This window comes from Allobosea sp. LjRoot237 (assembly GCF_964253285.1).
Classification (GTDB): Bacteria; Pseudomonadota; Alphaproteobacteria; order Rhizobiales; family Beijerinckiaceae; genus Allobosea.
The window spans coordinates 2782315-2839985 of the sequence record NZ_CAXUQP020000001.1 but is presented as its reverse complement, the minus strand read 5'-3'; the positions used below and the strand labels follow the sequence as shown (position 1 = coordinate 2839985).

The window sequence follows — 57671 nt, the reverse complement described above, 5'->3', positions numbered from 1 at the left end:
GAATTGCTGACCCTGGTTGGGCTCGGGCCCGAGATCGGCCCGCGCCTGCCGCACGAGCTTTCCGGCGGGCAGCGCCAGCGCATCGGCCTGGCGCGCGCCCTGGCGATGAAGCCGGAGGTGCTGATCGCCGACGAGCCGGTCTCTGCCCTCGACGTCTCCTTGCAGGCGCAGGTGATCAACCTGTTGTCGCGCCTGACCCGCGAGCTCGGCCTGACGCTACTCTTCATCAGCCACGACCTCGCTCTGGTGCGCACGCTGTGCAGCCGCATCGTCGTGATGCGCAAGGGCGCGATCGTCGAGCAGGGGCCTTGCCTCGACGTGCTCGACCGGCCGCAGCATCCCTACACGCAAGCCCTCATCGCTGCGGTGCCGAAGGGGCTCGCCGGCCGGCGCACGCCGCTGCCCGTCCGAGACATGGACAGCGCAGCGATCCCAAAAACCCGGGAAGACATTCATGGCGCAGCATAGCTACCGGATCGGTATCGACATCGGCGGCACCTTCACCGACGTCGTGATCGCGCGCGACGATGGGTTGATCGAGACCCGCAAGGTACCCTCGACCCCGGACGATTACAGCCGTGGCATCGCCCAGGCGCTGAAAGCTCTGGTCGAGGACTACCAGACCACGCCGGACCGGATCACCGGCATCGTCCATGCGACCACGGTCGCGACCAATGCCATCCTCGAATATAAGGGCGCCCGCACCGGCCTTCTGACCACCGAGGGCTTCCGCGACGTGCTCGAGATGCGCCGCCTGCGCATCCCGGTGCTCTACGACCTGCAATACGACAAGCCGAAGCCGCTGGCGGTGCGGCGCCTGCGGCTGGAGGCGCGCGAGCGGCTAGGCCCCGATGGCTCGGTGCGCATTCCGCTCTCGCGGGAGGATGTCGTCGCGGCGGCGCGGCGCTTCCGCGAGGAGGGCGTCGAGGCTGTCGCGATCAGCTTCCTGCACGCCTATGCCAACCCGCAGCACGAGATCGAGGCCGAGGCCATCCTGCGCGCCGAGCTCGGCGACAGCGTCTATATCTGCCGCGGCTCGGAGATCCTGCCGGAGATCCGCGAATACGAACGCACCTCGACCGTGGTGGTGAACGCTTATATCGGCCCGGTCGTGCGCAATTACGCCAGCGCGCTGACGGCACGGCTCGCCTCGATCGGCGTCACCTGCCAGGTCGAGATGATGCATTCCGGCGGCGGCATCATGCGGCTGGGTTCGGCGGTGAAGCGCGCCGCTTCACTGGTCGAGTCCGGCCCGGCCGCCGGCGTCATCGCCTGCGCGCGGCTGGTTTCCGGGAGTGACGAGCCCAGCATCATTTCCTTCGACATGGGCGGCACCACCGCCAAGGCGGCGCTGATCGAGCATGGCGAGCCGGCGCGCACCACCGAATACGAGGTCGGGGCCGGCATCAACCTGTCGAGCAAGCTCGTGAAGGGCGGCGGCTATCCTATCAAGATGCCTTTCATCGACGTCTCGGAGATCGGGGCAGGGGGCGGCAGCATCGTCGCCATCGACAGGATGAACCAGGTCTCGGTCGGCCCGCAGAGCGCCGGCGCCTGGCCCGGTCCGGTCTGCTATGGGCTTGGCGGCCGACAGGCGACGCTGACCGACGCCTTCCTGACGCTCGGATACATCAACGACATCGCGCTCGCCGGCGGCAGCTTTCCACTCAAGGCCGATGCCGGCCGCGCCGCGCTGAACGATCAGGTCGCCCGGCCGCTGGGCCTCGACCTGACGCAGACGGCGCGCGGCGTGCTGACGCTCGCGGTCACCACCATGACGCGGGCGGTCAAGGCGGTCTCAACCTATCGCGGCCGCGATCCGCGCCAGGCGACTTTGGTCGCCTTCGGCGGCAATGGTCCGGTGGTCGCGGCCGAAGTGGCGAGCGCACTCGGCATCCGCCGCGTCATCGTCCCGCGCGCTGCCGGCGTCTTCAGCGCGCTCGGCCTGCTGCGCTCGGATGTCGAGCAGGAGTTCGTGCGGCCGTCGCGGCGGCGGGCAGGAGAACTGGACGATGCCGGGCTGGAGCAGCTCTTCGCCGAGCTCCGCGCGGATGCACGCAGCATCCTTGCGCTCGAAGGCTATGATCTCGCGCAGGCCGAGTTCCGCTATGCCGCGGACCTGCGCTATGTCGGCCAGGCCTATGAGCTGACGGTGCCGGCCAAGCGCCTCGACATCGCCGAGCTCAACGAGCTGTTCCACCGCGAACACGAGCGGACCTATGGCCACCGCTCGCAGAAGGATGCGGTCCATCTCGTCAACGCCCGCCTGACGGTGCGCCTGCCGCTTGTCGCGCCGCGCCACCAGTTCGCGGCGGAAGCGCCGATGCGGCGTGCCGACCGGGCTGTTTCCTTCAACGCCGGCCGGTCCGCGGCCTCGATCGCCGTGATCAGCCGAGCCGATCTCGACGGCACAGCGCGGTGCGGGCCCTTCGTCGTCGAGGAATACGATTGCACCTGCGTCGTCGGCCCCGGCCAGAGCGCAAGGCTCGACGAGGCCGGCAATATCGACATCGCACTGGAGGCCGCATGAGCATGCGCGAGATCGACCCGATCACGCTGGAAGTGATCCGCAATGCGCTCGCCTCGACCGCCGACGAGATGGCACTGATCGTGATGCGTTCGGCCTATTCGCCTGTCGTGCGCGACATCATGGATTACTCGACCGCGCTCTGCGACGCGCAGGGCAGGGTGATCGCGCAGGGGCTGACGCTGCCGATCCAGCTCTGCTCCTTCCCGCGCATCATGGGTTTTGTCCGGGAGCGTTACGGCGACGGGCTGAAGCCGGGCGACATCCTGATCGCCAACGACCCCTACGGTTCCGGCGGCCAGCATCTGCCCGATATCTACATCCTGAAGCCGATTTTCGTCACCGGCCGGCTCTCGGGCTTTGCCGCGACGGTGGCGCATCACACCGATCTCGGCGGCATCGTGCCGGGCAGCGTCGCGATCTACGCCACCGAGATCCAGCAGGAAGGCCTGCGCATCCCGCTGCTCAAGCTCTACGAGGCCGGCGAGCCGGTCGACTCGGTCTTCCGCATCCTCGAGGCCAATACGCGCTCGCCGGTCGAGGTGCTCGGCGACATCCGCGCCCAGATCGCCGCCTGCAATGTCGCCGAGGAGGGGCTTAAGACGCTGATCGGCCGCTATGGTGCGGAAGAACTCGACGCCTATATCGACGCGCTGCACGACCATGCCGAGGCGATGATGCGCGACGTGATCCGCGCCTTGCCGAACGGCGTCTACCGCGCCACCGACTATATCGACGGCGTCGGCGAGAACCCTGAGCCTCTGCCGATCGTCGCGACCGTCACCGTCGCCGAGGACACGATCGACATCGATTTCACCGGCACGGCCGACCAGGTCGCCGCCTCGATCAACTGCCCGATCTCGCTGCCTGAATCGGCCGCCTTCTGCGCGATCCGCTGCCTCTCCCAGCAGGACATCCCCAATTGCGAGGGGTACCTGCGGCCGATCGCGGTCAGGGCGCCAGAGGGCTGCCTGGTCAACCCGCGCTATCCGGCAGCCTGCGGTGCCCGCGGCGTCGTCGGCTACCGCGTCTTCGACGCGATCATGCAGGCGCTGGCACAGATCGTGCCCGAACGTGCGATGGGCGGCTCCGAGGGTGGGCCCTATCTGCTGGCCGCCGGCGGCATGCATGAGGGACGGCCCTTCGTGCTCAACGAAATGGTGGTCGGCACCTGGGGCGCGCGCGCCGGCAAGGACGGTATCGAGGGCATCTCCAACCCTGCCGCCAATCTCTCCAATCAGCCGGTCGAGATGATCGAGGCTGACATGCCGGTCGAGGTGCTCAGCTATGGCCTCGTGCCCGATAGCGGCGGTCCCGGCGAGTTCCGCGGCGGCCTCTCCTTCATCCGCGAGCTCCGCTTCCTCGCGCCGATCCGTTTCGTCCTGCGCGGCGACCGGCGCGACCATCCACCCTTCGGCTTCGAGGGCGGTGGGGCCGGCGCGCCATCCGTGCACATCCTGATCCGTGCCGATGGGTCGGAACAGGTCTTGCCGACCATGCCGATGGAGAGCTTCGCGGCTCGCACCGGCGATGTCTTCCGTCTGATCGGCGCCGGCGGCGGCGGCTATGGCGATGCGCTGAAGCGCGATCCTATCCGCGTCGCTGACGATCTGCGCGAGGGCAAGGTCACGGTGGCTGGAGCGGCCCGCGATTATGGCGTGATCTTTGACGCCGACGGCGCGACAATCGATCAGGTTGCCACGACCAGCAGGCGTGCGGAACTCGTGGGAGCCAGATCATGAATCCGCTTCTGTTCGGAGTGGCCGCGCTCAACCAGAAGCTCGTCGGAGAGCCGCGCAGCCGTGCCCGGCTGGAGACGCCGGCTGCGGTGCTCGATCTCGACATGTTCGAGCACAATATCGCGTTGCTGGCGCAGACCTGTCGCAACGCCGGGCTGGATGTCCGGCCACATGCGAAATCGCACAAATGCGCCGAGATCGCCCGTCGGCAGATGGCGGCCGGGGCGCTCGGCATCTGCTGCGCCAAGCCGGGCGAATTGCTGGCGCTGTTCGAGGGCGGCATCCGCGACCTGCTGCTGAGCGCGCCGATCGCGAGCCCGGCGAAGATCGACGCGCTGGCGCGTGCGGCGGTGGCCGGTGGGCGCATCGGCGTCGTGGTCGACCGGGCCGATCTCGCCACTGCCTATGCCGAGGCAGCGCGGCGGCACGGCACCGCCCTCGACGTGCTGGTCGATCTCGATGTCGGGCTGAAGCGCAGCGGCGTCGCGACCACGGCCGAAGCGGTCGAGCTGGCGAAGCTCGTCTCGGGATTGGCTGGCCTGCGCTATCGCGGCGTCCAGGCCTATCAGGGCCGCGTCCAGCATATCGACGATTTCGCCGCCCGCCGGGCTGCCAACCAGGAGATGGGCCGGCTGCTGGCGTCGATGCTTGATGCCTTGCGCGCGGCCGGGCTGGCACCGGAGATCGTCTCCGGCGGCGGCACAGGCAGCCATCTCCTCGACGGCGAGGACAAGCTGCTGACCGAGATCCAGGCCGGCTCCTATGTCTTCATGGACGAGGCCTATGACAGCGTCGACATGCACGGCCGCGGTGGTCCGGAGTTCAGGCCGGCGCTGCGCATCGCCGTCACCGTGATCGGGCACAGCTCGCTCGGCTTCGCCATCACCGATGGCGGCAGCAAGAGTTTTGCGCTCGATGGGCCGCCGCCGCGCGCCTTCCTCGGCAGCGAGCTGGTGGGGCGGATCGAATGGTGCGGCGACGAGTTCGGCCGCATCCTTCCGCAGGAAGGGCAGCGCATCCTACCGATCGGCGCCGTCGTCGAGTGCACCGTGCCGCATTGCGACCCGACGATTAATCTGCACGATTTCCTGCATGTCGTCAGCGGCGACCGATTGGTCGCCCTGTGGCCCGTAGATGCCCGTGGCAGGGCTGACTGAGAACATCAAACGGCCTGGAAGCGCCAGGAGCAGACATTGGATGGTCGCCCGGAAGTAGACCTTCTGGAGAGTGGAATACCAATCCGTTCTGGTCGCTTATGGTGCGGGCGACGATGATCGTTCGGGACGCTGAGCAAAGCCGGCGGAAAAGGCTCAAGTTGGTTTACTTCGATGGACCCGGCGTCTGCCTGTTCTCCAAGAGGCTGGAAAGATGGCAAGTTCCAGTGGCCTGCCATCGCCGATGGACGATGGTCTGGACCGATATCGCTCGTGCCGAGCATAACCGTGATCGCCTGCGCTTCGGTCAGAAGCTCGTGGAGGCCTTGCCATCGGCGTATGATCTAGTCAGCCGCCAATGACGGTCGAGGGGCAACCGATCGCCTGCATCAACTGAATCTAGTTTGTGATGCACATCTGCCTTATAGCTCGCATCCGCAGGGTCGATGCCTGGCGGATAGGAGCGATGCATAGTGGCCACCCGCCAGAGCATGAAGGCAACCGGCGCCGGCCGGGAGAGCCCTCGGACCAAGCCGCGCGGGCGCGCGGCCGACAGTGTCGAGCGGGTTTATGGAATCGTGAAGGAGTTCGCGATCGACTTCCGCTTCCGGCCCGGCGAGAAGATCAACGAGGTCGAACTGGCCGCCCAACTTGGCGTCAGCCGCACTCCGGTTCGCGCCGCGCTCAACCGGCTGGAGAGTGACGGCTTCGTCGTCTCCGTGCCGAACAAAGGGTTCTACGCCCGCAACTTGACGCCCGAAGCCGTGCGGGACCTCTACGAACTGCGCGCCGCCATCGAATGCGCCGCCTTCGTGCTCGCCTGTGAGCGCGCCTCGGATACTGAGGTCGAGGCGACTGTCGCAGCCTGGGAACAGCACAGCGATCTCGACGAGCAAGGCTCCTGGGCGAAGATCGCGCTCGCCGACGAGGCTTTTCACATGGCGCTGACGCGGCTGTCCAAGAACGCGCAGATGGCCTCGGCGCTTGAGGCGCTTGCCTCCCGGATCCGGTTCTTCCGACGCGTCAACCTTGAAGTGATCGCGCAGCGGACCGAGAGCTACCAGGAGCACGCCGCGATCATCGAAGCCCTGCGCCGGCGCGACGCCGCCAAGGGCGCGGCGATCCTGCAAAAGCACATCACGCTGAGCTCGGCCCATGCCATTGATGTCGCCACCCGCGGCCTCGCCCTGATCTTCTTCGGCAAGGCCGCCTGAGGACGGGCATCGCGATCGCACCGGCTTGTCGGCTCTCCGTCGCGCGCCGCAGATCGACCGCCTTTCGCGTGTAACCCGGACTGCTCTTCTCCATCTGCCGCGAAAAACGCCGGTATCTCCACCTTTTGCCGCGAAACGGCCCAGTCTGCCCGGCGTGCAGGCAGCGTCTGCACAACATTTCGAATTGTGCATCAACATAAGAATTATAAAGTGTACTCACTTCAGGGTGCAACGACGCCCGCATTGAAGAGGGGATCACGACCATGCGTGCAGCACTGCTTCTGGTGACGAGCCTTCTGACCGCGGTTCCGGCGACGGCACAAACGACGATCGGCGCGATCATCCCGCTTTCGGGGGCCAGCGCGACCCAGGGTGAGGATCAACGCCGGGGCATCGAGCTCGCGGTCGAGGAAATCAACGCCGCCGGCGGCGTGCTCGGCAAACCACTCAAGGTCATCGTCGAGGATTCCGGCGGACGCCCACCTTCCGCGCTCGATGCGGCCAAGAAGCTCGTCGCGGTCGACAAGGTGCCGGTCGTGATCGGCGAGTACTCTTCCGGCATCACCCTGCCGATGGCGCAGTATCTGATGCAGGAAGGCAAGATCCACATCAATGTCGGCTCGTCGAGCAACAAGGTCCGCCAGATCGGCGCGACCTCGTTCAGCGTCATCGGCCTCGAGGCCGTCTCCAGCAGGTTCTCGGCGGTCGACGCGCTCGCCATGGGCTGGAAGAAGGTCGTCGTGGTCGGCCCCAACAACGCCTATGGCCAAGGCATGTCGGAGGGTTTCAAGGCGGAGTTCGAGAAGATCGGCGGCAGCGTGGTTTCGACCATGCTCTACACCGAAGGCCAGACATCCTATCGCCGCGAATTGCAACAGGCGGCGCAGTTCAAGCCCGACGCCTTCATCTACTCGGCCTACGGCAAGGACGCCGCGCTGATCAACCGCGAGTCCTTCGAGCTCGGCGTCAACAAGACGCCCTGGTACGCGATCTATTTCACGATGTGCACGGCCGACAGCAAGCCCGAGTTCGTCACCGGCCAGTACGGTATGGATCTCAACTTCATCGGCGCCAACGGCAAGGGCTATGAGGAGGCCTATACGAAGAAGTACGGCATGGGCTTCAAGACGTCCTTCAGCGGCTACGGCTACGACGCCGTGAAGATCTTCGCCGCTGCAGCGAACAAGGCTGGCAGCGCTGAGCCTGAAGCGGTCAAGGCCGCGCTAATGGATGTCGGCAAGAGCTTTGAGGGCGCTACCGGAACGATCGTCTTCGACGTCGACCGCCAGCGTTCCGTCCAGCCCTATCTGAAGCTGAAGCGCGGGCCCGACGGCTTGGAAGCGCGCTGACGGCTGATCCGCTCCCCGGCCATCCCGCCCCCGCGGGGGGATGGCCCATCGCAGCGAACGCTCCGGCAAGGCACGGCATGGTTCAGTTTTTCGTCGATCTCCTGCTGCGGGCAGGCGACATCGCGCTCGTCGCGGTCGCGCTCAGCGCAGGGTATTCCCTGGTCAAGTTCCCCAATATCGCCCTGGTGCAGTGCGCGACGGTCGGGCCCTTCCTGGCCTATCTCGTAGCCCGAAGCGGCATCCCCTTTCCCGCCGCAGTGATGGTCGCCTGTCTTGCGGTCGGCGTCATCGCAGTCCTGCTGAACGTGCTCGTCTTCGAGCGGCTGCTCAAGTCCGGCTCCGCCATTGCCATGATCGGCTCTCTCGCCGTCGGCATGCTCTTCACGGCGGCGCTGCTGATCACTGCGGGCCCCGATTCCCGCCATTTCGACTTCCCGATCACGGCGCCCTTCGACATCGGCGGAAGCAACGTCACGCAGACGCAGCTGATCTCGCTGGCGATGAGCCTCACGGCCTTCATCCTGCTTGCCCTGTTGTTGTTCTTCACCGACATCGGCCGCTGCATGCGCGCCACGGCCGCCAATCCCGATCTCGCGCGGGCAACCGGCATCGATGCGCGCCTGGTCGTCCGGCTCATCATCTTCCTGAGCGGCGTGCTGGCTGCGCTCGGCGGCACGGGCATCGCGATCAAGAGCGAGCTCAACATCCTGCTCGGGCCCGATCTGATGCTGCCGGTCTTCGCTGCTGCGATCCTCGGCGGCCTCGGCAACCCGATGGGCGCGATCTTCGGCGCGCTCGTCATCTCCTTTGCCGAGACGCTGGCGGCCGCGGTCAATTTCGGCCCGCTCGCCGGCCAGCCGTTCCTGTTCATCCCGGTGAACTACATCGCCGCCGCCTCCTTCCTGATCCTGGTCGTGGCCTTGCTCTTCCGACCCTATGGCCTGTTCGTGAACGAGGTGAAGCGTGTTTGAGTTCTCGCTCCATGTCGCCACGATCGCGGCGCTCTACGGGCTGCTGGCGCTGAGCCTCAACCTGCAGGCGGGCTTCGCGGGCTTGATCAATTTCGGCCAGATCGCGCTCTTCGGCTGCGGCACCTATGGCGCGGCGCTCGCCTTCGACAACCGGCTCGGCCCTGTCGCCGGACTCCTGCTCGGCCTCGCGCTCGTCGGCCTGCTGGCGCTGTTCTTCGCGCGGCTCGGCCGCAGCCTCGGCTCCGACTACTGGGGTATCGCGACGCTCGCGATCGGCCAGATCCTGCTCACCATCGCCACCAATGAGACCTGGCTGACCGGCGGCGCGCAGGGCATCAGCGGCATTCCGCAGCTCTTCGCCGGCAGTTCGCGGCTGCAGGGCCATCTCATCCTGTTCGGCGTCACCGTCGCGCTGCTGCTCGCGACCTGGTGGCTCTTCCATCGGCTGACGCAGAGCAAGTTCGGGCTCTCGCTGCGGCTCATGCGAGAGGAGCCGCAGTTCACCGCCTCGCTCGGCTATGACCTCGATGGCCTGCGCCGGCGCGCCATGCTGGTCGCAGCGGTGCCGGCCGCGCTCTCGGGCTTCCTCTTCGCCCACTACATGACCTTCGTCGGCCCCGATCAGCTCTTCTCGACCGAGACATTCGTGATCTGGACGATGGTGGTGATCGGCGGCTTCGGGAGCCATGCCGGCGTCGTCGTCGGCGCGATCCTTACGCAGGTGCTCTTCGCTGCGGTGCCCTTCGCCAAAGATGTCTTCGGCCTGCCTTCCGAATACGTCGCCGCGATGCGCCTGACGCTGATCGGCGGCGGACTGCTCGGCTTCCTGCTGCTGCGGCCGCAGGGACTGGTCCCCGAGAAAGTGGGCAGCGTCCGTGGTTGAGATCGCATTGTCGGCGCAGAAGCTGCGCAGGGCGTTCGGCGCCCATGTCGTGCTCGACGACGTCGACCTCGATATCGCGCGCGGGAGCATCGTCGGGCTGCTCGGTCCCAACGGCTCCGGCAAGTCCACGCTGCTGAACGTGCTCACCGGTTTCATCGCGATGGATGCCGGCCGGGTCTCGCTCGGTGGCCGGAACATCGGCGCTCTTCCGGCCTCCGAGATCGCCCGGCGCGGCTTGCTGCGCACCTTCCAGCTGCCGCGCATGCCCACGCGCATGAGCGTCCGCGAAGTGCTGCTCGCCGCCGAGCGCTCCGATGCCGGCATCCTCACGGCCCTGGCCGGCAGAAGCCTGCGCGCCAGCGCACGGACCGACGAACTGCTGGAGCAGCTCCTGCTGACACGCGTCGCCGATCAGCCGGCGAGCGCCATCTCCGGCGGCCAGAAGAAGCTGCTCTCCATCGCCGCTGCCCTCGCCAACAGGCCGGGCATCCTCTGCCTCGACGAGCCGACGGCGGGCGTGCATCCAAACCTGCGCGAAGGCATCGTCGCGCTGCTCAGGCAGGCCAATGACCAGGGCGTGACGCTGCTGATCGTCGAGCACGACATGGCCTTCGTGCGCAATCTCTGCCAGCGTTGCGTGGTGCTCGACCGTGGCGAGCTGATCGCCGACTGCCCGCCGGCCGAGCTCGCGGACCATCCCCGCGTGGTCGAGGCCTATCTCGGCCGCGCCGCCGCCCGGCGCGTGGCGCCATCACCCGAGAAACTGCCGACAAAGGTGCCGGCATGAGCAAGTTCGACGGCATGATCGTGGTCGAGGGCCTGCGCGCCGGCTATGACGACGGTCCCGATATCCTGCATGCGCTCGATCTGCGCGTGGCAGCAGGCGAGATCGTCACGATCCTCGGCCCCAATGGCTGCGGGAAATCGACATTGCTCAAGGCGATCGGCGGTTTCGTGCCGCCGCGCGCCGGAAACATCTACATCAACGCGCAGGATGCGACCGCCGTGCCGGTCCACCGGCGCGTGCGCACTCACCATGTCGGCTTCGTGCCTCAGACCGACAACGTCTTCACCACGCTTAGCGTCGCCGACAACATCCTGCTCGGCGCCCGTTTCCTGGTCGCAACCGAGCGTCGACGCCGCTTCGCCGCACTGATGGAGAGCTATCCGTCGCTGGCCAACAAACGCGACCGGCGCGCCTCGGCGCTGTCGGGCGGCGAACGCCAGCTCCTGTCCATCGCGCGAGCCCTGATCGCCGACCCGGCCGTGCTCCTGCTCGACGAACCCTCCGCCGGCCTCTCGCCGGTGATGATGGATGACGTCTTCGATGAGATCCGGCGCATCCGCGACCGCACCGGCATGACGATCCTGATGGTCGAGCAGAATGCGGCACAGGCGCTCGCCGTCTCCGAGCGCGCCTATGTGCTGTCGCTGGGCCGTGTCGCCATCGAGCAGCGTGCGGCGGAGCTGCTCGATAACCCCGAGCTCGCCGGACTCTATCTCGGCGCGCATTGAGAGCCGCCTGGCATCAACAACCATCGGGGAGGACCGAGCGTGGCAAAGCGGATCATCGTGCTGGGAGGCGGTGTCGTCGGCGTGACGACGGCCTATCAGCTCCAGAAGGACGGCCATGAGGTCGTGCTGATCGAACGGAACCCGCAGGTCGCGGCGGAGACGAGCTGGGGCAATGCCGGCATGATCGCGCCCGGCCATTCCTTCGTCTGGTCATCACCGAAGGCGCCGATGATCCTGCTCAGGTCGCTCTTCCTCAAGGACCAGGCGCTACGCTTCAAGCTCTCGGCCGATCCCGCCCTTTATCGCTGGTCCTGGGCCTTCCTGATGGAATGCACCCAGGCCAAGGCGACGCGCAACACGCTGCTCAAGCACAGGCTGGCTGTCTATTCCCAGGCGATGCTCCAGGAGGTGATCGGGCAGGAAACGGTCGCCTATGATCGAAACGATCGCGGCATCCTGTATTTCCATCGCAGCCAGGAGGCGCTGGATCGCGGTGTCCAGCAGATGAAGCTGCTGGAATCCGACGGGCAGATCATCAAGGTCCTCGACCGCGCCGGCGTGGTCGCACTCGACTCCGCGCTCGCCGGCATGGGCGACAAGATCGCCGGCGCGATCCATTGCCCGACCGACGAGACCGGTGACTCCGCCCTGTTCACCCGGGCGCTAGCCGCGATCGTGGCGGCAGGAGGCGGCGAGATCCGGACCGGTACGACGATCACCGGAATCGAGACGGCCGGCGAGGCGGTCACGCAGGTCGTCACCGACAAGGGCCCGATCAAGGGCGATGCCTATGTGCTGGCGCTCGGCTCGCAGAGCGCAGGCCTCGCGCGCCGCATCGGCGTGTCGCTGCCGATCTACCCGATCAAGGGCTATTCCCTGACGATCCCCGTCGGCAACCGGCCGCAGCCGCCGAGCCTCGCCTGCGTCGACGAGCATAATCTGGTGGCGATCTCACGGTTCGGAGACCGCATCCGCGTCACCGCCACGGCCGAATTCGCCGGCTACGACAAGAGCCACAAGCCGTCCGACTTCGTCTTCATGAAGCGTGTCACGCAGGAGCTCTATCCCGAGGGCGCCGATTACGATCGCGCCGAGATGTGGGCGGGCCTTCGTCCGATGACGCCGACGAATCTGCCGTTCCTGGGCCGCCAGCGCTACGGCAACCTCTTCCTCAACACCGGCCACGGTCATATCGGCTGGACCATGTCGCATGGCTCGGCCCGCATCACGGCTGACCTGATCGCCGGCCGCACCCCCGCCATCCCGATGGACGGCCTCCTGGCCGCCGCCTGAACGCGAAAGGACCGCCCCCATGTCCGCACTCGCTGCATTCTCACCGTCCGCCGAGCCTCTCGATCTCGGCGTGATGGCCTCCATGCTCGACGCGCCGCTCGGCTCGCGCGCCGCGATCGGCTTGGTTGTGCTCGCCACCGACCAGACGCTCGAGCACGAATACCGTTCCCTGATCCGCGCGCCGGGCATCGCCTTCTACGAGGCCCGGCTGTTCAACGATGCCGAGATCACGCCTGAAACGCTGCGCGCCATCGGCCCGCGCATCGCGCCCTGTACCGAGCTGATCCTGCCCGGTCTTCCGCTCGACGTCGTCGCCTTCGGCTGCACCTCGGCAACGATGACGCTTGGCGAGGACTATGTCTTCGACCAGATCCGCATGGCTCGCCCCGGCAGCGCCTGCACCACGCCCGTGACCGGCGCGCTCGCCGCCTTCACGACGCTGAATGTCGGGCGCATCGGCCTGCTCACGCCCTACTCCCCCCTCATCAACGCCAATCTCGCCCGCTATTTCCAGTCGCGCGACATCGGCGTCCCGGCCTACGCCACCTTCGACCGGCCGGACGATCGCGAAGCGGCGCTGATCTCGGTCGCATCGATCGAGGCGGCGGCGGAAAGGCTTGCCGCACAGCCCGGCGTCGAAGCCATCTTCGTCTCCTGCACCAGCCTGCGCGTCGCCGAGGCCGTGACCCGGCTGGAGGCCCGCATCGGCATCCCGGTGACCTCGAGCAATCATGCGATGGCCTGGCACAGTCTGCGCCTTGCCGGCGTCGCGGATGTCATGCCGGAAGCTGGGCGCCTGTTCGAGCGCGGCATCGCCTGAGCAGGCGGTTGCGACGGCTGCCCGCTCGCCAATTCCAAGACCAGCCCCCATCGAAAGGTTCTTTCCATGACCCTACCCGTGCGAATCCAGCCCGGCCCTCGCATGAGCCAGGCCGTCATTCATGCCGGCAGCGTCCATCTGGCCGGACAGGTCGCACTGGGGGCGCCCGGCACCTCCGTCGCCGAACAGACCCGCGACATCTTGGCCCGGATCGACGCCTTGTTGGCCGAGGCCGGAAGCCGACGGGACAAGCTGGTCTCCACGACGATCTGGCTGGCCGACATCGCCTCCTTCGCCGAGATGAACTTGGTATGGGACGGCTGGGTCGCGCCGGGCGCTGCGCCCGCGCGCGCCTGCGTGGAAGCGAAGCTGGCCGCCCCGCAATTCACCGTCGAGATCGCGGTCATCGCTGCGCTTTGAGCCATCGATCACCTGACGAGATCGACCGTCATGGCGCCCACTGACAGGCATCACCATCATGAACAGCCGCGAGGTGGCGATCGCCACCTCATCTCCCTCTCCGTCGCTCATGTCCTATGGCCATCTGCTCGTCATCTACCTCGTCTGGGGAGCGGCCTATCTCGCGGTCAAGATCTGCCTCAGCGGGCCGGCCACGGTCACGGTTCTGCAGCTGCAGACGGCACGCCTTTGGGCCGCGGCCATCTTGCTGGCGGCAGTCAGCGCCGTCGCCTCCGGACCGCCACCGCGCCTGTCCCGGCGCGACCTGGGATCATGCGCTCTCTCGGGCATCCTGATGTGGGTCGGCGGCAATGGGCTCGCCGCCATGGCTTCGCAACATGCCGCCTCGAGCTTCGTCGTGATGGCCCTGGGCGCAATACCGCTCTGGAGCACGTTGCTGGACGTCGCAGCGGGCGGCTCGAGGCCGCGACCGGACGTTCTGGTCGGGCTCGCGGTCGGCCTCGGCGGCCTCGGGCTCGTCATGGCTCCGGCACTGCTCGCACCCGATTCTGTGATCGTCGAGCCCGAGCATGCGCTGATGACCGTCGTTCTGCTCGCCGGAGCCGGACTGGCCTGGGCAGCCGGCACCCTGCTGCAACGCCCGCTGATGGGGCGCAGCCCGCCCGCCTGGACAGCCACGTATCAGATCGGTGCCGCGGCGCTGGCCGTGACGCTGCCAGTGCTGGTCGAAGCTGCTCCACTGCCCCACGCACCCAGCAACAGGCAACTCGGTGCCTTCGCATTCCTGATCCTGTTCGCTTCGGTGGTCGCGCTGATCTCCTTCGTTCAGGTGGTGCGCAGTTTCAGCCCGGCCGTCGCCTCGACATTCGCCTATGTGAACCCGGTGGTCGGAATTGTGCTCGGCTGGCTTATCCTGGGCGAGGTTCCTGCTCCCCTCTCGCTGGCCGGCATGGCCATCGTCCTCATCAGCATAGCGCTCATCCTGAAGGAAAAGCCCGGTCCCGGTACCGCGAACGGGGGCACACGCAGCTGACTCTTGCTTGACGCATGCGGAATGCACACCGATCCGCCGGGAGCGGACGCAGCGAGCGCCTGGAATGGGTCAGAATCGCCCATCCCTCGACCGGGTGAAATGCGCCAGAAGCGGAATTTGGCTTCCTGCCGGAAAGCGGACATGGGTGGGCGTGTCGCTTGGACGCCGGTACGGTTACGGCTCTCCTGTTTCCTCGCTCTCCAAGATGCGGCAGTCCCACTTCCCGCTTGGAAGATGCAGTCATCAATTATATCGGCGCCGCCTCCAGAATGCTCAGGGTCGACGCAGTCGGCGTCACCGAGACCGTCTCGAAATCTGCCGCCGCGAGGAGAGCCGCAAACTCGGCGCCCGTGCGCTCGCGCCCGCCGGTCATGACCATCATATTGAGGTCCATGAGCGTTCCGGCCGGCGATTTATTGGGCTCGTCGATGACGTGCTCGATGATCAGCAACCTGGCGGCCGGCGTCATCGCCATGCGGCAGGAGCGGAGGATATCGACCGAGGCGGCGTCGTCCCAATCGTGCAGAATCCACTTCAGCAGATAGGCATCGCCACCTTCGGGAACCTCGACGAAGAAGTCGCCGCCGAGCGCAAGGCAACGGTCCGAGAGCGCGGCGGATTCCAGCGCGGCCGACGCGCGCGCGATGACGTGCGGCTGGTCGAAGAGCGTGGCGCAGAGATGCTGGTGAGCCGCGAGGATCCTGGCCAGGAGCATGCCATCGCCGCCGCCGACATCCACCAGCCGGTGGAACCGGCTGAAATCACACGCTGCCAGCACCGCCTCGGCAGCCTGCTCCGTGATGGACGCCATGGCGCGGTCGAAGATGCCGGCTTCTTCCGAGTGGTTTGCGCGATAATCCCAGACGCCACAGCCATGGACATGGTCGAATGCGGTCGCGCCGGTGCGGACGGCATGGAGGAGATCGCCCCAGGCCTGCCAGAAGTTCGGCCGGCCGATCAGCCGGGCCATTGGCGCGAGGCTGCCCGCGACGTCGCTGCGGAGAAGCCGCCCGGCCGCGGTCAGCGTGAACCGGCGCTCCTCGTCTTCGTGGAACAGGCCCATCGAGGCCAGGCTGCGCATCAGCCGATAGAGCGAGGCCGGATGCGTCCCGGTGGCCGCCGCGAGCGCCTCGCTGGTCCTGGTCTCGGTGCGCAAGAGGTCTGCCAGCCCGAGGGTCGCGGCGACATGAATCGCCTGACTGGCCCGGAAGCCGAGGATCATTTGAAAGACGTCCGTCCTGCTTGCGTGCGCAATCATGTGACGAGCCTCCGAACCGGCGAATTTGGCAATGCCCGGCGCTGCCTACTTCGGCGCAGCGTCCTTCACGATCGGCCACCAGAGCCTTTGCTCGCTCTCGATGAAGGCCCTGGACTCCGCCGGCGACATGGCCTTCGCTTCGACGCCGATCTCGTCGAAGCGCTGCCTGACGAGCGGCGTCGCCAGCGCGTGACGAACGGCTTCGTTCAGGCGCAGCACGATGGGCTCAGGCGTCCCGGCCGGAGCGGAGAGGATCATCCAGCCGACGGCGGTGAGCCCCGGCAGCGTCTCGGCGACGGTCGGGACGTCCGGGAACTGGGGATTGCGTTCGGACGACATCACGGCGATGAGCTTGAGGTCGCCGGCCTGGACCGCGCCGCGCAGGCCGGACATGGTTTCGATCGTGGCATGGACACGCCCGCCCAGGATGTCCCGGATGGCCTCCAATGTGCCGCCGGTGGCGTAGGGAACCACGGTGATCGGGACGTCGCCCTTCCGCTCCAATGCCAGGGCGGCGAAATGCGGCAATGTTCCTGTGCCATTCGTGCCGACCATGATCTCGCGCGGCTTTGATCTCGCCAATGCGATCAATTCGGGCAGGGAGTTGACGCCAAGCCGGGGCGGGACGGCGATGTACATCGGGCCGCCGCCCATCCAGGCGATCGGGACGAAGGACCGGGTGAGGTCGATCGGCGGCTTGTCGGTCTGGGCGGGCAGAATGGTGAAGATGAATGCGGCGCCGCCGAGCAAGGTGTAGCCGTCCGGTGCGGCGGCGGCCACGGCCTGGGCCGCGAGCAGGCCGGAGGCGCCCGGCCGGTTCTCGACGACGACCTGCTGCCCCCAACGGCTCGACAGCTGTTCGCCGACCAGACGGGCGACCACATCCAGGGCGCTTCCCGTAGGGAGGGGCATGACGATCCTGACCGGGCGCGCCGGAAAGCCGTCCTGGGCACGGCCGGGGAGGGTGCCGGCGGCTGATGCGAGCAGGGCGACGAGGGTTGCGGTCGCGAGGAGCCTGGGCATGTCGATCTCCGTCACAAGGGCCTTCTTGCCCGGTCGGGGGAGCCCGCCGACCGGGCTGGCGGGTCATCAGGATTAGACAGGATCGGGTTTGACTTGGCCTGAAAGAAATCTGAAATTCTTCTCAGGGAAGACTGAAAGGGTCCGCCGTTCCCGGCCAGCGGTTCCAGATCCCGGGAGAGGGGTTGATGTCGGGTCAGCGCTACACCTTTGAAAGGTGGCTCCTCGATTGCCGGGGCGGCGTCCTGACCAGCGAGAACACCGCGCTCCCGCTGCGGCCGAAGAGCTTCGAGGTCCTGCGATTCCTCGTCGAGAATGCCGGCCGCGTCGTCTCGCGCCAGGAGATGCTCGATGCGGTCTGGCCCGCGACCACGGTGACCGAGGAATCCCTGACCCAGTGCATCAGCGAGGTGCGCCACGTCCTGGGCGTCGCCGGGCAGCGCATCATCAAGACGGTGCCTAAACGCGGCTATCTGATCACGGCCGTCGTCGAAACCGCGGACCCGCCCGAAAGCCGCCTGTCCGAAACGACGGCGACGGTGCGGGATGGCCCCTCGGTCGCCGTACTGCCATTCGCAAATCTGAGCGGCGACGTCTCCGAGGAATACCTCAATGACGGGATCAGCGAAGACATCATCAACGCGTTGTCTGCTTTCGCGGAACTCTCGGTCATCGCCCGCAATTCCTGCTTCCGCTACAAGGGCCGGGCGATCGACATACGCGAGATCGGCCGGGAGCTCAGTGTCGGCTATATCGTTGAAGGCAGCGTGCGCAGGTTCGGCGAGCGGATCAGGATCACCGCACAGCTCGTCGATGCCAGGTCGGGCAGCCTGCGCTGGTCCGAGCGCTTCGACCGCACGCTCGGGGATATTTTCGCCGTTCAGGATGAGATCACGGACTCGATCGTCAGGATCGTCATCGCGCATCTTGGCAGCGCCGAAAGGGAGCGCGTGGCGCAAAAGCCACCCAGTTCCTGGAGCGCCTATGACCTGGCCATGCGAGGCGACCACGCGATGCGGATCTATCTGCGGTCATGGGCCGCGCACGATCTCTACAGCGCGCGACAGCTCTTCGTGGAGGCGCTGAAAGCCGATCCGGACAATGCCGGAATCTGCGCGAAGCTGGCCGGCACCTATATCCGAGCCTATTCCGAGCCCGACGATCCGGACTACGGGCGCGCCACCGTCCTGAAGCGGGGCTATGACCTGGCGAGCAAAGCCGTTCGCCTCGATCCGAACCTGCCGCTGACGCGCGCCCAGCTCGGCTGGGCCCTCTCCTGGATGAGCGAGCCCGATGCCGCAGTTCGCGAGTTCGATCGGGCCTTCGCCCTCAACCCGAATTTTTCCGACGTCCGCTTCCCCGCTGTGCTGATCTATGCTGGCGCGCCGATCAGGGCGCTCGAGGTCGTGCAGGCCCATCTGCGCCTCGACCCGTTCCACCCTCCGTTCATGTACGCGTTTCAGGGGCACGCGCTCTACGCACTGAAGCGCTACGAGGAAGCGGTGATGCCTCTCCGGGAGTGCATCCGGCGCGCGCCTCAGGTTCTCCTGGCGCATGTCTGGATCGCCGCGACATTGGTACGTCTCGGGCAGTATGCCGAGGCGAAAGCCATCGCCGCGAAGATTCTGGAGCGCTCGCCGAACATGTCCGTCCGGCACTGGCCGGCGCTCGCCCTCTACCGAAATCCCGAGGATGCCGAGCACATGATCGAGGCCCTGCGCGATGCCGGTCTTTAGTGATTAAGACGTATCCGTAGACAGCGAGCTATACGCGCCGCCGGATGCAGCGATCTGCGCTCTCACTGAGTTCCAGCCTGCGCTACAAGCCGACATTGAGAACCTGCCCGAAGCGGATGCACGGACCGGCGGGCGTCCCGATGCCGGTACACGTCGTCTCGCTTCGACGCGTTACATGGATCCGACGGTTCACGACTATGTTTCTTGAGAGGTGCGGTCCTGGGGACGATCCCCCAGCCGCAGTGCGCCATGAGCAGACGCCGGATGTTAGCTCGCGACCCACAGTTGCAGTTCCGAAGGCCTGCTTAGAGCGCCGCCACCCGCCTGCTGCAAATCGTTCGCCTCTGGTTCATGTCGACTTCCCGACAATCGACGTCGTCCGCTACCCGAGCGGCAAGAGGTTGCGAATGAACCAGGCGCAGAGGCGCGGACTGGCCCGGCTCATGCTCCGTTGGCCGCAGCGTCGGACGGAACTCATAGACAGATGCGACCAGGATACGCGATTCCTCGAACTATCCGAAGCTTACGAGGCCGCGTGCGGGGCGGCGGACTACTGGGCGAAATCGGGTTCGCCGGAAGCACAGATGCGTGCGGAAGAGTACCGCGCGCTCGCTTTTGAGATCGAACGCGACATTGATGAGCTCTTTTAGCCTCGCCATTGCCTTGCGGATCAAGCGTCGAGTTCGATAGCAGGACTGCCTTGAACCCTTTGCGGACCTGGCATTAGGCGCCATAAATCGGACTTCGGACGTTTCCGACCGGCGCGGACGCGCCCTCATACCGAAGGCAACAGTGATGATCGCGGCCTACATTGACGAGTTCATCATGTTTTGCGCAGGCCTATGGATGACGGCCGTCGGCCTCGGTTATCTGCCGTTGCCCGGCAATGCCACCAACCAGCCTCACTGGGTTACGACGCTGGCTGGCCACTTCAAGTGGATGGGTCCGTTGTTACTTGCCATCGCCATCGCTCTGGCGATGGCGTCCTAGGCGCTCTCGCAAGCCCTCTATCAGACCCGATCGCGAGGTTCGCCTTGAAGGCGCGGTCCTGGGCGTCGGCCGCGAGCTATCCATGAGATGTTGCTTCCTCCTCCTCGTCCGGCACGTATCGGCCTGTCAGAAAATCGAACCCGTCGGCAGGCCCAGCGCCATTGCACCGGCATAGCGTGCCTGTGGGCTGGCCTGGAGCGGGTGAAAACGCGCCCCTTGGATGTCACGGAAGCGCCGCTCCAGTCCCGTCGCCCGGTAGAACGACGCGCCGCCTGCCAGCTCCATCGCCAGATCGACGGCTGCAATCGCGTGGCGGGCAACCAGGGTGCGTCCGATCATGACCTCGTTGACCGTCTCGGCGCACGGCGCGTTACGCGCCACCGTATCCAGCATCCAACGGTGTGCGAGCTGCGCGGCCCGCAATTCGGTGTCCATGCGCCCGGCCAGCGACGGGTCGGATGCCTGCTTCTTCTTCGCGATCTCGATGGCGATGTCGCGGGCACTCTCGGCAACTCCGAGGTAGACAGCATAGATCAGCGGGAAAGCGACGGTCGCAATTGTCTCGAAAACAGGGTGCCACTCGCCGGCCTTGCGCGAAAACGCGACATTCGCGGCGGGGATGAAGAGATTCTCGATCACGACATCGTTCGACGCGGTGCCACGCATGCCCAGCGTGCGCCAGGTATCCTCAATGCGCACCGCCGACGACTTCATCGGCGCACCGAAGTGAATGACCGACCGGTTCCCGTCTTCTCCTTCATGGATCGCTCCGGTCATCAGGATATCGCCGGCTTCGGCGCCGGAGGTGAACACCTTCCGGGCGGTGATACGGTAGCCGTCGCCGTCCCTCTCGGCCTTTCCCGATCCGCCGATCCAGTCCGAGCCGCCGGACGACAACAAAATGATTTTCTCCGCGGCGACCCGTTTCAGCAGGGGTTCCACAGCAGCGATCTTCTGGTGCCGCCAACGCCAAGCGGGGATGGCGACCTGATGGGTGTGCATGGAAAAAGCCAGCGCCGTGGAACCGCATGCCCTTGCGAGCACGCGCAGCATCTCGGCGAGCTCGGATATCTCGGCGCCGCCGCCGCCGAGTTCCCGCGGGACGCCTGCTTCGACCAGACCCGCCTCCTTCAGCAAGTAATAGTTCTCGCTGACGAAACGGTCATTCTGGTCGATCTCGGCGGCACGCGCGGCGAGTATCGGCGCAAGATGGCGCGCCGTTTCCACGACATTGGCGGGAGAGGCGGTGCCTCCGACGAATGACGGGGCCGAGGCTTTCGAAGCAGTGATCGTCGACATGGTGTCCTCCATTCCTGCGAGGTAGAAGGATCACCGTTGAGGTTCCGGGCTTCTAGTTCAGCAACTGAACTGCTGGCGTTTTCCGTGTGACCCCGATCTGGTACCATCCGCCAAAGAAAAACGGGGTTCGTCATGAACAATCGCGGCGGCTATGGCCAGTTCTGCCCGGTGTCGATGGCCTCGGAGATATTGTGCAGTCGATGGACGACGCTGGTCGTGCGAGAATTGCTCTGCGGCAGTACCCGATTCAATGACCTGCGGCGCGGCTTACCGAAGATGTCGCCTGCCTTGCTCTCGAAACGGCTCAAGGAATTGCAGCAGGCCGGGGTCGTCACCGTGTCGCGCAAGACGACGGGCTCGGCTGAATATCACCTTTCCGAGGCCGGCGAGGAACTGAGATCGTTGATCATGGGCCTCGGCAATTGGGCGCAACACTGGATGGAATCGCGGCTTTCGCTCAAGAACCTCGACCCTTCATTGCTGATGTGGGACATGCGCCGGAGTCTCAACGTCAAGCTGCTGCCGGCGCATCGCTGCACGATACAGTTTCTGTACCCCGAACTTCCGGGGTCACAAAAGAGGTGGTGGCTGGTGGCGGCCGACGGTGCAGTCGACCTTTGCAATTTCGACCCCGGCCATCAGCTCGACCTGCTGGTCACGAGTTCCCTGCGCACGATGACGGCGATCTGGATGGGACTGACGACGATCAAGAAGGAGTCGGACATCGGTCAATTGGAGATCGACGGCGATCAGGCCCTGGCTTGCTCCATGCAACAATGGCTGGGGCTCAGCGCCTTCGCCTTCGAACCGCGTCGGGTGCAGTGACTGACGTGACGATCTTGCGCGAGGTTTGGTAAAAAGACGGGTTGATCCGCGCCATTGCAGATATTGGCGAGGAGCCGGAAAGCAGGCGCAGAAGCTTACGATTCGGATCGATTCCGATGCCGCAGTGCCTCGACGATGACCTTGAATGCAGGAAGGTTCTGGCGGCGGCTTGGATAGTAGAGGAAATAGCCGTCGAAGAAGGGGGACCAGTCGTCGAGCACCTGGATCAATTCGCCCGAAGCGATCTGCCGCTCGACGATATCCCCGGGGACATAGGCGATGCCGTAGCCGCTCACCGCCGCGTCGATCATGGCGTAGGAATTATTGAAGGTCAGCTGGCCGCTGACCCGCACGCGCAGCTCCTGGCCGCCCTTCTCGAACTCCCAGGCGTAAAGTCCGCCGGCTGTCTCGTGGCGCATGTTGATGCAGATATGCCGGACCAGATCCTGCGGATGCTCAGGCGCGCCGTGCGTGGCGAGATAAACGGGTGACGCGACCGCCACCAGTCGCCAGTCCGGGCCGATGCGGACCGCGATCATGTCCTTCTCGACGCTCTCGCCCAGCCGGACGCCGGCATCGAACCCCTCCTCGACGATGTTGCGGAAGGTGCTGTCGAGGATCAATTCGACACTGATGTCGGGATAATCCCGCAGGATCGGCTTGAGCTTCGGCCAGACCACGCTTTCCAGCGCGTGGTCGGACAGGGTCAGCCTGATAGAGCCCGACGGTTTGTCGCGGAGCGCGGTCAGTGCAGCGATCTCATCCTCGATCTCGGCGATGCGCGGCGTGATCGTCTGCAGGAGCCGCTCGCCCGCAGCCGTAGTCGCGACATTGCGCGTTGTGCGGCTCAGGAGCCGTATGCCCATGCGTGCTTCGAGCTGCTTGATCGTGTGGCTGAGCGTCGATTGCGCCACGCCGAGCTTCGCCGCCGCCCTGGTGAAGCTGCGTTCTTCGGCGACGACCTGGAACCAGGTCAGCTGATTGAGATCGGTCCTGCCCATGAAGGTCCTCGGCACGTCGTGACGCGCGACATTATTCGGATAGTTCGATTAATGCATTCGGATTTCAGCGGCTAATCGTTTTATGGCGAAGCCCTTAGCTTGCCCGGCCATGCCCCGGACCGCATCGTAGGCGATATGACAGACGGAATCGTGCCGCTCTCACGTCGCGCGCTGCTGACAGCCGCCGCCGGACTCGCGCTTTGTCCTGCGGCTCGCGCTCAGCCCGACAAAGCCTCGCAGCGGAAAGGAGCCGCCATGCGCCTCAGATTTGCCTTCGGGGATCAGGACTTCACGGCGACACTGGAGGACAATCCCTCGGCGCGCGACCTGTTCTCAATGCCGCCGCTGAACCTGACGATCGACGACTACGCGAACAACGAGAAGATCGCCTATCTGCCGCGCAAGCTGACCGAAGCGGGCAGCAGCGCCTTCGGCAGCGAACGACCGGGCGACCTCTGCTACTATGCTCCGTGGGGTAACCTCGCCTTCTTCCATGCAGGCTACCGCTGGTCCCAGGGCTTGATCCGTCTCGGCCGCATCGACGGCCGCATCGAGCCCTTGCTGGTACGCGGTAAATTCTCGCTGAGCATCGCGCCCGCGACCTGATCCTCATATCGCTCGGGGCGGGAAAGCTAGCTCCGTCAACGTGGACATCGCAGGCGCGCGCCCGACAGACCTGTGGGCACGAGCAGCAAGATTTATGCTCCGGGTCGATCGATGCAATCGGATTGCACCGCTAATCGGTTCGACCCGATGCTGCTAACGTCGATATGCGACCGGCTCGGAGAGCGCCGCGATTTGCTCGGAGAAAAGCAGATGAGCTCAGGCCAGCGCGCGCATTACCGCGATTTTCTCTCACGATAACTTGCGCAGGTGCAGCTTGCGTTCTGCCGCCCGGAAGCGCTGCATGGCGTTAATCAGAGCCTCGCTGTCGCATGTCACGACGGTCCTGGAATATCCGGGTCGCGAAGAAGGAGATGCTGATGACCACCCTCGTCGTGAACGGGACGGAGCGCCGCTACGACGGCGATCCCGAGATGCCGCTGCTCTGGTATCTGCGGGACGAGCTCGGTCTGACCGGCACCAAGTTCGGTTGCGGCGTCGCCGCTTGCGGAGCATGCACCATTCACCTCGACGGAATGGCCGTACGCGCCTGCCAGACACCGATCTCGGCGGCAGCAGGGCTCGCGGTCACGACCATCGAGGGATTGTCTCCTGATGGCAGTCATCCGCTGCAGGCCGCCTGGCGCGACCTCAACGTCTCGCAATGCGGCTACTGCCAGCCCGGTCAGATCATGCAGGCCAGCGCCCTGCTGAAAGAGTCACCCAACCCGAGCGACGAGGACATCGACGGTGCGATGAGCGGCAATCTCTGCCGCTGCGGAACTTATCCGCGCATTCGCGCCGCGATCAAGCAGGCAGCGAAGGGCGCGCGCCTATGACCGGGCACCTTCCGAATTTGAGTGGCGCTCTCGCCAATGTCAGTCGGCGGGGCTTGCTGCAGGGCATGGGCGCCGGCGTTTTCGTGCTCGCTGCGGGCCTGCCCGTCGCAACGCCCGCGCAGGACAAGAAATTCGGCGCCGACGGGATGCCGAACGGCTGGCGCGACGATCCGGCGGTCTTCATCTCTCTGGCCGAGGACGGCTCCGTCACCATTGTCTGCCATCGCTCGGAGATGGGGCAGGGGGTGCGCACCTCGCTCGCGATGGTGGTCGCGGACGAGCTCGAGGCCGACTGGGCCCGGGTGCGCGTCACGCAGGCCTGGGCCAACGAAGAGCGCTTCGGCAACCAGGACACGGACGGATCGCGCAGCCTGCGCCATTGGTTCATGCCGATGCGCCGCGCCGGCGCAGCTGCGCGGACGATGCTCGAACAGGCGGCGGCAGCGCAATGGGGCGTTGCGGTTGCCGAGGTTCGCGCCGGCAACCACGCCGTGGCCCACGCCGCCAGCGGCCGCAGCCTGAGCTATGGCGCACTTGCCAGGGCTGCATCGGCTCTGCCGGTGCCGGATCGTGGCAGCGTCCGGCTCAAGCAGGCCTCCGCCTTCCGTTACATCGGCAAGGATACGATCGGCCTCGTCGACAATCAGGACATCACCACGGGCAAGGCGGTCTACGGCATCGATGCCCGCATCGACGGCATGCTGTTCGCCGTCGTCGCCAGGCCGCCGGTCTATGGCGGCAGGGTCGCCTCCCATGACGCGTCCGAGGCCTTGAAGGTGCCAGGTGTGGTGAAGGTCATCACCATCGATCCGCCATCGATCCCGTCCGAATTCGAGCCGCTCGGCGGGGTCGCGGTCATCGCCCGCAACAGCTGGGCCGCGATCAAGGGGCGCGAGGCGCTGAAGGTGACCTGGGAGGATGGTCCGAACGCGGTCTATTCCTCGGACAGCTACCGCGCCCGTCTCAGCGAGGCGGCAAGCAAGCCTGCCAAGATCGTCCGCAACGACGGCGACGTCGAGCGGGCCATGGCCGGAGCGGCCAAGCACGTCACGGCCGAGTACTACATTCCGCATCTTGCCCAATCGCCGATGGAGCCGCCGGCGGCGCTGGTCCGCATCGCCAATGGAGAGGCCGAGGCCTGGGCCTGCAGCCAGGCCCCGCAGGTGACCCGTGCGCGTCTGGCCAAGCGGCTCGGCCTGCCGGTCGAGAAGGTCAAGGTCAACATCACCCTGCTCGGCGGCGGGTTCGGGCGCAAATCCAAGCCCGATTTCGTCATCGAGGCCGGGATCTGCTCGCAGGCGATGGACGGCGCGCCGGTCAAGCTGATGTGGACGCGCGAGGACGATCTCCACCACGGCTACTACCATACGGTGTCGGTCGAGCGGCTCGAGGCCGGGCTCGACGCCTCCGGCAAGGTCACGGCTTGGTTGCATCGCAGCGCAGCGCCGACCATCGGCTCGATCTTCGCTCCCGATCCCAAGCATGAATTGCCGTTCGAGCTCGGCATGGGGCTCGTCAACCTGCCATTCGACATCCCGAACATCCGGGCCGAGAACCCGGAGGCGCCCGCCCATGTCCGCATCGGCTGGTTCAGGGCCGTCTCGAACATCCCGCATGCCTTCGCGGTGCAGTCCTTCGTCGCCGAACTCGCCCATGCCGCCGGCCGCGACCCGAAAGACTACCTGTTGGAACTGATCGGCCCAGCGCGGCTGATTGATCCGACCAGGATCGGCGATGTCTGGAACCATGGCGAAGATCCGCAGCGCTATCCCATCGACACGGGACGCCTGCGGCGCGTGATCGAAACCGCGGCTCAAGAGATCGGCTGGGGTCGCAGCTTGCCCAAGGGCAGCGGGCTCGGCATCGCCGGTCATTACAGCTTCGTCAGCTACATCGCCGTCGCGGTCGAGGCGGCCGTCGACGGGCGCGGACGGCTATCGATCCCGCGCGTCGACATCGCGATCGATTGCGGGCCGATGGTCAATCCGGATCGCGTCCGCTCGCAAATGGAAGGCGCTGTCATCATGGGCGCCGGCATTGCGAGCTCGGCCGAGATCTCCTTCAGGAACGGCCGCGCCGAACAGGACAATTTCGACACCTACGAGCTGACGCGAATGGATTCGGCGCCGCGGGATATCCGCGTGCATCTCCTGCCCGCGGGCGATTACGAGCGGCCGCTGGGCGGCGTCGGCGAACCCGGCCTGCCGCCCGTTGCGCCAGCCATCGCCAACGCGGTGTTCGCCGCGACGGGCAAGCGGATCAGGCAATTGCCGATCCGCGATCAGCTCGGCGCCTGATCGGCCTTCTGCAGGCTCGCCCGTAGTCCGGGCGAGCCTGAGGAGCCACAGGAGCGTCTCGCGAATTGCAACGACATATCGAGACGGAGGCGCGCCATGTCCTCCATCGGGACGCCGCATTCGGGAGCACTATACTTCATTCTTCGCTCGCGTGATGCGCGAGGGCTGGACGTCGTGCCATCGCCCGAAAATGGATATTTGCGTTTTGACGATGGCGGAGACGCGCATTCCCGCAACAAAAATACTAACCTCGTTCGGCCTTCGCTGAATATCGAGGCCGACGGTGTAACTTGCCTTCCGACTTGGCTCGCTTCACGTTGCCCGAACGATCGACTCGCTGAGAAGAGGGATTTTATATGTCTCGCATAGGAGCTGGCGCGCGCTCCTTGAAGATTCCCGCAGCGATTCTGTTGTCGGCCTCGACATTTGCCACCGCAAGCGCGCAGACCCTGAGTTTCGGCCCGGCCGGCGCCGGTGGCTCCGGCCCTTGGGACAACACCACCGCCAATTGGTTCAACGGCTCGACGGCCGTGCCATGGGCGAGCGGAGGCACCGCCGCTTTCGGCGGGGCCGCGGGCACCGTGACCGTGAACGGTACGGTTGCAATGGAGGGCGCAACTTTTATTACCAACGGCTACAACGTCACTGGCGGCACGCTGACCCTGAGCGGGATCACGCCGACGATCACAACGAATGCCGGGATCTCGGCAATCGTCAATTCGGTGATCACCGGTCCGGCTGCTCTGGTGAAAGCTGGCGCTGGGACACTCACCATCGGCAACGGCGCCAATGCCTATACGGGAGGCACGACGGTATCGCAGGGCGGTCTGGTGTTCGGCGGGAATGGCGCCCTCGGCAGCGGGACCGTGACGCTCGGCGACGCGAATACCGGAGCGTCGAACGTTTCGCTGCTGGCCAATTTCGGGAATTTCTTTTCACCACAAAAGATTGCGAACGATATCGTCGTCAGCGGCTCGGGCACCGGCACCGCCTCGATCGGCTCGACGTCCTTCAACCCCGGCAGCAACGGAACCATCTACACCGGCACCATTACCTTGAACCGGAATGCCACGCTCATTAGCGGAAACACGGACCGGACCTCATTTCTCGGAAAGATCACCGGCACCGGCGACATCACAATCGCGGGCTCCAGGGTTACCCTCGACAACAGCACCAACGATTTTGTCGGCAACGTCACGATCAGTTCAGGCTCCATCCTGCAGACGAATGCAGCCAACGTTCTGCCTAGGACCGCCACCGTTACCATCCTCGGCAACGGTGTGCTGCGGTTCGTCAACACGGGAGATCAGACGATCGACGGCCTCAACGGTTCGTCGAGCGCTGTCATTACCTTCCTTGCCGGAGGTCGGCCGAACCTGACGGTCGGCGCGTCGAATGGCTCGGGAAACTTCGCCGGGTCAATCGGGAATGTGATCGCGTCCTTCACCAAGCTCGGCGCCGGCACGCAGACCCTGTCCGGCGCCAACACCTATCTCGGCCGCACCACGATTTCCGGCGGCGTCCTGAGCACGCAGCTCCTGGCCAATGGCGGCGCCGCCAGCGGCATCGGCGCTTCGACCAGCGCCGCCGCCAATCTGGTCCTGGACGGCGGCACGCTGCAGTATACGGGCATTGCCGCAAGCACCAACCGCCGGTTCACATTGACGACGAACGGAGGCGGTCTTGATGCCTCCGGCTCCGGCGCGCTGAATTTCACGGACACGACGCCGATCACGTTAAGCGGTACAGGTTCGCGCACCCTGATCCTGACAGGAAGCAGCAGCACCGCCAACACGTTGGCCGCCATCCTGGGCGACAACGGCGGACCGTCTTCCCTCGTCAAGACTGGGTCTGGCAGATGGGTGCTGACGGGGAGTCACAGCTATACCGGGTCGACGACCATCTCGGCCGGCACACTCGCCCTGTCGGGCTCTGGCTCTATCGCAAGCGCCTCCAGAGTGATCGCCGACGGGACCTTCGACATCTCGGGCGTGACGGCTGCCAGTTCGAGCATCAAGAGCCTTGCCGGCAACGGCAGTGCCACCCTCGGCTCCAAGACGCTCGTCATCACCGCCGCGAACGATACCTTCTCGGGCGGCATTTCCGGAAGCGGCGGGTTGACGATCAGCGGCGGCACGCAGACGCTCGCTGGCGACAGCACCTACACGGGCGGCACGACGATCTCGGCCGGCACGCTGCAGCTTGGCAACGGCGGCACCTCGGGGTCGATCGTCGGCGACGTCGTCAACAACGGCGCGCTCGCCTTCAACCGTAGCGACACCCTCACCTTTGGTGGCGCCGTCTCGGGCAGCGGCGTGATGAACCAGATCGGCAGCGGCACGACGATCCTGACGGCCGTCAATCCGTTGACCGGTCCGACCAATGTGAACGCGGGCACGCTTGCGGTGAACGGCTCTCTCGCCGGCTCGGCCGTGACGGTCCGGTCCGGCGCGACGCTCGCCGGCGACGGCACGGTGGGGCCGACCACGCTCCTGACCGGGGCTCGGATCGCGCCCGGCAACTCGATCGGCACGCTCACCGTCAACGGCGCCTATGCACAGGCGGCGGGAGCCACCTATCGGGTCGAACTGGACCCTACGACGACGACCTCCGACCTTATCCGGGTGAACGGCACGGCGGCGCTGGCGAGCGGCGCCGGGCTCGCCGTCGTCAACTCCACCGGCGCGCCTTACGTCGCCGGCCAGCGTTTCACGATCCTGACCTCGACCGGGCTGACCGGGAGCTACGGCTTCGGCGACCAGGTCTTGACGCCCTTCCTGAACCTGCGCGACGCGTATGACGCCAACAATGCCTATCTGACGGTGATCCAGACCAGGACCGTAGGCAGCATCGGCACCACGCCGAACCAGATCGAGGTCGGCAAGAGCGTCGACAGCCTGCCGGCCGGCAACCCTATCCAGTCTGGCATGATCAATCAGCCGACGCTGGATGCGGCGCGCAATGCGCTCGATCAGGTCTCCGGCGAGATCCACGCCTCGGCCCGCACCGCGCTGATCGACGAGAGCTGGCTCTTGCGCAACGCGGTCAACGACCGGCTGCGCTCGGCCTTTGGCTCAGTTGGGGCTCAGCCGATGGCGACGCTGAACTACGGCTTTTCCGCCGACCTCGCCCCGAGCGTGCATGGGCCGATGCCGTCGCTCAAGCCAACCGACCGCTTTGCGGTCTGGGGCCAAGGCTACGGCTACTGGGGCAAGACGGACAGCGACGGCAATGCCAGCAAGCTGACGCGCTCCAGCAGCGGCTTGCTGCTCGGCGCGGATGCGGCAGTGTTCGACAATCTGCGCTTCGGCGTGATCGCCGGCTACAGCCGCAGCGAGTTCGACGTGAACGCGAGGCTCTCCTCGGGCGAGAGCGACAACTACCATCTCGGCCTCTATGGCGGCGGCCAATGGGGCGCGCTCGGGCTGCGCCTTGGCGCGAGCTACACCTGGCACGCCATCGAGACCCGCCGGGCCGTCACCTCCGCGGGCTTCGGCAGCAATCTCCGCGCCGACTACGACGCGGGCACGGCCCAGGTCTTCGGTGAGGTGGGCTACCGCGTTGATCTCGGTCAGGTGGCACTCGAGCCCTTCGCCGGCCTCGCCTATGTCAACCTGCACAGCGATGGCTTTAGCGAGACCGGCGGGGCTGCGGCGCTGACCGGCCAGAGCGACGATACCAGCCTCGGCTACTCGACGCTCGGCCTGCGCGCTGCAATGACCGCCCGCCTCGCCGGCATGGACTTCTCCCTGCGCGGTACCCTCGGCTGGCGCCATGCCTTCGGCGATGTCAACCCGAAGGCGGTCCTCGCCTTCGCGGGCAGCAACCCGTTCAGCATTGCGGGCCTGCCGATCGCCAGGGACGCTGTCCTGGCTGAGGCCGGGCTCGATCTTGTGCTCGGCGCCAACGCCACGCTCGGCGCCTCCTATGCCGGCCTGCTCGCAGAGGACGCCCAGGACCACGTCTTCAAGGGCGTGCTAGCGATCAGGTTCTGAGGATAGGCTCAGACGAGAAAGCCGAACTCCGACTCCACAAAGTTGCATTGGCAGCGATCAGTATGCGCCATGTGTGGACGGCTCTCCGTTGGCAAGGGCCTTTTGAACGCTTTTGCTGAGCTGGTCGGTGCGGCCATGTGTTCGACCTGTTGGTGCGGCGCGCATGGCCGCTGGCCATAATGCCCTCCGCGAGGTCGGGTCCCGACCAAAAGCACGCGCTTGAAGGCGCTGTGGCGCGAATGGTTTTCCCGTTCTTCGGTTCGACCGAGTTCGCGAGCGCTACCGATAGTTGGCGAAACCACCTGATCGCAAAAATCCCCAAAAATTCAACAAAAACAAGAGCCGAAAAATTTGCCGGGCTGCGGACCGGCCTGGGATGCAATAAAAACATTTTTCATAAATAAATCAATGTCTTAGACTGATCATAATATTAGAGTGGGAGTGAGGCGTAAAGCAGGCAATAGCCTAAGGCTGCAGCAATTTACGCCGCCCGTCATGCTGGCGTACCGGGCTGCCCCTCATTGCTCCGAAGCACTAATCCCGATGGCCCGTAAAGATATCTCCATGTGTCATTGATGGAGATGGTCGTGGGTCTAGCGTCAGGTCAGTTGATCAACTCGCGGGCAATCCGCTGGGGACGTGCTGATGACCATCGCTCTCATCGTCGTCATGGCGGTATATCTCGCGATCGCAAGCCTGATTGCGCTCAATTCTGTGTTCGAAGCCGAACGTTGCGTCCTCGCCGCCAAGGATCTCGTTGTTATAGTTCTGGTCAGCGTGGCATGGCCGATCGCTGGCTGTGTGCTGCTGTTGGCGCAGGCTTGTCTGAGACTTTTCCTACGAAGGCGCTGGTTGCTGCCGGTGGTGCGCTGACGCTCTGATCGCTTGGAGGCTGGCGGCTCCGGCGAACACCTCGCTGTCCGCCGGCCGCTATTTCAAAGCAAATCTGGTCTCACCTAGCGGGCCTCAGAAATGCGCCTTCGGTTGGAGCTTCAGCGTTGCCCGCGTCGAATCCGCCATCTTCGACAGCAACCAATCGGGGTTGCCGAGGTTGAAATAGGTCTTCAAGGCCAAACGCCAGAACAGACGCTCCGCCTGCGATGACGGTCCGTGTTGCGCGAATATCCTGGCGCATTCGGCAGTGGTGCGGCTTCCGTGGATCGCGCTGTTGTTGACGCCCGTTCTCCTGAAGCAGGCAATCGGTCGGCCGATCCGTCCATAGGGTTCCTTTGTCAGGGCCCGGCAAAACATGTCGTAATCGCCGGCGTCCCTGTAGGAGATGTCGAACCCGCCCAGTTCCTCGAAGAAGGTCCGGGAGAAATAGGTCGCCATGTGCATGATCGGGTTCCAGCCCAGGCAGACCAGCATCGCGGGCGTCATCCAGTTGGGAGGCGCCGCGAGCCCGCCGAGGCTATGACCGCCTGAATCGATCCATCGGATCGCGCCGACCACCCAGCGCCGGCGGCTCCTGCGATAGGTGTCCACCACCGCGGCAGCTGCTCCCGGCAGCATGACGTCATCGGCGCCAAGGAAGCCCAGCAACTCACCCGACGAGTTGAAGGACCCCTTGTTGATGGCGTCGAAGATGCCGCTGTCCTTGCCCTGCATCACACGCAGCCCGTAGCTGCGGGCGAGCTCGACGGTTCCGTCGGTGCTGCCGCCATCGACGATGACGTGCTCGATCTCGATGTCGCGCGTCGCATTGCGGCGCGCGGACTCGATGCATTCCTTCAGATAGTCGACGGCGTTCAGCGTCGGGGTCACGATTGTCACGATCATGGATGCAGCTCCGCCGCTGAGGCCGGCTTGTTCACGAGAACCGCGGCGAGTTCGCCACGTCCTGTCTCGCAGCCATCATCGGCAGGTGCTCGTCTTCAGCTGCGCCGGACTCTTCGGCCACCGGAATCCGGGTCACTGCGTTCTGCATCGCCCACATGGCTGCTTGGGTACGATTCCTGACGCGGACCTTCCGCAGGATCGCCTTGACGTGGACCTTCACCGTGGCTTCGGCGATCTCCAGCTTGCGCGCGATCACCTTGTTGGATTCGCCGAGCATCAGCCCCTCGAGAATGCTCACCTCGCGGGCCGAAAGGCCCTGGAATGGCGAGCCGTCTGCCCGCCTTTGCACGCCCTGGAGGAGACGCTGCGGCTCGACTGCGATCTCGGAGAGTTGTGACAGAAGTTCGGGTGGAAAGACGGCGCCATTGGCAATGACGACTTCCAGTGACGTGATGAGATCTTGCGCCGAAATGGATTCGACGAGATAGCCCACCGCACCAAGCTGAATGGCGCGACGCATCAGTTCGCGGCTGTCGCGGAGGGCGAGCGCCACGATCTTGGCGCTCTTGAACTGCCTTTTGATATCGCCGACGATCGAGCAGGACATGTCGTCGATCACGACGATGAAAAGATCAGGAATTTGCTGGCTGGCTTCCGGCCTGTAGAGATCACAACTCGTCGTTCTCTGGCTTACATGGAAGCGTGCACCATCCAGCAACTTCGTGATGCCTTCTCGAAGCAAGGCGTTGTCGCTCAGTACAGTGGTTTCGATGATTTCAGGCATCGGTACTCCCCTTTTACTCGAAACAAGACTGCCTTAGCCGGCGCAACGGGGAGCGTCAGCTCGCCATTGCGTCAGCAAAAATACTTCACCACGTTGCTAGAGAAGCCTTCAGGTAAGGTACGCTTGGTCTAATCAATTATGAGCACTGGATAACGCAACGGTATGCGAGCAACCAGAATTTCATCGTTAATAATTAGTTCATTCGGATGCATCCGTCTTGTCGGGAAAATTACTATCCCGTCAGGATAATCCTTACAACGAAAGCTGTATTTGGCCGCCGATTTCGATCTCAGGCGAGCGGTCTCAGCCTGTCGGATCGACTTTGAGGATACGAAGCAGGTCCTTCGCGAGCACCGCTGCTTCCGTACGGTTGCGGACATTGAGAGCGCGCATCAACGCGGAGACGTGAATTTTCGCTGTTGGCTCGGCAATGTGGAGTGCCTGGGCGATTTCCCGGTTCGAAAGCCCATCAGCCAGCAGTGCCAGGACATCTTTCTGCCGACGCGTCAGTCCGAACGGTGTCTGCTGTGGGCCGGCGCGACGCTGCGGTGGTTCGCGCGCACTATGCCCCTCTACCGAGGACCCGAATGACGTCAGCCCGCGCGGGACCGCGAGGCGTCCGGCGAGAACCTCCTGGACCGCTTCAACGATCTCGTCATCCCGTTGCAATTTCGAAATAAAGCCGTGAAAGCCTTCCGCGATATAGTGGAGGACCTGATCGAAGGTGCCATTACTCGATATGACGATATAACGCGTCGTCGTCGAGGCTCGCTTGAAGTCCCAGATAACCTGCGGTTCGGTGGAGCCGGTCATACGCAGGCTGACCAGCACGAGATGGATCGGCTGGTCTTCCATCAGGCAGCGCATCAGGCCTTCGAAATCTGGAGCTTCCAGAAACTCGGCGTCTGGCAGCGCGGCCTGCAGGATCGTGCGCAGACCCGTGCGGTAAAGCGCATGTTCGTCGGCAACGAGGATCCTTGTCATGTCTGCGCCGCCGGTCTGCTCGCCTTTGCAACGAGGGACGCGACCGCGCGGGTGGGCTCCGCTGGTCGCAGGCGGCCCTCAAGCGCAGGCTTCTGAGCCCCCGAGCAATGTCGTAGCGGCAACGGTTCTTCCAGTCGCTACGCTCTTCGGGAGATGGGGTTACATGGCGCTTGGCCATTATTGTTGCCGCCACGCCAAGTTGAGTACTCCGCGCAGCGCCAAATGCGACAGCTCAGCTCGCCGATGGCATAGCCACTACTGTGAGACGTCGAGGATCCAGCCATGACTGGCGCCATATCTGATAATGTCGAGGCGCGAGTGTAGCATCAGTTTCTTGCAGGCTCTGTAGCGGTAGGTTTCGACCGATTTGATGCCGAGGCCGACGCGCCGGGCGATCTCCTTGTTGGAGTGGCCGACGGCGGCAAGGCGCAGGACCTGCGTCTCACGATAGGTCAGCGTACTGGCCGCGACTGCCGGGGCCGCACCGGAGGCCGGACAAAGCTTGCGTATCCATTCCGAACGGAAGTCCTCTAGATCGGAATCGATGTAAACGCCGCCGCTCAGCACCGTTCTGATCGCCTGTGCGACCTTCTCGCTCGCCGAAGCTTTGAGGACATAGCCGCAAATGCCTATCCTCAGCGCCTTCTGGACATAGCTCGGCTCCTCGTAGTGGGTCAGCATGACGATCCGCGTATCGGGCGCTCCTTCGAGGATGCGCTCGGCCAACATCAGGCCGCTCATGCCCGGTAGCCCCATGTCGAGCACGGCGATGTCGGGGCATTGGCCGCGGACGAGCGCAAGCGCCTCGGATGCGCAGGTTGCCGTTCCGACGAGTTCGAGATCGGGCAAGCCGAGCACGAGGGCCTGCAGCCCGGCGAGTACAACCGGGTGGTCGTCGACCAGGATGAGACGTGCCGTCATGACGGGACATCTCCAGGCAAGTCGCAGGTCAATGGAGCAGCCGCGGTGACGATGGTGCCCTTGGCGAAGCGCGGGCCTATCGCCAGCGTCCCACCGATATCGGCCAGGCGTTGGCGCATTCCACGGAGTCCGATGCCTGCCGCGTCGCCCCCTTCCGGCTCCGTCACTTCCGCGGAAAAGCCGATGCCGTCGTCGGCTATGGTCAGCGAGAGCATGCCGCCGGCAAATTCCAGGACCACATCGACCTTTCGAGCGCCGAGTGCATGCTTGAGCACGTTCGTCAGGGCTTCCTGAGCGACGCGATACAGCGCGTTCTCGACGTCGATCGGCAGCGGGGCTGGCTCGTTCCCCTTCGTCTTGAACGAGAAACCGAGTCTGCCATCGGCCGCGACGGATGCCACCATCGATTCGATGGCGCGGGCAAAGCCGAGCTCTTCGATGAGGCGAGGTCGCCCGTTGACGACGGCATGATGGATCTTGCGCCCGATTCCGGCGACGTGCTCGGCGATTTCGTCGAGGCGCTTTTTTGCGGGCCCCTTCGCGCTATTCTGCAGGGCTCGTAGCTCCGCAAGGACGACGGCCATCTCCTGCCCGGCATGATCATGCAGGTCCCGGGCGATGCGCTCGCGCTCGTCACAGCGGATGTGGTTGATCTCATCCTGCAGTTCGTGCGTTCGCGCCTCGACGACGCGCAGCGCTTCAGCGACGAAGCAATATTGTTCGACCAGTCGCAAGCGGTCGCTGCGCAACTCGTCGAACTGCTGCACGGCAACGCGTTGCTGCCGCTCCGCGGTCAAGCGCCTCATCCGCTCCGCGGCCGCGGAAAACCGTGTATCGAGCACTGGAAACAGGCGCAGAAGGAGCGTGGCCGGGCGGCTTCGGCGTCGGGGGGTCAGCACATTGCCGAAGCAGCGATAGTCGACTGTACCATCCGGGCCATCAAAGCTGACTGGTTCGATCAGTGGCTGGCGCGAGCCTGAGCAGGCGAGAAGATAGGTCCGCAACGCATCGACCCTGCTCGCGCACAGATCGAGCAGCGAGGATATCGAGTTCGCGGGATCCAGAAGCTGGCTTGCAGCACGATTGAACGCGTGGACGCTTCCATCGCTAAGAGCAATGACCGACGGCTCGAGATAGGCTTCGAGGTCCAGTTCAGGGCGAAGCTGTAGATGCATCATCTCGGAAGTATTCCCTTGTATCGGGGCCCAATTCCGTTCGCTTCAGGTTGAGGACTACGCGGCAGCTGGCGGCTCCTCTTGCGATCGTTTGCTCAAGATCGACGGCAGCGTACCCGACGGTGTTGGCTGCCATTCGGCCAAAGATGTTCGAGGTCAGCATGCACAAGGAGGGATGGTTCGACGCCGCTGCTCCGAGAGGGCATGCGCGGTTGCCGAACACGATCCGATCCTCATCTTGCTCGATCAGGGAAAAGTCTCCGCCTGCGCGGTTCTTCAAATCGATCAGAACGTCGACCAGCTGGCTTCGGTTGAGATTTTGGACGCCTAGCGCTGCCTTGTACTGCTTCTCGACATCGGCTCCCAATCGCGCGGCGATGCTGCTGACATAGGCGCAGGCATCCTCGACCCCCGCAATGCTCTCCAACAGCTCCGCCATGCTGGCGACCAGGGTGTTGAAGAGGCCATGGTGGTCGAACTCGATGTCAAGCGAGCCGACGTTCGGCGACGTCGCGTCGGTGGCAGATGGAGTCACAGTGATTTGCCCTCCTGGGTAGATCGCTGCCCCGATGAGGGGGCGTCCGGTGGTGGCGTATCCGTTAGATCGTCTTGTGGTCTGGAAGCGGATGGATCCTTTCGCGGCGGAGCAGTTTGATATGTGTACTTTCGTGGTGAGCTACGTTTGAATCTTGAGCATCGAACTCGGAATTCTAGCACGGAAAACGCGACGTCTTTAACAAATGTAGGCTCGGATATATTAAAAATAAGCATCTACAAAATCCTGAGCCATATCAGCATGCTATAATTTTAAAAAAATTATACGTCGCTAAAATATTTAAAATAGGCCCAGAAATGTCGTAGTATTGTATTTTTGTGCTTACCGATAAACCGTCATTGCCTCTGGCTCGGGTCAGGCAAGATATAAAAACTGAAGGCACGCGGTGACAAGAGCGCTTGAGCAGTTTGAGCGCTGACGGCCAACTCGGAATGCGCCTCTTTCAAGTGATGATAGCAGTTTATTGGAGGGCTGTCTGCCAAGCGCTGAATGGGGTAATACTATCGAGATTTTTTACATCAGAGATTCTAATATAAGTTGTATCAAAAGCGCTGGATCGGGAGCAGGCAGGCTCGAGAAAAATCGCAGAGACAATGTCAGTTGAATAAAATTTGAAGTGTGGTGCGTCGAAATTAAAGTATATATTGGTCTATTTGTTAGTTGTTTTTAGTATATTTGATGTAAATCTTGCAGATTTAGGGGTTTGGTGTCCCACGGAGCCTGGGTCGCTTGCGATCATCGGCGGCCCTGGGCCGTTGAGGATTTGAGCGGTTGGGGACTGAGGCGGCGTGATAGCTGAGTTGGTAAGAAGGTTGTGATCTTCACGATCATGTGAGGGCTTCTCGGCGCTGAGCAGCGGAAACGTCGAGGCCAGGGTGACTGCCTGGTGGCATTTTGCGAACCGTCGTTCACATCCGGCCCCCATTCCTGCTGGCTTTCTGTCGATCACGAGGCAATCGGGTCTGGTCGAACCTCTCGTCGATGCAGTGGCAAAGCGACCAGTTTCCGGAGCCGCCGCCAGGCAAATGGCAGGAAGCTTCGCTGGGCGTGGTCCATGGGCGTGCGCAATACCAGGCCGGGGTCGATGATCATTGTCCTGCCGGTCTGGGCGGCGAGGCCTCGGTTGAAGACGAGGTGCTCGCAGATGCTGGGGCCGGCCTGGAGGTAGCTGCCGAGGCGATAATCATCGGCGCGATAGAGGCACAGGCCGTTGAAGGTCGAAGCGCATTCGATCTCGCGGTCATTCGTGAGCGCCCGCTGGTGCGGATAGATCCGTGAGCGGAAGAACCGATAATACTTGAAGATGTCGACCCGGCTCTTCGCGAGGTCGTCGAGAAGGGTCTCGAATGATCGATGTTCGTCCTCGAACGCCAGGAGATCATAATAGTGCGGGCGCGACGTCGCCGACGCGCCGAATATGCGTTGCCGATCGAGCTTTGCAGCGGCGGCGAGCAATGCATCGGGCGAGGGCGGCTTCGCGATGACGTTGTCGATATCGAGAACGCAGACAAAGCGAGGCTTGAGGCCCGACGCTTCAAGTTCGCTCTTGAGCCGCTCGCGGCCCAGTGCCATCCGCCGGAGCCGCTCGGGCTCGCTTGCCATGAAGGGGGTCGGGACGAGGGTGATTTCACCTTGCGCCTCCGCACGCTGAAGCAGCAGGCGCGTCCCGTCTTGTGAACCGTTCTCGCCGACGAAGGCAGCCACGCGCAGGCCACTGCGTCGAAGCGTGTCGAGCAACTCCAGGAAGCGCGGGATCGTTGTGGCGCAGTCCTTGGCCAGAGCCAGAAAGGCGAAATCCTGACTCTTGGCTTCCGCTTGCTTCACGTCTCCGAACTCCTGATGGCGATCAGCGATTTGGGCAGGAACAGAACATTCTCGGTCAGGATCTCGGCATCCGGAAAAAGGTCGGCAAGCTGGGCCCGGTCGAGCATCGAGGTGCCTTCGACGATCTGCATGGCGTGGTCGAGCGAGGTCGCCTTCGCATAGAAGCCGCGGGACTTGCTCGATACCAGGCGCCGCTGCAGCGGCTGCGGCAGCCAGTGCATGATTGGCGCATTGCTGTGCGGGTCGAGCGGAAACCAGAAGTTCGGCGTCTGCACGTAATAGTTCGGAGCCAGTCGCCTGATCTCGGCCGCGACGCGCTTCATATCGGTCCAGCGGCCGACATGCTCGATCAGCGAGTTGGAGTGGACGAAATCGAAGCTCTGATCATCGAATTGCGCGACATCGCGGGCATCGCCCTGGATGACGTGAAAGCGCGGGTCGGGGGACGGCTCCTTCTCCTCGATGTTCAAGAGAGAGATCTCGACACCCGAATCCGGAAGATCGAACTGCCAGTAGTCGGCGTCTCCGCCCATGTCGAGAATCCGGCACGAGCCCCGCTTCTTGATCACGGCATCGATGATCGGGCGGACATAGGTTCTGAACCGCTCCTCGCGGAATTGCGAGCGCCGGAACGACCGCGGGATCATGTTCATGAGCTCTTGGCCTCGTAACGCCACGACGGTCCTGGAGGACATGATCCTAGCGATGATCATTCCGCCGGCAGCCCGGTCCGACGACTGAGTCCCTTGGGCTTGCGGGCTAAGCCGTTCTGGGCAGATGGTAGGCCTAGTCGGGACGGACGAGCCGACCGCCGGCCTCTTGGCCAAGGCTGCGGAAGGTTTCGTAAGAGATGGGCTCGTGCCCCCAGATGAGGAAAGGGGCCTTTGTCTGTTGGCGCAGCACATAGGTGTTGCGGTCGAACCGGTTGCCGCCCGTTTCGATGATCCCGTAGTTTGGATTCGAAACCGGGACATCGCTGGCCCCGCCGGACAGGCCGGTGCCGCCCTCATAGATGATCTCGTTGTCGTGCACCGCGTTGCGCGCCGTCCGGTAGAACAGCTGTTTCGCACCATTTTGCCGGCTGGATTGACCCAACCGCTCGCGGCCCTGATCGACGATGACGATCCCGCTGCTGCCTTTGGCGACGGTGACAGTGTTACCGTAGACGCTGACGCCTTCCGACGCCGCGACCTGGATGCCGGCGCCCCACACCCAGGCGCTGCCTTGCTGGCCACCGCGCCCGGTGCCGTTCAGGCGAACGATGTTGTTGCGGATGACGGCGTCGAAGCTGATCTCGTAGAAGATTCCAGCGTCCGAATTGTGCTCTACGAGGTTGTTCTCGAACAGGACGTCGCGGCAGTCGACATCGCACCACAGACCGGAGCCGTAATTATCGTGCACATGGTTGCCGCGCAGCGTCAGGCGCTCGACCTTGCCTGCCTTGACGCCGCCAGCCTCCCAGGCGGCGTCGAAGCCGTAGGTGTTGTTCTCGTAGATCTCGTTGCCTTCGATCAGGACGTCGTCGCCATTCGGCGATATCCCGAGCTGGCCGTTGTGATGAACCTTGTTGTTGCGAACAATGCTCCGCTCGCCGGTCGCGATTCCCGAGCCGCTGTTGAAGCGGACCTCGTTGCCTTCGATCAGCCAGTCGGTGGCGCGCGAATTCTCGTCGCCGAAGATCGCGCCCTGCTGCGCCGGCGTCGCATATTTCTCGACGATCAGGCCTTTGACGGTGACGCCGCGTGCGCCTGCGTTGTTGAAGGCATAGAGCTGTCGCGTTCTCTCCAGGACCCGGCCTCGCGGATCGTCCGCGAGATAGCTCAGGCCGGTTGCAGCATCGGCGAAGACGCTGCCAGGCCGTAGGTCGGCGCGGTCGGCGACCGGCTCCAGCGGTTGACCGTCGAGAAAAAAGCGCCGCGGGTCGTTGCAGCGAGGCCGCGAGGTCAGGCAGGTGCCGAACGGTTTGATCGCGAGCCTCGGTGCGGCCGTCACCCAGAAGGCTCCCTCCCGTCGGATATCCGTGACCAGGTCGGCGCCGTTCAGCACCGCGCCGGGCTGACCGATGAAGATCTGCCCGTTCTTGGGTGCAATCAGTTGCGCTCGGTGGATGCCAACCGCGATGCAGAACGTCGCTCCTGGTGGTGCCTTGTCGACGAGGGCCTGAATGGAGGCGCCGACCGGAACCAGAATCGAGCCGGTGGGGCAGGGCGCGTTTTCGGCTGCTTCGGACGGAGGACTACCCAGCCATATCATCGTGCCGAGGAGAGCCGCGCCTGCGATGCGCGCGCTGTTGCGTCCTAGGGGGCGGGCGCGCGGGGGCTCCTCGACGACATGCCAGGCGCGATAGACCATCAGCGAACCGAAGCCGATCCCGAACAGTATCCAGAAGGGAATGCCGAGCATCGGCCCTTCGAGCGCGACGTCGAAGGACGCATCGATGACGATCGAGGCGAGATAGCAGACCAGGAAGACGAAGTAGCGCGCCCAGTCGAGGTCGCCGCGCCGCCAGGCGAGATGGGCGGCTCGCAAGAGCGCGATGGTCCAGCTGCCGATCGCCAGGAGCCAGAGCGCCAGCCCTGGCACGCCGCCTCTGCCCAAATAGGTCATGTGCACGCTATGGGGGCTGCGCAGGGTCGGGCCGCCACGCTCGAGGCCGACAACGAAGCCGTCCGCCTCCGCCAGATTGATGCCGAAGCCCTTGCCGGTCCAGAAATAGGGTCCGTGGACGGTGTAGTCGCGGATGGCCTGCCACCAGCCCAGTCGCCACTGCTTGGTCCCGTCGAGATTGTTGGCGTCGCTCGATCCGGCGACGCTGGCGAGGTTCTCGACGACGGCGGCGGCGCTGATCGGCCGCTCGCCTCGCGGCAGATCGATCTCCAGATCGGCGGCATAGGCCACCAGCAGGAAGAGCGTGAGGCCGCCGGCGATGGTGGCGAGGCGGGCTGATTGGCCGGTCAGGACCATGGCCAGGAGCAATGGGATCAGCAAGGCCAGCATGCCACCACGACTCTGGCTGGCGATGAGCAAGGCCGCGCCGAGAGCGACGATCAGCCAGGTGCGGCTGACCTTGCAAAGACCGACCAGCACGAGCACGAGCGCGCCGCAAAGATGCGCTGCGAGCTCCCCCGAGCGTACCGAGATGATCTCGACATTCTGGCCGGGCAGCTTCGGGATCGACGAACCGAAGAAGCGTGCGATGAGATAGAGCACGATCGCAATCGGGATCAGCACCCGCGCGTGCACCCGGAAATAGCCGACGATCTGGGCGATGCGGATCGGGCGTTCCACCAGCAGCGCCGCGACGATGAAGGCGAAACCGCCGTAAAGCGCGACCGCCCCGTCCCGTAGCGCGTCGACCCCGTAGGCGCCGACCCCTTGCAGCGTCCGCAGCAATACCCAGGCCATGAGCAATGCCGCGCTGACGGCCGGCACCGTTGTGAGCAGCGACATCGCGCAGCCTGAGGCGAGGAAGGCGAGGAGCCCGAGCGCGAAGAGCATCTCGCCGACGAAAAGCGGCGGCACGCCGAGATAGGCGAAGCTTTTCCCCAAGACGACATATCCGGCGAAGCCGAAAGCCAGGGTCGGCAGGTAGCGATCGGTCGCCCGCCGGCCGGTAGCAGCGCCAATCGGTGCTCGTGACATCACTTTCACCATCCGCCCTCGCTCCATGCGGCATCGACCGTCGCGAGAGGAGGGTAGCGCTCGGCCACGTCGAAGCAGGCTGGGCATTCGAGGTAGCCAAGCCGGCGAGCAGGGCGCCTCACCACCTTTTGGGCAGTCCCTATGCCCAGAGCGGCAGGCGCGAGGACGACGCTAGACTTCGAACCGTGAAGATGCGGCCAGGCGATCGCCAGCGGAGGCTCGATGACATGCAGCGCGTGGCCCGGATCGGCGGGTCGTTTGGCCCCCCGGGGCAGGACACGCCCGGCGGCAAGGCATGGACGGGCATGAGAGCGCGTCTTCGAGCGATGCTCGACCCGGCGCTATCCTTCGGCGACCAGGCGCTCGCCAGTGCCTGCAATTTCCTGACGACGATCCTGCTCGCCCGGGCGCTGGGCCTCGAAGCCTTCGGCGTCTACACGATGGTTTGGCTCGCGCTCTATTTCGCAATGAGCTTTCAGCTCGGCCTCATCGTCAGCCCGATGATGAGCATCGGTACGCAAGAGCGAGAGAGCGATGCCGAGGCCTACTACACCGTGGTCTTCCTCCATCAGGCCGGTTACGTCGTTGTCGTCACCACGATGATCTTTGCCGTTCTGATGTTTGCGGCCGGCCCGGCCTCGTCTCTTGCAGACGTTGCGCTGCCGGGGGCGATGGCTGCGGCTTGCTATCTGACGCAGGATTTCCTGCGACGTTATTTGTTTGTCCGCCGCCGGCCCGCGGCGGTTCTGCTGATCGACGCGATCAATCAGGCACTCAAGCTCGGCGCGCTTGCGTTGCTCTGGCAGGGCGGGACGATCAGCGTCGCGAATGCTCTATGGGCCGTCGCCGGTGCTGCGATGGTCTCGACATTCTGCGGCTTGAGCATGTCGGGACCTCTCCTGTGGAGGCCGCAGATCCTGGTCAGCGTCACCATGCGCCAATGGCGCTCGGCGCGATGGCTGGTTCTTTCCGGCTCCGTGCAATGGGTGCTCAGTTATAGCGGCCTCCTGATCACGGCCGGGCTCTTCGGGCCCAAGGTTCTCGGTGCGCTGAGGGCGGCGCAGAGCCTGCTCGCCGTTCTCAACCTGGTGCGGGAGGCGCTGGAGAATATCGTGCCGCCTCTGGCCGGCAAAGCGCTCGCCGAGGATGGCATGCCTGGTCTCCAGAGAACCCTCGGCCGCGCCATGCTATTCGCCGGTCTGATCGGTTCGGCGGTTGTCCTTGGCCTATGGGTGTTCGGTCCTTGGCTGCTGCACCAGCTCTATGGCGGTGAGATCCTCGAATTCGACTGGGTGATCATCTGGTATTCCTTCGCCTTCCCCATGGCGCTGATGAGCGTGGTTCTCGGCTGCGCCTTCCGGGCCTTGGAGCGCACGCGGGCGGTTTTCCTCGCAGCGCTTGTCGGAGGCTGTCTCAATCTGCTGGTGGTCTATCCAGCGGCGGTTGCCTTCGGCGTGGCGGGATTGATTGCGGTCACCCTGCTGTCGGAACTCGCCGTTCTGACCGTCCTGACGGTACTGGCGTTCCGGATCCCGGGCCTTTTGGCAAGCCGATCGCCGAAGCAAGACCACGCCGGCGGAGCTATCGCGGCACCCTCGTCATGATGCCGCTGCCGCCCTCTCAGGTGCACCTCTGGTGCTGTCGCGTCGATCTCGGCGCGACGGAAGCGGCGCGGCGGCGGGGAATCCTCTCCGACGCTGAGCGCGATCGTGCCGATCGCTTCCATGATGCGAAAGCGCGGATCGCCTTCATCGTGGCACGGAACTGGCTGCGGCGCGTCCTGGCTCTCTATACACCTGTCCCTCCGCCGCAGCTTCGTTTCGGCGAGACCGCGTTCGGCAAGCCGTTTCTCGCGAACGATGGGGACGGATCGCGTCTCGCCTTCAATCTCAGCCATTCCGGAGAACTCGCGATCGTCGCGGTGGCGGACGGGATTTCGGTCGGCGTCGACATCGAGCGCATCCGGCCGATTTCGGCTGACCTGCTGGCCGGGTGCCTCGCACCGCGGGAACTCGCAATCCTCTCGGCTCTGGCGCCGACGCTGCGCCAGGAATCCTTCATTCGCTGCTGGACGCGCAAGGAAGCCTGCCTGAAAGCGATCGGCATCGGCCTCAACGGGTCGCCGGCGAGTTTCGAGGTTTCGTTCGATCCGTTCGGGGCGCGGCTTTTGACGGTCGGGTCCGACCCGATCGAGGCCGAACTCTGGCAGCTTGCCGATTTGGAGCCGGCGCCAGGCTATTGCGGCACACTGGCCGCGCGGCATCGCGGCTGGTCGCCCATTTGGATGGCCCGGCCATAATCCTCGCTGGCGACGAAGGCTTTTGCCGTCAGTGCCGGTCCAGGCCGGTGGCCTCGGTGATCTTCTCGGCCATGGTTCGTGAACCGGCTTCTGAGAACGCTCCCTCGTGGCCTTCGCCGTCGACGGCAAAGCAGGGCGTGCCCGGAGCAAGATGGCTCCCCCAGCCCAGGGTAGCATCCGGTGGCCAGCCGGGTGGGATCGCGCCGCTCCGGAAGACCAGCACGCGCCCGTCATAGCTCGGCAGCGCATAGCGTTGGATCAGGGCCTCGAGCTCATCGGTCGTCCGCCAGAAATCAGCTTCGTCAGCCGCCTCTTCGGCCGGGCGCCAGAAGAGCAGGCGCTTGGCCTGCCGGACGGCTGCGGTCGACTGCAGCCAGAACGACATCCGCGTCACGAAGCTCCGCGGCCCGGCCTGCCAGAACCGCTTGGCGAAGCGGCCTGCGCGTCTCAGCCTGAAGCGCAGGCGCGCGCTGTAGGGCTGTCGCAGGAAGTAGCCCGGCGCCCAGCAATCGATCAGCACCACCAGATCGACCTGCTTTCCGCTTGCCACCAGCTGGCGGGCGACTTCCAGGGCGATCACGCCCGACCGGCAGAAGCCGGCGAGCCGGTAGTGGCCGGTTGGCTTGGTCGCGATGATCGCCTCGCAATAAGCTGCAGCAAGCTGCTCGATCGAGGTTGGCGCTGCGCCGTTCACCAGCGGATCGAGCAGTTGCAGCGCGGCGAAGGGCTGATCGGGGCCGAGCTCACGCGACAACGGTCGATAGAGACGCAGGTTATGGGCGGTGTGATTGAGCGCGAACAGGGTCGGCTGCGTGCCGGCCTGCTGCAGCCAGGTCCGGCGCAGCGCGGTTGCATCGATCACAGGTGGCGCCACCGGAGTAGCCGGCAGCCAGAGTGGTGACGCGATTGGCAAGGAGGTCGGCGCCGGCCGCGGCAGCTTTGCCGTCGGGTTGGCGACGAGCGCCTCCGCCAGGCTCTCGAACTGCGCGGCCAGCTCGCTCGCGGTCGCTTCGTCATAGAGGTCGCGATGGTATTCGCAGGTCAGGCGCCAGCCTTCCTCGCGCTCGACCAGGATGAAGTTGAGATCATAGAGCGCGCCCGGCAGGGGCGAGGGAATTCCCGACAATTGGAAGCTGTCATTGGCAAGCTCGCCGATGAAGGCGCGCTGGACGATGAAGTTGACCGAGATCGGCGGTCGGCTGGCGTCGCCGTTACCGGGGAGCAGCGCGACGAGTTTGCCGAACGGCCATTGATGATGATCGATCGCGTCCTCGAACGTGTCGCGAGCGGCTTGGCAAAGATCGAGGAAGCTTTGCTCCTCCGAGACCTTGGTCCGCAGCACGAGCGTGTTGACGAAGGGGCCGACGATCGCCTCCAACTCGACATCGTCGCGGTTGGCGATCTGCGTGCTCAGCACGATGTCCGACGCACCGGTGCGTTGCCGGAGCAGGGTCAGGAGAACGGCGTAAGCCGCTGAAAAGAAGGTCGTACCTTCCCTGCGAGCGAGATCGGCCAGTCCGGAAGTCAGGGCCCGCGGAAGCAGCCGCGACAGCGAGGCGCCATTCGTACTTCGCGTCGCAGGCCGCTGGCGATCGCCCGCCACCTCGACGAGAGGCAGATCGGCGAGCTGGCGTTGCCAATAGGTTTCCTCCCGCGCCAGCCCGCCGCCCGCCATGCCGTCAAGGCTTCCTTCGGCGAAGTCGGAATATTGGAGAGGGAGTTCGGCGAGAACCGGTTCGCGACCACGGCCGAGCGCCTGATAGGCCGCCACGAAATCCCTCGCGATGATGCCCATCGACCAGCCGTCGCTGACGATGTGGTGGGCGACGACGAGGATCACGGCCTCGGCGCGGCTCTTGCGCAGCAATGTCGCCCGAAGCAGTGGAGCCTCACCGAGATCGAAGCGCGCGCATGCCTCACCTTGGGCGATGCGATCGGCCTCTCTGGTGCGGTCAGCCTCGGGCAGGCCGGACAGGTCGATCTCCGGCAGCTTGAAGGCAGCGTGCTCGGCGATGGCCTGAACGAGGCGGCCATCCTCCAGCCGGATCGCCGTCCGCAGGGATTCGTGGCGGTCGAGGATCGCCTGAAACGCATCCTGCGCCAGGGAAGCGTCCAGATGTCCCCGGACGCGCCATTTGACGGCGATGTTGAGCGCCGGCGTGCCCGGGTCCCTGGCGTCGATCTCCCAGTAGCGCTCCTGCGCCGACGAGCATCTGGCCGTCATCACGATGCGCTCTGGCTCGCGAAAATGCGATTCCGGTTCGCGCGTGAACTGGTTTGCCATGGCTTGGTTCACCCTCTCTCGCGCTGCGAGACGGCGTTCGGTTCGGTCGGCTGTTGCGCGCCATCGCGCTGGCGTCGCCAGGGCCGCTTCCAGAATGTCGCGGCCGGGGCGGGGGCTTCCGGGACGGCGCCCTCGGGAAGCGCTGCTGCGACGGCGGCGATCGTCCGGTTCCGAAAGAAATCCCGGGCGGCGAGCTTGAGGCCTTCGCGGCGGGCACGGCTGGTAATCTGGAAGATGCTGAGGGAGTCGGCACCGAGATCGAACAGATCGTCATCGACGCCGATATCCTCGCGGCGCAGCACCTCGGCCCAGATGCGGATCAGCGTCTCCTCGACGGGCGTTCGCGGCATGACCTTGTCGGCCTTCGCCGGTGCGCTCTGGGCATCAGGTGCCGGAAGCGCGGCGCGATCGAGCTTGCCGCTCTGGTTCAGCGGCAGGGCCGGCAGGCCGACCCAGGCGGTCGGGACCATATAGTCCGGCAATTCCTGCGCCAGCACGGCTCGCAATTCGGTGGCGGACGGGCTCTCCGCGCCATTGACATGGTAGCAGACCAGCCGTGGCTCGCCCGGCACGTCCTCGCGCAGGATCACGGCCGAGACGATGCCGGTCTTGCGGGCGAGGACAGCCTCGATCTCACCGGGCTCGATACGGAAGCCACGCAGCTTCACCTGATGGTCGAGGCGCCCGAGATGCAGGATGCGGCCGTCGGGAAGGTATTTGGCGCGGTCGCCGGTGCGGTAGGCCTTCGCGCTCGTACCGGGGTCGACCGGATTGGCGATGAAGCTCGTCGCCGTGAGTTTCGGGTTGTTGGCATAGCCGCGCGCCAGGCCAGTGCCCGCGATCAGGAGCTCGCCGGGAATGCCGACGCCGACGGGCTCGTTGTTGCCGTCGACGATGTAGAACTGCGTGTTGGCGATCGGCAGGCCGATCGTGATGACCTCGTCCTCCGGCTGGATGCGGGCGACCGAGGACCAGATCGTGGTCTCGGTCGGGCCGTACATGTTCCAGAGCTCGCCGCCACCTTCGAGGAGCTTGCGGGCGAGGTCGAGCGGGAGGGCTTCGCCGCCGCAGAGCATTCGGCAACCCGGCCGCGAGCGGAAGCCGGCTTCGAGCAGCAGACGCCAGGTCATCGGCGTCGCCTGCAGGACGCTGGCGCCGCTCTGCTCCAGCCGTGCCAGAAGCTCGGCACCGTCCTTCGTCTCGTCCGTGGTCGCGATCGCGACCCGTCCGCCCTGGATCAGCGGCAGCAGCAATTCCAGCGCGGCGATGTCGAAGGTCACCGTCGTGACGGCGAGCATCGTGTCCGAGCTGGAAAAGCCGGGCTCGCGCGCCATCGCGAACAGGAGGTTGGAAAGCCCGCCATGGGTGACCTCGACGCCCTTCGGCGCGCCGGTCGAGCCCGAGGTGTAGATGACATAGGCCAGATGGTCGGGCGTGATCGCCGCCGTCCTGATCCCGGCCAGGTTGGCGGTGGTCTGGTCGACATCGATGAGCATGACGCGCTCGTCCGGCTCGACGACGCCGGGATCGAGCGGGCCCGCGGTCAGGAGAGCGACGGCCTCCGAATCCCGCAGGATTCGCTGGATGCGCGCCTTCGGCATCACGGGGTCGAGCGGCACATAGGGGAAGCCGGCCTTGAGCGCTCCCAATATGCCCGCCACCAGCGCCGGCGAGCGTTCGATCAGGAGGCCGACGCGGCTTTCGGGGGCTTCGACACGGGCCGTCAACTCGGCTGCGATCCGGTCGGCCCAGGCGTTCAGGGCGGCATAGGAGAGCTGCTGGTCGCCGCAGGACACGGCGATCGCCTCAGGCTGCTGTTGAACCTGCCGCTCGAAAGCCTGGGTGGTTCCATCATCGAGCTGGAACGCAACCTGGGTGTCGTTGATGTCGGAGACGAGTCGTTGGCGCTCTTGGCCTTCGATCAGCGGCATCGCTGCGATGACCGTGTCGGCGTTGGCGACGAAGGCGGCGAGCAGCGTGCGGTAATGCCCGAGCCAGCGGTCGATCGTCGTCGCGTCGAAGAGATCGGCACCATAGCAGCAATCGATCCGCAGCCCCTCATCGGATTCGCCGATGTTGAAATAGAGATCGAAGGTCGAGAAGGCCTTGGGATTCGGCTCGGCGCCGGCCTTGATCCCCGGCCCGAAGTCGAGATTGCCAGCCAGCCGTTCGAGATTGAACTGGACCTCGACCAGCGGCAGCCGCCCGGACACCGGCGGGACGCGCAGCCGCTTCAGCAGCGCGCCGAGCGTGAAGCTCTGGTGGTCATAGGCGTCGAGGATGGCGCGCCCGACCTTGTCGAGATGGGTCGAGAACGGCTCGGCCGGATCGATCCCGCCGCGGATCGGCAGGAAGTTGACGCAATGGCCAACCGGGGAGGGACCTTCGAGCAGAGACTGACCGGCAGCGGGAACGCCGATGACGAGATCGCGCTGACCGGAGAGACGCAACAGCAGCACCTGGAAGGCGGTGAAGAGTGTGGCGAAGAGCGTCCGCCGGCGCTTTGCGCCCGCCGCCTTCACCTTGCGATAGAGCTCGGCGTCGATGAAGCTCGTGCGCGTGCCGCCACGGAAGCTGCGCTGAGCCTGTCGCGGCCGATCGGTCGGCAATTCGAGCGGAGCCGGAAGCTCCGCGAACATGCCGATCCAGTAGGTCGCGGCTTCTTCCGTGCGCGCGTCATGTCGGGTCGTCGTCGCGTAGTCCGCGAAGGGCATCGGCGCCGGTAGTGCCTCGACGCCAGAGCGATAGGCGGTCGCGATCTCGTCGAGCAGGATGTTTGTCGACCAGCCGTCACAGACGATGTGGTGCGCCGAGAGGATGAGCACGTGCTTCCGCTCGCCGAGCCTTATGATCTCGGCTTCCGCGACCGGCCCTTGTACGAGGTCGTAAGGACGGCTCGCATAGGCCTCGATCAGGACTTGCAGAGCTGCCTGCGGATCGGGCTCGCTGCGCAGGTCGCTGATTGCGACCGGAAAGGCCCCCGATGGCGATACCTGCATGGTCTCGCCGTCCGCGGAGAATTTCGCCTGAAGGATCGCGTGCCTGGCAGCGACCTGCCTGACCGTCTCGGCGAGGCGGAGCGCATCGATGTCGCCTTCGAGCGTCAGGCTGACGGATTCGTTGAAGGCTGCGCTGGCCTCGGGGCCGGTCTGGTCCGACAGCCAGATTTCGCTCTGGGCTTCGGTCAGCGGAAGCTCGATCTCCGACGGGGCGACAGGAGTGTCCAGCGTGCGGCTTTCGGTTGTCCCTCCAGGCAACATTCCGTCCCTACGCATGAGATCGAGGCTGTCCTCGAAGGCGGCGACGATCGCAGCGATCTCGGCATCGCCGTGCTGGGTCGTCAGGAAGCAGGGATAATGCTCCTGGATGAAGATGCCGCGGGCGCGCAAATGGTAGTGCAGCAGGCTGCCGAGCCGATGATCGCGCCCAGGCTCGAAATAGAACACGCTGCCATAGCTTTCGATCGGCACATCCCAGCCGACTTTCGCAAAGACGCGGCGCAGATCTTCGACGAGGCGCTGCATGCGCTGCGTCAGGGTCTCGGTCAGCGCCGGGCCCTTCTCCTTCACGTGCTTCAGCACGGCGACGGTCGCCGCGAGCGCGAGCGGATGCCGGACGAAGGTTCCCGCAAAGAAGGTCACGCCGACCTCGGGCGCGCTGTCGTCGCCGAAGCGCCAGGCGCCGCCGTCGAGCGCATCCATGAAGCGGGGTTCGCCCGCCAGGAGGCCGACCGGTAGTCCGCCGCCGACGACCTTGCCGTAGGTGGCGAGGTCAGGCCGGATGCCGAGCAGGGCTTGCACGCCGGCGGGGTGGACGCGGAAGCCGGTGACGACCTCGTCGAAGACCAGAGCCGTGCCGCTCTGTTCGGTGATCGTGCGCAGTTCCTTGAGGAAGGCGGCGGGCAAATAGCCCGGCCGGCGGCTCTGAACCGGCTCGACTAGGACGGCGGCGAGCTCGTGCGCATGCTCGCGCAGCCAGGCGAGGCTCTCATCCGTGCCGTAATCCAGCACGGTCATGCGTCCGACGGCCTCCGCCGGAATACCCGGCGCGGCGGGCACGGATCGGCGTTGCTCGCCGGCGCCGACACCGCGGACCAGGACCTCGTCGAACTGGCCGTGATAGGCGCCTGAGAACGCTACGATACGGTCGCGGCCGGTGACGGTGCGGGCGACGCGCATCGCGGCCATCACGGCTTCGGAGCCGGTATTGCAGAAGGCGACGCGGGCGTGGCCGGTCAACTCGCAGAACAGCTGGGAGGCCTCGTGCGCGAGCGGCGATTGCGGGCCGATGGCGAAGCCATCGTTGAGCTGGGCCTGAACCGCCTCGACGACGAAATCCGGCGCGTGGCCAAAAGCGGTCTGGCCGTAACCGTTGACGAGATCGATATAGGTGTTGCCGTCGACATCCCAGATCCGGGCGCCCTTCGCCTTGGCGGAGACGATCGGATAGACCATTTCCTTCCAGTCCGCGGCGAAGCCGGAGACCGTGCGGGGGTCGGCCAGAACCGGACGGTGCTTGTCCGCCAGCCGCTTCGAGGCCGCGGTCTTGCCGACATAGAGCTTCGTCAGCCGGTCGATATGGCTGCGCTGGGCCTCGGTCAGGGCTTCGTTGCCTGTGCGGATCAGCGGCTTGAAGCGCGCCGCGGGACTGGCGGCACTGCTTGCTGGGGCCGTGGAAGCGAGCGCTGGCAGCGGCTGTACGGCTGCCGGAAGCGGCAGAGCAGGCGAGGGCTGCAAGACAGGCGCTGCTGCCTCGATGGCCGGCGCTGCGGCCTGGCCGCCCAGGGCCAGGAGCTGACGCTCCATCAACCGCGACATCACGTCGAGCTGCTCGCGCATCAACGCGTCCAGGCCAGAGCCGACCGGTCGTGCGGCGGCGATTGCGGGAGCAGGTGCGACGGGAATGGCGGCGGCGGTTGGGGAAGGCGGAGCCGGCACCGCGACTTGAATGGTAGCAGCCGGCTTCGCCACCTCTTGCGGACAAAGCTCGGCGATATGGCGCGTCACCTCGTCGACGCTCGGGAGATCGTCGAGCAACTGGCGGAAGCGGATCTGGACACCGAAGGCTGTCTGCAGGCCCTGCGCGGCCTGCGTCAGCAGGAGCGAGTCGAAGCCGAGCTCGAGGAAGCTGGCGCCGGTCTCATCCGCACCGAAGGGGCGCCCCGAGAGGTTCTCGAAGATCGCGGCGACCCGGCTGCCTAGGTCCGAACGGCCCAGGGGGATGTCGGTGTCAGCGTGGCGGTCCATGGCCGGTTCCTGCTCGGGTTGAGTGGGAAGAGGTTGATCGGGCGCCGCCGCCGGCAGAGCCGGTGCGGCAGGGGCCGAGACGACGGGCGCTTCGACCCAATGCCGGCTGCGCTCGAAGGGATAGGTCGGTAGCGAGACGCGCCCCGGCTTGCCGCCAGCCTGGTAGGCAGACCAGTCGGGCGCGATGCCGGCAGTCCAGAGGCGTCCAAGCGCCCCGGCGAGCATGCCTTCGGCGTCGCTTTGCGCATCGGGTAGGCAGGAGATGGCAGCCCGGCCGGCGCCTGCTCCTTGCAACGCGAAACTCGCAAGCGCAGCGCCGGGCCCCACCTCGAGCAGTACGGGCGATAGGCCGCGCGCCAGGGTAGCGATGCCGTCGGAGAAGCGAACAGGTTCGCGCGCATGCCGCGCCCAATAGGACGGGTCGGTCGTCTGTTCGGCGCTGACCCAGTCGCCGGTTACACCGGAAATATAAGGCAGCTCCGGCGCTTTGAGGCGGATAGCCGCGACCGCCTCGGTGAAGGGCGCGATCAACGGCTCGATCATGCCGGAGTGGAAGGCATGCGAGGTCTGCAGGCGGCGGTGCGTCGCTCCGCGCCGAGAAAGCTCGGCTTCCAGTGCCTCGATCGCGTCGAACGGGCCGGCAAGCACGCTCATGCCGGGCGCATTGATGGCCGCTACGCAGACGCCGTTGCGGGCGAGCGCCGCAATCTCCGTATCGGGCAGGCGTACGGCGAGCATCGCTCCGCCGGGCAGCTCCTGCATCATCCGGCCGCGCTTGGCGACGAGCGACAGCGCGTCCTCGAGCGAGAAGACGCCGGCGAGGCAGGCGGCAGCGAATTCGCCAACGCTATGGCCGATCATGGCGGAAGGCTGCAGGCCCCAGCTCATCAGAAGCTGCGCCAGCGCATATTCGACCGTGAAGATCGCTGGTTGGGCGAGCAGCGTCGCCGACAGCCGCTCCGGATCGCCGCCATTGCTCGGATAGAGCACGCTGCGCAGGTCGAGCCCGAGCTCGGACTTCAGCAGCTCGCAGCACAGGTCGACGGTCCGGCGAAAGACCGGTTCGCCCGCATAGAGCTCCCGCGCCATCTGGGGGTATTGCGAGCCCTGTCCCGGGAACATGAAGACGAGGTCGCCGGTGCCGGTGACCGCGGCGGCGCGTTCGACGTTCTGTTTGCGCAGGGCGGCAGCGGCTTCGGCATGGCTGCCACCAATGACAGCGAGGCGGTGAGGGAAGGGCCGCCGGCCCGCCTGCAAGGTGAAGGCGATGTCGGCGAGGCTCTGCTCCGGATGGGTTTCGAGATGCTCTGCGAGCCGGTCCCGGGCCCGGCCGAGCGCCGCAGCGCTGCGGGCCGAAAGTGTCAGGAGCTGGTTGCGGCGTGTTGGCGCTGCGGTTTCGCTTTCGGGCGCCTGTTCCAGCACGAGATGGACATTGGTTCCGCCGAACCCGAAGGCGCTGACGCCGGCGCGGCGTGGCCCGTCTTGTCCGGGCCATTCCTGCCTGTGGTCGGCGATGAAGAACGGGCTCTCGGGCAGCTCGAGCGCGGGATTCGGCTGCGTGACATGCAGGCTCGCCGGCAGCACCCCGCTCTTCACTGCGAGCGACGCCTTGATCAGCCCGGTGACTCCGGCGGCGGCATCGAGATGGCCGATATTGGATTTGACCGAGCCGAGCGCGCAGAAGCCGCGATCCTCGGTCGTCAGGCGGAAGGCGGCGGAGAGGCCGGCGACCTCGATCGGGTCGCCCATCGGCGTGCCGGTGCCGTGGCACTCGACATACCCGATCGAGCGCGCATCGACGTCGGCGGCGGCATGCGCCATGGCGATCGCCGCAGCCTGGCCGTCGACGCTCGGCGCGGTATAGCCGACCTTGCCGGCGCCGTCATTGTTGACGCCGACGCCGCGGATGACGGCGTAGATCTGGTCGCGATCGGCAACCGCATCCTCCAGCCGCTTCAAGACGACGAGGCCGGCGCCGCTGCCGAAGATCGTGCCGTTGGCGCTACTGTCGAAGGCGCGGCAATGGCCGTCCGCCGAGACGATGCCGCCCTCCTGGGCGAGATAGCCGCGCCGCTGCGGGAAGGTGATCGAGACGCCGCCTGCGAGTGCCATGTCGCAGCCATGGCAGAGCAGGTTCTGCACGGCCTGGGCGACGGCGAGCAGCGAGGTCGAGCAGGCCGACTGCACGGCGACGCAGGGTCCGGTCAGGCCGAGCTTGTAGCCGATCCGTGTCGCGGTGAAATCCGAGGCCGAGCCGACCAGCATCTGCAGGTTGCCGACCTGGAAGCCCGATGTGTAGTCGGCGATCGCCGAGCGGTCGTGAAGCAGGTTCTGCAGCAGGTAGGTGCTGGAGGTGGCGCCGGCGAAGACGCCGATGCACTGGCCTGGCAATGCGGGATCGTAGCCGGCGTCCTCGAGCGCTTCCCAGGCACATTCCAGCAGCAGGCGCTGTTGCGGATCGGTGAGTGCTGCCTCGCGCGGCAGCATACCGAAGAAGGGTGCGTCGAACAGATCGATACCGTCGAGAATGGGTCGCGCCGGAACGAAATTCGGAAGTGCACGCGTCGCCGCGTCGAAGCAGTCTTCGAGCTCGGCGGGATCGAACCTGGTGATGGATTCGACGCCATTCAGCAGGTTCTGCCAGAAACTACCGACACTCGGTGCGCCGGGAAAGCGGCCGGCCATGCCAATGATGGCGATGGCCCGCTCGGGGAGAAGGTCAGTCATGGGAGCCGCTCATCGACGCATTTCCGGGGAAGGATGCGGGCACGCCGCGTGTACGCAATCCGCGCTCGCGCGCCGCAGCAAGGCTGCCGAGCACACTCGGCTTCTGTGGCGTCAAATAGCCGGCCAGCGCGCGCACATTCGGATAGCGGTACAGGTCGACCAGGGCGAACCAGGGCAGATCCCGGACGAGGCGCCGATGAAGCTCGGCGATCAGCAGCGAATTGCCGCCGATGTCGAAGAAGTTGTCGTCGATACCGACCAGGTCGATCTGGAGGGTATCTGCAACGGTCTCGGCAAACCTCCGCTCCACAGGGTTGCGGGGCGCAGCGTAGGGGGCGGCGGTCTCCGGTCGCGCGCGGCCGGGCTCCGGCAGCGCGGCGCGATCGAGCTTGCCGTTCACGGTCAAGGGTATGTCGGGCACGAAGACGAAGGCTGCCGGCACCATATGATCAGGCAGGATCTCGCCGAGATGGGCCTTCAATGCAGCCGGCGAAGGACGCTCCGCACTGTCTGCAACAAGGTAGCCAATGAGGCGCTCGTGCCCGTCATCGGAACGAAGCAGCACGGCCGCCTGCCTGATCGCGGAATGGGACATCAGCGCGGTCTCGATCTCGCCGAGCTCGACGCGAAAGCCCCGGATCTTCACCTGCTGATCGGCCCGCCCGAGATGTTCGTAATCGTCGTCATCGGCCTGGCGAGCGAGGTCGCCGGAGCGGTAGAGCCGGGCGCCGGGCCTCTGCGGGTGCGGCACGAAGCGCGCGGCGGTCAGCTCTGGTCTGTTGAGATAGCCGCGGGCGAGCCCGGCTCCCGCGACGAAGATCTCACCGATCTCGCCGCGCGGCACCGGACGCAGGGTCTCGCCGTCGAGCAGCAGCAGTTCGAGGTCCGGGATCGGCCGGCCGATCAGGCTCAACCCTTGTTCGGCATCGGCAGGAGACAGGGGACGATAGGTGACATGCACCGTCGTTTCCGTGATCCCGTACATGTTGACGAGATGCGCATGCTCGCCGCGGCGCTGATACCAGCCGGCAAGGCGTCGTGGGTCCAGCGCCTCGCCGCCGAAGATGACGAGCCGCAAGGCGAGCCGATCGCGCCCGCTGCGGTCGTGGTCCGCACGGTCGAGGGCGGCGAAGGCGGAGGGCGTCTGGTTGAGCACCGTGACACCCTCATCTGCGAGCAGGCGCAAAAAGGCGGCGGGGTCTCGCGTCGTGCTCTCCGGCACGATCACCAGACGCCCGCCGTGAAGCAGCGCCCCCCAGATCTCCCAGACCGAGAAATCGAACGATACCGAATGGAACAGGGTCCAGACATCGCTGGGCCGGAAGCTGAACCAGCCTTCCGTCGCACTGAAGAGCCGCGTGACCGCGGCATGCTCGATGGCGACGCCCTTCGGCTTGCCGGTCGAGCCCGAGGTGTAGATCACATAGGCGAGGTCATCGGCCGCCGCCGGGCATCTCGGGGCTCGATCATGCGTCGCGTGGGCCTCTCCCGGATGATGGGGATCGAGCCGCTGTCGCCCGGCTGGCAGCCAGTCGAAATGTTCCGATGCGACGATGATCGAGGCGTCGGCATCTTCGACCATGAAAGCGAGGCGCTCGCCCGGATAGGCCGGGTCCAGCGGCAGATAGGCAGCGCCGCTCTTCAGGATGGCGAGCAGCGCCACGATCAGGTCGAGAGAGCGCGGCAGGCAGAGCCCGACGATCGTGCCCGGCTTTGCGCCCATGGCTGTCAGTTGGTGGGCCAGCCGCTCCGCACGCTCGTCGAGTTCGGCATAGGACAGGCTGGCGCCGCCCAGGGAGAGCGCAACGGCGCGCGGTTGAGCAGCGACTTGCGCGGCGAAGAGGTCGATCACCGTTGTCGGTGCGGGTAGAGCGACTGCGATCTCGGACTTATCGGGTCGCGGAGCTGCCGGCTGGACGGCACGTCGGCGCGAAGGTCCGGCGGGGTCGGGAGCAGCGGGTGCCCGTGACTCGCGAGGAGCTGAAGCCTTGCGGGTGGCTTTCCTGTCGATGGTCTGTGTCATGCAGGAAAGGCTATGCGCCAAGCCTGCATGACAAAATGGGAGCAGTCGGAGTAACGCCATCTCCCCAGGGGGAGGTAGATTCCGCGCGAGCGGCAGGCGCTCAGCGAATCCTACCGAGCGAGGCACGCCTAATGGGTGGTGGATGTGGTGGGTTGCGGATCGTGCGTCAGGGTCTCAGCCGGAAGTAGAGCCCTGAATAGGTCTCGACATGGCATTCCGGATGAAATGGAACGTCGAGGCTGCGTGGCTTCTCCCATGAATCCACGAGCTCGTAGCCGAGCGCGAGCAGGCCATCGATGAAGCGCGCACGTGCCGCGACGCTGTAGGGACAGAACGAGACCTGCCCGGTTCGTGTGATGACGGACTGGATCGTGACGAAGGATTGCCGCGCATGGAGCGGCGTCCGCTGGACGATCACGTGCCGGGGACGATCCGTCCAGGCCTCCAGTCGTTCGTGCAGGTAATTCTCGGGAAGGTACTGCAGCGAGCCCGCCGCGAGCAGGATGTCCATGCCGCAGCCGTCATCGACAGCGTTGGTGAAGCGCAGGCGTGGCGTGGGCTGCCGAGCGGATATGGCCTGCCCGGCCTGGGTGATGTGGGGAAGGTCGAAGACCATCCAACGGAATTCGTCCGGGAAAGCGAGGTA

42 protein-coding genes (2 of these 42 only partly in view) are annotated in these 57671 nt (G+C 65.2%); 25 read left to right on the top strand and 17 right to left on the bottom strand.

Going from position 1 to position 57671, the window contains the following annotated elements:
• The 14 genes from ACSQ24_RS13705 to ACSQ24_RS13640 form a co-directional block, all read left to right on the top strand.
• On the top strand, nucleotides 1-468 hold the 3' portion of the coding sequence (locus ACSQ24_RS13705) for an ATP-binding cassette domain-containing protein (RefSeq protein WP_436095208.1). 411 nt of this gene lie to the left of the window's left edge; 468 of the gene's 879 nt are visible here — the last part of the coding sequence; its start codon lies off the left edge, out of view; its stop codon occupies nucleotides 466-468.
• Complete coding sequence (locus ACSQ24_RS13700; RefSeq protein WP_436095207.1) at nucleotides 455-2530, top strand: hydantoinase/oxoprolinase family protein; 2076 nt, start codon at nucleotides 455-457, stop codon at nucleotides 2528-2530. The genes ACSQ24_RS13705 and ACSQ24_RS13700 overlap by 14 nt, the downstream gene beginning before the upstream one ends.
• Nucleotides 2527-4269, top strand: a complete 1743-nt coding sequence (locus ACSQ24_RS13695) for a hydantoinase B/oxoprolinase family protein (RefSeq protein ID WP_436095206.1) — start codon at nucleotides 2527-2529, stop codon at nucleotides 4267-4269. Before ACSQ24_RS13700 ends, ACSQ24_RS13695 begins: the two co-directional genes overlap by 4 nt.
• Nucleotides 4266-5423: a DSD1 family PLP-dependent enzyme gene (locus tag ACSQ24_RS13690; RefSeq protein ID WP_436095205.1), complete on the top strand. Its 1158-nt coding sequence runs from the start codon at nucleotides 4266-4268 to the stop codon at nucleotides 5421-5423. The genes ACSQ24_RS13695 and ACSQ24_RS13690 overlap by 4 nt, the downstream gene beginning before the upstream one ends.
• Nucleotides 5424-5893: 470 nt before the next feature.
• The gene (locus tag ACSQ24_RS13685; RefSeq protein WP_436095204.1) at nucleotides 5894-6634 is read left to right on the top strand and encodes a GntR family transcriptional regulator; all 741 of its coding nucleotides are present in this window, start codon (nucleotides 5894-5896) and stop codon (nucleotides 6632-6634) included.
• Nucleotides 6635-6897: 263 nt separating this feature from the next.
• A complete protein-coding gene (locus ACSQ24_RS13680) occupies nucleotides 6898-7983 on the top strand; it encodes an ABC transporter substrate-binding protein (protein WP_436095203.1) in 1086 nt (361 codons plus the stop codon).
• Nucleotides 7984-8060: 77 nt separating this feature from the next.
• Nucleotides 8061-8954 carry a branched-chain amino acid ABC transporter permease gene (locus tag ACSQ24_RS13675; RefSeq protein ID WP_436095202.1) on the top strand — a complete coding sequence of 298 codons (894 nt, stop codon included), beginning with the start codon at nucleotides 8061-8063 and terminating at the stop codon, nucleotides 8952-8954.
• Entirely contained in the window at nucleotides 8947-9837 is an 891-nt protein-coding gene (locus ACSQ24_RS13670) for a branched-chain amino acid ABC transporter permease (RefSeq protein ID WP_436095201.1), read from the top strand. Before ACSQ24_RS13675 ends, ACSQ24_RS13670 begins: the two co-directional genes overlap by 8 nt.
• Nucleotides 9830-10624 (top strand): ABC transporter ATP-binding protein, encoded by a 795-nt coding sequence (locus ACSQ24_RS13665; protein ID WP_436095200.1) that lies wholly within the window; start codon nucleotides 9830-9832, stop codon nucleotides 10622-10624. Before ACSQ24_RS13670 ends, ACSQ24_RS13665 begins: the two co-directional genes overlap by 8 nt.
• The gene (locus ACSQ24_RS13660) at nucleotides 10621-11352 is read left to right on the top strand and encodes an ABC transporter ATP-binding protein (RefSeq protein ID WP_436095199.1); all 732 of its coding nucleotides are present in this window, start codon (nucleotides 10621-10623) and stop codon (nucleotides 11350-11352) included. The genes ACSQ24_RS13665 and ACSQ24_RS13660 overlap by 4 nt, the downstream gene beginning before the upstream one ends.
• 39 nt (nucleotides 11353-11391) lie before the next feature.
• A complete protein-coding gene (locus ACSQ24_RS13655; protein ID WP_436095198.1) occupies nucleotides 11392-12645 on the top strand; it encodes a D-amino acid dehydrogenase in 1254 nt (417 codons plus the stop codon).
• Between the two features lie 19 nt (nucleotides 12646-12664).
• Nucleotides 12665-13465, top strand: a complete 801-nt coding sequence (locus ACSQ24_RS13650) for a maleate cis-trans isomerase family protein (protein ID WP_436095197.1) — start codon at nucleotides 12665-12667, stop codon at nucleotides 13463-13465.
• A gap of 66 nt (nucleotides 13466-13531) precedes the next feature.
• Nucleotides 13532-13885, top strand: a complete 354-nt coding sequence (locus tag ACSQ24_RS13645) for a RidA family protein (protein ID WP_436095196.1) — start codon at nucleotides 13532-13534, stop codon at nucleotides 13883-13885.
• A gap of 73 nt (nucleotides 13886-13958) precedes the next feature.
• Complete coding sequence (locus ACSQ24_RS13640) at nucleotides 13959-14918, top strand: DMT family transporter (RefSeq protein WP_436095195.1); 960 nt, start codon at nucleotides 13959-13961, stop codon at nucleotides 14916-14918.
• 247 nt (nucleotides 14919-15165) lie between these two features.
• Here the strand turns inward: ACSQ24_RS13640 and ACSQ24_RS13635 are convergent, their stop codons facing one another.
• Both ACSQ24_RS13635 and ACSQ24_RS13630 read right to left on the bottom strand, forming a co-directional pair.
• Nucleotides 15166-16176, bottom strand: a complete 1011-nt coding sequence (locus ACSQ24_RS13635) for a methyltransferase (protein WP_436095194.1) — start codon at nucleotides 16174-16176, stop codon at nucleotides 15166-15168.
• Nucleotides 16177-16221: 45 nt separating this feature from the next.
• Entirely contained in the window at nucleotides 16222-17199 is a 978-nt protein-coding gene (locus ACSQ24_RS13630; RefSeq protein WP_436095193.1) for a Bug family tripartite tricarboxylate transporter substrate binding protein, read from the bottom strand.
• 185 nt (nucleotides 17200-17384) lie between these two features.
• On the opposite strand from ACSQ24_RS13630, the gene ACSQ24_RS13625 reads away from it, so the two are divergent.
• The 3 genes from ACSQ24_RS13625 (at nucleotide 17385) to ACSQ24_RS13615 (ending at nucleotide 19922) form a co-directional block, all read left to right on the top strand.
• Nucleotides 17385-18932: a winged helix-turn-helix domain-containing tetratricopeptide repeat protein gene (locus ACSQ24_RS13625; RefSeq protein WP_436095192.1), complete on the top strand. Its 1548-nt coding sequence runs from the start codon at nucleotides 17385-17387 to the stop codon at nucleotides 18930-18932.
• Between the two features lie 407 nt (nucleotides 18933-19339).
• Nucleotides 19340-19582: a hypothetical protein gene (locus ACSQ24_RS13620; protein WP_436095191.1), complete on the top strand. Its 243-nt coding sequence runs from the start codon at nucleotides 19340-19342 to the stop codon at nucleotides 19580-19582.
• A 145-nt stretch (nucleotides 19583-19727) separates the two neighbouring features.
• Nucleotides 19728-19922, top strand: coding sequence for a hypothetical protein (locus ACSQ24_RS13615; protein WP_436095190.1), 195 nt, complete (start codon nucleotides 19728-19730; stop codon nucleotides 19920-19922).
• 126 nt (nucleotides 19923-20048) lie between these two features.
• On the opposite strand, the gene ACSQ24_RS13610 is transcribed toward ACSQ24_RS13615, so the two are convergent.
• Nucleotides 20049-21221, bottom strand: coding sequence for an acyl-CoA dehydrogenase family protein (locus tag ACSQ24_RS13610; protein WP_436095189.1), 1173 nt, complete (start codon nucleotides 21219-21221; stop codon nucleotides 20049-20051).
• A 132-nt stretch (nucleotides 21222-21353) separates the two neighbouring features.
• Between ACSQ24_RS13610 and ACSQ24_RS13605 the strand changes: the two genes are divergently transcribed.
• Nucleotides 21354-22046, top strand: coding sequence for a winged helix-turn-helix transcriptional regulator (locus tag ACSQ24_RS13605; RefSeq protein WP_436095188.1), 693 nt, complete (start codon nucleotides 21354-21356; stop codon nucleotides 22044-22046).
• 95 nt (nucleotides 22047-22141) lie between these two features.
• On the opposite strand, the gene ACSQ24_RS13600 is transcribed toward ACSQ24_RS13605, so the two are convergent.
• The gene (locus ACSQ24_RS13600) at nucleotides 22142-23047 is read right to left on the bottom strand and encodes a LysR family transcriptional regulator (protein WP_436095187.1); all 906 of its coding nucleotides are present in this window, start codon (nucleotides 23045-23047) and stop codon (nucleotides 22142-22144) included.
• A 135-nt stretch (nucleotides 23048-23182) separates the two neighbouring features.
• On the opposite strand from ACSQ24_RS13600, the gene ACSQ24_RS13595 reads away from it, so the two are divergent.
• The 5 genes from ACSQ24_RS13595 (at nucleotide 23183) to ACSQ24_RS13575 (ending at nucleotide 31654) form a co-directional block, all read left to right on the top strand.
• Nucleotides 23183-23653, top strand: a complete 471-nt coding sequence (locus ACSQ24_RS13595) for a cyclophilin-like fold protein (protein ID WP_436095186.1) — start codon at nucleotides 23183-23185, stop codon at nucleotides 23651-23653.
• Nucleotides 23654-24030: 377 nt separating this feature from the next.
• On the top strand, nucleotides 24031-24489 hold the full coding sequence (locus ACSQ24_RS13590; protein ID WP_436095185.1) for a (2Fe-2S)-binding protein: 459 nt from the start codon (nucleotides 24031-24033) through the stop codon (nucleotides 24487-24489).
• On the top strand, nucleotides 24486-26786 hold the full coding sequence (locus ACSQ24_RS13585) for a molybdopterin cofactor-binding domain-containing protein (protein WP_436095184.1): 2301 nt from the start codon (nucleotides 24486-24488) through the stop codon (nucleotides 26784-26786). Before ACSQ24_RS13590 ends, ACSQ24_RS13585 begins: the two co-directional genes overlap by 4 nt.
• A gap of 410 nt (nucleotides 26787-27196) precedes the next feature.
• Nucleotides 27197-30781 carry an autotransporter outer membrane beta-barrel domain-containing protein gene (locus tag ACSQ24_RS13580; RefSeq protein ID WP_436095183.1) on the top strand — a complete coding sequence of 1195 codons (3585 nt, stop codon included), beginning with the start codon at nucleotides 27197-27199 and terminating at the stop codon, nucleotides 30779-30781.
• A gap of 645 nt (nucleotides 30782-31426) precedes the next feature.
• Entirely contained in the window at nucleotides 31427-31654 is a 228-nt protein-coding gene (locus ACSQ24_RS13575; RefSeq protein ID WP_436095182.1) for a hypothetical protein, read from the top strand.
• A 93-nt stretch (nucleotides 31655-31747) separates the two neighbouring features.
• Here the strand turns inward: ACSQ24_RS13575 and ACSQ24_RS13570 are convergent, their stop codons facing one another.
• From ACSQ24_RS13570 to ACSQ24_RS13530, 9 genes are all read right to left on the bottom strand, one after another.
• A complete protein-coding gene (locus ACSQ24_RS13570; protein ID WP_436095181.1) occupies nucleotides 31748-32560 on the bottom strand; it encodes a glycosyltransferase family 2 protein in 813 nt (270 codons plus the stop codon).
• 31 nt (nucleotides 32561-32591) lie between these two features.
• Nucleotides 32592-33344 (bottom strand): LuxR C-terminal-related transcriptional regulator, encoded by a 753-nt coding sequence (locus ACSQ24_RS13565; protein WP_436095180.1) that lies wholly within the window; start codon nucleotides 33342-33344, stop codon nucleotides 32592-32594.
• A gap of 303 nt (nucleotides 33345-33647) precedes the next feature.
• Nucleotides 33648-34328, bottom strand: a complete 681-nt coding sequence (locus ACSQ24_RS13560; RefSeq protein ID WP_436095179.1) for a LuxR C-terminal-related transcriptional regulator — start codon at nucleotides 34326-34328, stop codon at nucleotides 33648-33650.
• A gap of 255 nt (nucleotides 34329-34583) precedes the next feature.
• Nucleotides 34584-35249, bottom strand: coding sequence for a response regulator (locus ACSQ24_RS13555; protein WP_436095178.1), 666 nt, complete (start codon nucleotides 35247-35249; stop codon nucleotides 34584-34586).
• A complete protein-coding gene (locus ACSQ24_RS13550) occupies nucleotides 35246-36427 on the bottom strand; it encodes an ATP-binding protein (protein ID WP_436095177.1) in 1182 nt (393 codons plus the stop codon). Before ACSQ24_RS13550 ends, ACSQ24_RS13555 begins: the two co-directional genes overlap by 4 nt.
• Nucleotides 36402-36959, bottom strand: a complete 558-nt coding sequence (locus ACSQ24_RS13545; RefSeq protein ID WP_436095176.1) for a methanogen output domain 1-containing protein — start codon at nucleotides 36957-36959, stop codon at nucleotides 36402-36404. Before ACSQ24_RS13545 ends, ACSQ24_RS13550 begins: the two co-directional genes overlap by 26 nt.
• 966 nt (nucleotides 36960-37925) lie before the next feature.
• On the bottom strand, nucleotides 37926-38804 hold the full coding sequence (locus ACSQ24_RS13540; protein ID WP_436095175.1) for a glycosyltransferase family 2 protein: 879 nt from the start codon (nucleotides 38802-38804) through the stop codon (nucleotides 37926-37928).
• Nucleotides 38801-39457 (bottom strand): class I SAM-dependent methyltransferase, encoded by a 657-nt coding sequence (locus ACSQ24_RS13535; protein ID WP_436095174.1) that lies wholly within the window; start codon nucleotides 39455-39457, stop codon nucleotides 38801-38803. The genes ACSQ24_RS13540 and ACSQ24_RS13535 overlap by 4 nt, the downstream gene beginning before the upstream one ends.
• A 133-nt stretch (nucleotides 39458-39590) precedes the next feature.
• Nucleotides 39591-42446 (bottom strand): right-handed parallel beta-helix repeat-containing protein, encoded by a 2856-nt coding sequence (locus ACSQ24_RS13530; RefSeq protein ID WP_436095173.1) that lies wholly within the window; start codon nucleotides 42444-42446, stop codon nucleotides 39591-39593.
• 305 nt (nucleotides 42447-42751) lie between these two features.
• Here ACSQ24_RS13530 and ACSQ24_RS13525 point away from each other — a divergent pair, with 305 nt between their 5' ends.
• A complete protein-coding gene (locus ACSQ24_RS13525) occupies nucleotides 42752-44050 on the top strand; it encodes a lipopolysaccharide biosynthesis protein (RefSeq protein WP_436095172.1) in 1299 nt (432 codons plus the stop codon).
• Nucleotides 44047-44745, top strand: a complete 699-nt coding sequence (locus ACSQ24_RS13520; protein ID WP_436095171.1) for a 4'-phosphopantetheinyl transferase family protein — start codon at nucleotides 44047-44049, stop codon at nucleotides 44743-44745. The genes ACSQ24_RS13525 and ACSQ24_RS13520 overlap by 4 nt, the downstream gene beginning before the upstream one ends.
• 28 nt (nucleotides 44746-44773) lie before the next feature.
• Here the strand turns inward: ACSQ24_RS13520 and ACSQ24_RS13515 are convergent, their stop codons facing one another.
• The 4 genes from ACSQ24_RS13515 to ACSQ24_RS13500 form a co-directional block, all read right to left on the bottom strand.
• Nucleotides 44774-47029, bottom strand: coding sequence for a condensation domain-containing protein (locus tag ACSQ24_RS13515; protein ID WP_436095170.1), 2256 nt, complete (start codon nucleotides 47027-47029; stop codon nucleotides 44774-44776).
• 8 nt (nucleotides 47030-47037) lie between these two features.
• A complete protein-coding gene (locus ACSQ24_RS13510; RefSeq protein WP_436095169.1) occupies nucleotides 47038-55002 on the bottom strand; it encodes an amino acid adenylation domain-containing protein in 7965 nt (2654 codons plus the stop codon).
• Nucleotides 54995-56854 (bottom strand): amino acid adenylation domain-containing protein, encoded by a 1860-nt coding sequence (locus ACSQ24_RS13505; protein ID WP_436095168.1) that lies wholly within the window; start codon nucleotides 56852-56854, stop codon nucleotides 54995-54997. The genes ACSQ24_RS13510 and ACSQ24_RS13505 overlap by 8 nt, the downstream gene beginning before the upstream one ends.
• 337 nt (nucleotides 56855-57191) lie before the next feature.
• On the bottom strand, nucleotides 57192-57671 hold the 3' portion of the coding sequence (locus tag ACSQ24_RS13500; protein WP_436095167.1) for a methyltransferase, TIGR04325 family. 378 nt of this gene lie beyond the right edge of the window; 480 of the gene's 858 nt are visible here — the last part of the coding sequence; its start codon lies beyond the right edge, outside the window — the gene reads right to left on this strand; it ends in the stop codon at nucleotides 57192-57194.

Excerpts from the sequence above, each read along its gene's own strand:
- ACSQ24_RS13535 (WP_436095174.1), bottom strand. The coding sequence starts at position 39,457 with ATGAACATGATCCCGCGGTCGTTCCGGCGCTCGCAATTCCGCGAGGAG.
- ACSQ24_RS13565 (WP_436095180.1), bottom strand. The coding sequence starts at position 33,344 with ATGCCTGAAATCATCGAAACCACTGTACTGAGCGACAACGCCTTGCTT.
- ACSQ24_RS13520 (WP_436095171.1), top strand. The coding sequence starts at position 44,047 with ATGATGCCGCTGCCGCCCTCTCAGGTGCACCTCTGGTGCTGTCGCGTC.
- ACSQ24_RS13530 (WP_436095173.1), bottom strand. The coding sequence starts at position 42,446 with ATGTCACGAGCACCGATTGGCGCTGCTACCGGCCGGCGGGCGACCGAT.
- ACSQ24_RS13625 (WP_436095192.1), top strand. The coding sequence starts at position 17,385 with ATGTCGGGTCAGCGCTACACCTTTGAAAGGTGGCTCCTCGATTGCCGG.
- ACSQ24_RS13700 (WP_436095207.1), top strand. The coding sequence starts at position 455 with ATGGCGCAGCATAGCTACCGGATCGGTATCGACATCGGCGGCACCTTC.
- ACSQ24_RS13645 (WP_436095196.1), top strand. The coding sequence starts at position 13,532 with ATGACCCTACCCGTGCGAATCCAGCCCGGCCCTCGCATGAGCCAGGCC.
- ACSQ24_RS13590 (WP_436095185.1), top strand. The coding sequence starts at position 24,031 with ATGACCACCCTCGTCGTGAACGGGACGGAGCGCCGCTACGACGGCGAT.
- ACSQ24_RS13695 (WP_436095206.1), top strand. The coding sequence starts at position 2,527 with ATGAGCATGCGCGAGATCGACCCGATCACGCTGGAAGTGATCCGCAAT.
- ACSQ24_RS13660 (WP_436095199.1), top strand. The coding sequence starts at position 10,621 with ATGAGCAAGTTCGACGGCATGATCGTGGTCGAGGGCCTGCGCGCCGGC.
- ACSQ24_RS13600 (WP_436095187.1), bottom strand. The coding sequence starts at position 23,047 with ATGGGCAGGACCGATCTCAATCAGCTGACCTGGTTCCAGGTCGTCGCC.
- ACSQ24_RS13630 (WP_436095193.1), bottom strand. The coding sequence starts at position 17,199 with ATGCCCAGGCTCCTCGCGACCGCAACCCTCGTCGCCCTGCTCGCATCA.
- ACSQ24_RS13620 (WP_436095191.1), top strand. The coding sequence starts at position 19,340 with ATGAACCAGGCGCAGAGGCGCGGACTGGCCCGGCTCATGCTCCGTTGG.
- ACSQ24_RS13605 (WP_436095188.1), top strand. The coding sequence starts at position 21,354 with ATGAACAATCGCGGCGGCTATGGCCAGTTCTGCCCGGTGTCGATGGCC.
- ACSQ24_RS13510 (WP_436095169.1), bottom strand. The coding sequence starts at position 55,002 with ATGACTGACCTTCTCCCCGAGCGGGCCATCGCCATCATTGGCATGGCC.
- ACSQ24_RS13575 (WP_436095182.1), top strand. The coding sequence starts at position 31,427 with ATGACCATCGCTCTCATCGTCGTCATGGCGGTATATCTCGCGATCGCA.
- ACSQ24_RS13550 (WP_436095177.1), bottom strand. The coding sequence starts at position 36,427 with ATGATGCATCTACAGCTTCGCCCTGAACTGGACCTCGAAGCCTATCTC.
- ACSQ24_RS13675 (WP_436095202.1), top strand. The coding sequence starts at position 8,061 with ATGGTTCAGTTTTTCGTCGATCTCCTGCTGCGGGCAGGCGACATCGCG.
- ACSQ24_RS13585 (WP_436095184.1), top strand. The coding sequence starts at position 24,486 with ATGACCGGGCACCTTCCGAATTTGAGTGGCGCTCTCGCCAATGTCAGT.
- ACSQ24_RS13595 (WP_436095186.1), top strand. The coding sequence starts at position 23,183 with ATGACAGACGGAATCGTGCCGCTCTCACGTCGCGCGCTGCTGACAGCC.
- ACSQ24_RS13570 (WP_436095181.1), bottom strand. The coding sequence starts at position 32,560 with ATGATCGTGACAATCGTGACCCCGACGCTGAACGCCGTCGACTATCTG.
- ACSQ24_RS13650 (WP_436095197.1), top strand. The coding sequence starts at position 12,665 with ATGTCCGCACTCGCTGCATTCTCACCGTCCGCCGAGCCTCTCGATCTC.
- ACSQ24_RS13555 (WP_436095178.1), bottom strand. The coding sequence starts at position 35,249 with ATGACGGCACGTCTCATCCTGGTCGACGACCACCCGGTTGTACTCGCC.
- ACSQ24_RS13680 (WP_436095203.1), top strand. The coding sequence starts at position 6,898 with ATGCGTGCAGCACTGCTTCTGGTGACGAGCCTTCTGACCGCGGTTCCG.
- ACSQ24_RS13615 (WP_436095190.1), top strand. The coding sequence starts at position 19,728 with ATGATCGCGGCCTACATTGACGAGTTCATCATGTTTTGCGCAGGCCTA.
- ACSQ24_RS13690 (WP_436095205.1), top strand. The coding sequence starts at position 4,266 with ATGAATCCGCTTCTGTTCGGAGTGGCCGCGCTCAACCAGAAGCTCGTC.
- ACSQ24_RS13635 (WP_436095194.1), bottom strand. The coding sequence starts at position 16,176 with ATGATTGCGCACGCAAGCAGGACGGACGTCTTTCAAATGATCCTCGGC.
- ACSQ24_RS13525 (WP_436095172.1), top strand. The coding sequence starts at position 42,752 with ATGAGAGCGCGTCTTCGAGCGATGCTCGACCCGGCGCTATCCTTCGGC.
- ACSQ24_RS13610 (WP_436095189.1), bottom strand. The coding sequence starts at position 21,221 with ATGTCGACGATCACTGCTTCGAAAGCCTCGGCCCCGTCATTCGTCGGA.
- ACSQ24_RS13560 (WP_436095179.1), bottom strand. The coding sequence starts at position 34,328 with ATGACAAGGATCCTCGTTGCCGACGAACATGCGCTTTACCGCACGGGT.
- ACSQ24_RS13515 (WP_436095170.1), bottom strand. The coding sequence starts at position 47,029 with ATGGCAAACCAGTTCACGCGCGAACCGGAATCGCATTTTCGCGAGCCA.